Genomic DNA, 57,671 nt, shown 5'->3' with positions numbered 1-57,671 from the left:
CCGGTCAGCACGGTCAGGACCCCGTGAGCGCCGTCGAGACGGCGCAGGGGCGATGCTCGCGGCGCCATCACGACCACCTCCGCGTCGACCGCGACGAGCGACCTGATGATGCTGAGCAGGAGCGTGCTGCGTCCGCTCCGACCGGGTCCGCCGATCATGAACGTGCCCGAGCCGTCGGCCAGGTCGGGGCCGACGGCCGTGAGCTCGTCTCCCCCGACGCCCACGAGGGCGAAGAGTCCTCCCGTGCCGGTCACGCGCCTCCGCGCCCAGGCGTCATCGAAGCCGAGTGGGCCGTCCAGGCGGTCGAGCCGGAACGGCCGACGCGCGGAGGCGAGACCGGCGTCGTGCTCGGAGGCGGCGGCGCCGAGTCTCGCGAGGTCGGCGGCCTGAGCCCGGCCCGACGCGTCCGGCCCGATGAGCGCGATCTGCAGCTCCACCCCCGAGTCGGCGACGAAGGCCCGCCCGTCCGAGACGTCGTCGGGCACTCTCCGGGGGTCGAGGCCGGCCAGCGCGTAGTCCGAGCGATCGGCCAGGCGCAAGATGACCTTGCGGTCCACGAGGGTCGAGAAGCGGCCGGTGATGAGCTGGCGGTCGCCGGTGACGACGAGATGGAGTCCGACGCTCGCTCCCTCTCGGAGCAGGGAGGTCACCTGATCGACGAGGTGACCGCCGTCGAGCTCCCCCAGGGCGGAGACGAACCCCTCCCATCGGTCGATCAGCAGCACGAGATGCGGCAGGCGTTCGGCGACCGCCGCACCGCGTCGTTGTTCGACGACCCCGGCGTGACCGCCGGACGCGAGGATCTCCTGACGACGGTGGCACTCCCGGACGAGTCGGGCGAGCAGACGGCGCGTCCGCTCGATCTCGGTCCGTTGGACCACGGCGCCGGCATGAGGCAGCTGGACGAGCGGCAGCAGCGCTCCGCTGCCGCAATCGAGCCCGTAGAGGTGCACGTCGGCCGCCGAGGTGCCGCTCGCGATGGACGCCGCGAGCGCCCGGAGCGCCTGCGAGCGCCCGCTCCGCGCCGAACCGGCGATGAACAGGTGCCCGTCGAGGTCCAGGTCGAGGACGGCCGCGGCGCGCGACTGCCGGTCGGGGTGGTCCTCGAGACCGAAGAGCAGCGGGGCGAGCGCACCCGGCTCGTCCGCCGTGGCCCGTGGTCCGCCTGTGTCGAGACCCTGGCGGCGGATCTCCTCGAGGGTCACCGCGTCCGGCAGGGCGTCGAGCCAGGGGCGGTGCGGCGGGGCTCCTCCCCGATCGACCTCGGCCGCGGCGATGGCGGCGACCAGCTGCACGAGGTCGGTCTCGTCGGCGCGGTCGACCCGCGCCTCCTCGGGAGGTCCGGGTGGCGGGTGGCCGAGCGAGCCCGTCTCGACGACGGCACCCCACAGCCGGCGTGCCACGGGCGCGACGGCGCCCGGTGCACGTCCCCCGACGCGGCCCGCCTGGAACGGCAGGAGGGCGCCGGCGCCGAGGCGGGCGAAGGCCCGGCCCGGGTTCGCCTTCGAGATCCCGGCCGCGTCGGAGGCGTCGATCACGTCGGTGCTCTCGGCGGCGTCGGTCACCCGGAGGGCGATGCGCAGGTTCGTGTTCGCGCGGATGTCTCCCGTGACGACGCCGGTGGGGCGTTGCGTGGCGAGGATGAGGTGGATGCCGAGAGAACGCCCCCGTTGGGCGATGTTCACCAGGCCGGTCACGAAGTCGGGCAGTTCGCGGGCGAGGCTGGCGAACTCGTCGATGACGATCACGAGACGGGGCAGTGTCGGCGCCGTCGTCGAGCCGTGGCCGGGGTCGAGGTAGTCCTCGATGTCCTTGGCGCCGGCGTCCGCGAGGAGGTGCTCCCGGCGGCGCAGCTCCGCGCCGAGCGAGTCGAGTGCGCGCTCGACGAGGTGGGGGTCGAGATCGGTCACGACGCCCACGGTGTGCGGCAGGGCCGCCAGGTCGCGGAATGCCGCGCCTCCCTTGTAGTCGATGAGGACGAAGGTCATGGCGTCAGGAGTGTTCGACGACGCCAGCGAGGCGACGATGCTCTGCAGGAGCTCCGACTTGCCCGATCCCGTGGTGCCCGCCACCAGACCGTGCGGGCCGTCGACTCGGAGGTCGAACGAGAACGCACCGTCGAGGCCGTGCCCGATGACGACGCCGGTGGTGGGAGAGGTGACGTTCCAGCGAGCCCGGATCGACGCGGCGGTGGGGGTGTCCAGGTCGAGGACGTCGAGGAGGCGCGAACGAGTCGGCAGGCCCGCCGCATCGTCCTCCTCGCCGACGTCGACCAAGGGGGAGAGGCCCCGGGCCACCGCGTCGTGCCAGCCGGCAGGGAGGAGGTCCGCCCGGACGCTCTGGACGCCGGTCGACCGATCGACCGCGACGGTGTGGCTCGAGCGCCCGCAGGTGACGACGGCCAGGCACTCCTCGGGGAGCGAGCGAGCGTCCGCATCGAGGCAGATGGCGTAGACGCCCACGGCGGGGCCGTCTCGGACGAGGGGGACGAGCCCGGGCAGGGTGCGGAGGCGGCGGGCCCCGTCGACGACCACGACGATGTCCGGCCCCGTGGTCACGTCGTGGCCGGGGCTCTCTCGGACGGCGCGCTCGCGTGCGTCGACGAGCCTGCCCAGCTCGGCCAGTCGGCGGGCGACCGTGGCGGCGTCGACGCCGACCCGCACGGTGCGGTCGGCGCTCTCGCCGCCGCGGGCGTGCGGGACCCAGCGCAGCCACGACCAGCTGTCGACCCCGTCGGGGTCGGTGAGCACCACGATCTCGACGTCCCGAGGGCTCTGCAGCACGCAGAGCTGGGCGACGAGCCAGGTGGCGAGTGAACGCGTGTCGGCGGTGCGGCCGGCGAGGCCCACGACGCCGTGCTCGGTGAGAGTCACGCAGACGGGCACGTCGAGGGCCGCACGGGCGACGACGCGGCGGTGCTCGAGTTCGGCGGGGTCCTCGACCGTGACTCCGGACGGTACGTCGGCGGTGCCGATCCGCACGGCGAGGTGGTCGTCGTGGGCGCGTCGACGCTCCCAGAGGCGGGCACGGCGTCGCATCGCGATGTCGAGCAGGGCGGCGGGATCGGGGCTGCTGGCCCGTCGGCGGGCTTCGATCTCGCGGACGGCGACGGCCGCGTCGGCGGCGACGGCCGCCGTGGTCTCCTCGTGGTCGGCGAGGCGTCGCCGGTGCGAGATCCGGCCGTTGCGCCGGTCGTACAGGTAGTTGCCGATCAGGACGACCGGCGACATGAGGCCGAAGGCGAGGAACCCCATGCTGTCGAAGACCGACACCATGACGACGGCCATGACGAGAGGCGCGATGGCGGCGACGATGGGGAGCGGCCGTCGAGCGGGCGGCTGCGGTTCCGGCGGGTAGCGGAACGCCGACGGGGGCTCGTCGGGCAGGAGGCGCGGTGGCCGGGCGTAGTCGAGGAGGCCCCCGTCGTCGGCGACGGTCGTGGCGGCCAGAGGCCCCCCGCGGCTCGTGACGGCGAGGAGCGTGCCGCCGATGGTGATGACCGAGTCGTCGTCGACGGGGGTGGCGGTGGTGATGCGCCGGCGGTCGACGAGCACGTCGGTCAGGCCGTCGGTCCGGCTGCCCGTGACGAGGTCGTGGTCGGGCCCGACGGCCGGTTCGATCACGAACCGGCCTGCCCCGTCGAAGGTGAGGGCGGCGGCCAGAGGAGGCACGTGGGGGTCGTCGAGGACGATCGTCGCGCCTCCTCCACTCCCGATCACGGCGATCCCGGGGTCGAGCACGAAGATCGTGCCGGCGCCGGGTCCGCCGATGATCCTCACCGTGGGCAGGTCGTCGGGCGGCGCCGGAATGCTGGGCGGTGATCCGAAGCTGATCACGGATCCGTCGACGAACGCGGCATCGGCGACGGTGGAGCCCGGGTCGACGTACCGTCCGTCGACGGCGACGTGACGACGAACGTCGTCTCGGACGCCGAGCCGTGCCGCGGCGTGGTCGACGACGTCGCCGAGGGTGGTCGTCGGCTCGACCTCCCAGACGAAGTCGGCGGTGCGGTGCGACGGTTCGTGCCTGACCGTGGCACCGACTCTCATTCGGCCGGCACCACGCTCGTGCCGTGGACGAACGCGTCCACGATCGGCATCAGGACGGGGACGAGCTCGGGCGGGCCGACGTGGCAGCTGATCCGGAGGTCGTACGGTTCCGAGCGGAACGCGTAGACGGCGGTCGCTTCGAGGACTCCGTCGGTGTCGCTGTAGCGGACCCCTCGCCAGCCGTCGCCGAGTCCCTCGGAGGCGAAGCGCTCGAGGGCGGGCGGCTCGACCGCGTCCTGGTCGCTGGCCAGCACGAGCTGGCGGAGCATCGACTCGCGCTCGCCCTCGCACCAGGCGTACTGGACGCGGAGGATCGCCGTCAGCTCGTCGAGGTTCGGGGCGAGGAGGAATCGTGATTCCCCCTCGGACGGCCATCGAGCCAGGTAGTCGAGCACGGCCCGCGCATGCCGGCGGCGACTGCGCGTGATGCTGGGCGAGCGCGAGCAGATGTCACCGAGCGTCAGCTCGACCCAGGTCGTCGCCGAATCGTGCCCCTTGAAGGGCCAGCCTGTCGGCAGCGCCACCCAGAGGTCGGGGTCGTAACCCATCATCACGTCAGCGGTCCCGGGCGGGATCGGAGCCGCATCGGGGGTAGTCGTCTCGTTCATCGTCGTCTCTCTGTGTTGTGGTGGGTGGTTTCGTGGCTCGAGTCCGCTCTGCCGGAATCGGAGCATCGGCCCCGGCGGCCGTGCCGCCCGGTCACGTCGTGGGCCGATCGCTGATGACGGCCCCCTGCCCGTCGATCCAGCGGAAGGTCGTCGCGACGGCGTCGAAGAGCTCGGCGAACGCGGCGGCGACGGTGTCGTCGTCGGGTCGCTCGTCCCGGGCGGGCGCCGTCACGGTGAGCGACACCGCGATCAGGGCGAGACGGCTGCCTCGGATGCGTCCGAGCACCGTTCGTCGTCGGAGGAGGCGGCTTCGCCGTGAGCCCACCGTTCGGACGTCACCTGCGTCTGACTCCCACACGACTGCGGGTTCGCCTCCCAAGGACATCGCGGTGGCGCCTCGTTGCACACGGGACAGGAGCAGGGCGTCGAGATCGCCGCGGGTCGGGTCCTTCACCGGGAGCCGCGCCACGACGAAGCTGCATCGCAGATCCGTGGCGAAGGCGTCGCTCACGGCGACGTACGACTCCTGGACGACCCGGTGCGGATCGTGGCTCTCGACCTCGTTCAAGAAGGTCACGAACTCGTCGGTCGACGCGGGCACCTCCCCCTCGAAGGCCAGCTGCTCGAGGACTTCCTCCGGCGCCGTCGACGCGTCGCCGGGAATGCGGATGAACCCGGGCGGGACGACGAGGGAGTAGGACCGCGCCTCCCGGTCGGCAGGCTCGTGGTCAGTCGCCACGTCGAGCACGCCGCACCTCCCCCTGGTCACGGACGAAGCCGACGACACCGGCGGCGAACCGCTGAACGGCGAGAACCCCGACGGGGACGGCGGCGATGATCAGGATGACACCCGCCCAGAACGAATCCCGAGGCCACTCGGGGGTGTCCGGGAAGATCCGGGCGAACTCGATGGCGAAGAAGGCGTCGAGCGCCAGAAAGAACGTGACGAACCACGGCTCGAAGAAGAAATCGCGCGCGTGTCTGACGACGATCGCGTAGACGGAACCGAAGACGAGACCTGGAATCGTCATCCAGATCGTTACTGTCGGCACGACGAGTGGAGGCCATGCCTCGCCTGAGTGCACCAATTCCTGCACCGTCGGTGCTTCAGACCCGTTGGCCTGAAGCACGATCGAGTAGATGGACAGCCCGGCCATCGTGCCGAGAAAGGTGCCCATGCAGATCAGTGCTGATGCGCCGAAGAAAAGACCAGCGAATCCACGCCGCATGGAAGGCATTCCTCGTCGGGAAATTCGCATCTGCGCGGGCCGTCTCATGGCCTTGCTTTCCGTCACGCGATGCGCCTTTGAACAGTCCGCATGCGGCCCAGAGGTGTCGTCGCAACGGGTGTTCTCAGGGTGTCGACGATCGCGGCGCTCGACTTGGCAGTGTTGACGGCAGCCAGGATTCGCACGGACTTGAGCTTCCGAAGTATCTGCATCACTTGCTCCGCCTCGGATGGAGACCAACCTGGCCGGCCGGCGCGCAAGAAATGCGTGATCCGCGCAACGTCGACGTCGCCCAGGGACTTCAACAGGATCCGGCTACCGATCGTGGGCCGGGCCCGCTCTAGAGAACGCCCGACCCACTGAGTCGCGAATCGCGGCGAATACCCCTGCCCGACGAGATTCGTCACACGGTTCGCAGCGACACCTCTGGCTCCGGCACGGGCACTCACCACGAGCCCCTTACCGATGCCGAACGTGACGACCGAGAACAGATTGAGGGCCACAGCGGTCAGAGTGCCTGTCCCGGCCGCGGCCCGGGCGACGGACAACGCCAGGGAGACGACCATCGCGGCGATCGCAAACGGTGCCAAGACGGGGAAGATCACGGCGCCCGCGGTCAGGACGAGACCGACGACATCGAGAAGAAAGGAGACCTGACTGATCCACGTGTCGTTCTCCACCATCCACGTTTGGAACCCCTCGTACGCCACCCCGGCGACACCGCCGATGTCGTCGAAGACCGAGTCGCGCAGTCCGTCGCCGGTCGCGTCGTCGATCCGCGAGATCGCGAGAGCGGCCGCCGCCGCGACCGCCTCGTGGGCCTCGTCGACCACGCGCCCGTACGACGACATCCTCGCCCGCGCGTCGTCGCTCTTCGCCTCGTGCAGCCGAGCCTGATCCTCGAAGTACCGCTTCGACTCGTCATCCGTCTCGAGCAGGGCCCGACCGCGGTACTGACGCGCCTGACGTTCGTGCGCCTCCTCGTCGTCGACCGCGACCTCGTACTCGCGCAACGCACGCCCCGCCGACTGCTGCGCCGACTCCAACGACCCCGCGTACACCGACAGCGCCGACCCCGTCGCCTCGTACCGGCCTTCCGCGCGCCCCAACTGCCCCGCCAGCTCCCCCGCCTTCTTCATGAAGGCGTCGACCGCGTCGCTCGACGATCCGCCGTCGTCCAACGCCCGCAGGGACCGCGCCGCGCTCCGGATCGACTCCGCCGTCGACCGGAAGCGCTCCGCCATCACCAGCACCCGTCCCGAGTCCCCCGTCACGGCCGACTTCGGCGCCACCCACACCCCGGCCATCTCAGCCCCTCTCCGACAGCTGGCCGGCCAGTCGCTTCTCGACGTCGGAGAAGCCGTCGGCCACCGCGCCGGCCGAGCGCCCGAGGTCGCCAAGAGACTCGGCCAGACCACGTCGCACGTCGTTCCATTCGGTCGCGAACGACCTCACCCTCTGAGCGAGCGCCTCATGCCCGCAAGCATCAGCCGCGTCGGCGGCGGAGCCGTCCGCGGACTCGAACTCGCGTCGGATGCTGTTGAGACTCGAGAACAACGCCTCGAGCGTGCTGCCGCGAACGGTCAGGCTCGACCGCGCCATGCGGCCTCCTCTCGTCAGGGTGGCCGTCCCGTCGACGACGGAACGGCCACCGGTGGTGGGTGGGTCAGCCGAGGCTGCTGGCGAGCTGCGCGTCGGTGCTCTCGAGGGCGTTCGCCGCGCTCTCGAGGAACCCGGCGAGCCCCTCGAGAGCGGCGATGGTCGTCGTCGCACCGGTCGTGAAGTCGGTGTAGGTCGACTCGAAGGCCTTGGACGACTTGTCGGTGACGTAGCCCGACGAGACGAGGTTCGCGATCTGCGCCTTCAGCTGACCCAGCTGGTCTTCGATGGCGCGCTGGCCGTTACGCAACTGGGTCGACTGGGTGCGGAGGTCGTCGTAGGTGACGGTGACGTTTGCCATGGGTGATCTCTCTCGGTCAGGGCCGCCCCGAGCGGGTGGCCAGGACCCAATATGTCACATAGGGTCAGTAGACCGTTTTGTTTTCCACAGAGAGGGGCTGTCATGCCGCGGAGGAAGGCGTCGAGGAGGCACGGATCGCCTCCCGATCCCGCTCGACCCATCACCCCCGACACCATCCTGCGACTGCGCGAGGAGGGCCGGCTCTCGAGGGTGGTCCGGTTCCCCGCCGAGCCGCTCCCCCCGGTCACGGCCCCACCGCCTCCCGCCGCATGCCACGAGCCCGCACCCGCGCTCCCGCCGGCCCCGCAGCCCCCTCTGCCCGCGCTGCCTCCCCCACTCCCGGACGCATCCGCGCCACCCCCACTCCCGGCCGCGCCCCCGCCACCCCCACCACCACCTCCACCTCCGGCGCCGACGGCCGCCACCGCCCCTCTCGCCGACGACCTCGACACGACGCTGCTGCGTCCACGGCACCTCGATCTGGAGCTGCCCGACGGCAGACGCGTCCCCGTCGGAAGGAGACCGATCGTGATCGGGAGACGATCGTCGGGACCACCCCGCGCCTCCTCGGCGCCGGAGGCCACCGTGCCGCCCGACGGCGATTCGCTCGTGACGATCAGCGATCCGACCCGGTCGCTGTCACGTCGGCACGTGAGGGTCGCCGCACGAGCCGACGGATCCGTGTGGGCCGATGATCTCGACTCGGGCAACGGCACCGTGCTCGAGTCGGCCGGCGGCCCCGCACGAGCGCTGACACCTCACGAGCCGGTGCGGATCGTCAGCCGCGATGCCCTCGTCCTCGGCGATCACCGCATCAGGGTCGTCCGACGCCCTCCAGGAGCCCCAGCCGATCCGTGACATCACCGACGATCGCCCACCACGCGAACACCGGACGGCACGATCGCACCACGGCGAGCCACGGTGCCTGGCCCGGCAGCCCGCGCGGACGCATCCCTCGCGTCCGTCGCGTCCGTCGCGCTAGATCTTCTCGATCGGCGCGACCTTGATCAGCAGCTTCTTGCGGCCGGCCGAGTCGAACGAGACCTCGGCGATGCGGCGGGCGCCCTGGCCGGTGACGGCCATCACGCGCCCCTCGCCGAAGTCGACGTGCGAGATGCGGTCGCCGGCCTCGAGCTCCAGGTCGCCGTTGTCGCGGACGGTGCCGGTGACGCGATTCGCCCACTCGGTCTTCGGTCGCGTCTTCGCCGCAGCCGTCGCCCGGTCGTAGCTGCCGCCGCCGTAACCCCCGGAGGCGCGGGGCGTGCCTCCGAAGCCGCCCACGCCGCCGGCGCCGTCGCGTCGCGCGTTGAGCGCACGCGGCTGCGTGCCGCCGCGGCTGTTCGCCATGCCGGGCGATTGCTTCCACTCGATGAGCTCGACGGGGATCTCTTGCAGATAGCGCGACGGCATCGCCACGTTGACCTCGCCGAACTGGGCCCGCGTCATGGCGAGGGAGAGGAACAGCTTCTGACGGGCCCGCGTGATGCCGACGTAGAACAGGCGCCGCTCTTCGGCCGGTCCGCCCGGCTCGCTCGCCGACATGCGGTGCGGCAGGAGGTCCTCTTCGACGCCGGTGAGGAACACCGCCTCGTACTCGAGGCCCTTCGCCGTGTGCAGGGTCATCAGCGAGACCGTGCCGCTCGTGTCGTCGAGGTCGTCGGCGGCGGCCACCAGGGTGACCTCGGTGAGGAAGTCGAGCAGCGTGCCGTCGGGGTTGTTCTTCTGGAACTCCTTCGTGACGGCCACGAGCTCGTCGATGTTCTCGGCGCGCGCCTCGTCTTGCGGATCGCGGGAGGCGCGCAGCACCTCCACCAGACCGCTGCCCTCGATCAGCGCGGTCAGGATCTCGTGCACGGGCGCGGTCGCCGCCGTCGCCTGGACCTCGTCGAGGAGCGTGGCGAGGCCCCGGATCGCACCCGTCACCTTGGGGCCGAGACCCAGCTGGTCGGCGTTGCGCATGGCGTCGCGCAGCGGGGTCGGCGCATCGGGGGCGTTGGTGTCGGCCCAGCGCTGCAGGGCCGTCTCGGTCGCCGGTCCGATGCCGCGCTTCGGCACGTTCATGATGCGGCGCAGCGCCATCGGGTCGGCCGGGTTGGCCACCGAGATGAGGTACGCCATGGCGTCCTTGATCTCGGCCCGCTCGTAGAACTTGGTGCCGCCCAGCACGCGGTACGGGATGGCCGAGCGGATGAAGATCTCCTCGAGCGCGCGCGTCTGCGAGTTGGTGCGGTAGAACACGGCGACGTCTTTGTAGGCCGTGCCCGCCTCGTGCAGCGACGCGATCTCGTCGGCGACGAACTGGGCCTCGTCGTGCCCGGTGTAGCCGGTGAACCCGACGATCTTCTCGCCCGCCCCGACGGTCGTGAAGAGGTTCTTCGCCTGACGGTCGAAGTTGTTGGAGATGACCGCGTTGGCGGCGTCGAGGATGTTCTGGGTCGACCGGTAGTTCTGCTCGAGCAGGATCACCTTCGAGTTCGGGAAGTCGCGCTCGAACTCGACGATGTTGCGGATGTCCGCCCCGCGGAACGCGTAGATCGACTGGTCGGAGTCGCCGACCACCGTGAGCGACGCCCCGGGGATGCGCCCGCTGCCGTCGCGCATCGTCTGCACGAACTGCCCGCCGCGCTCGAGCTCGTCGACGAGCTCGGGGTCGACCGGTCGGGTCAGCTCGCGGATGAGGGCGTACTGGGCGTGGTTGGTGTCCTGGTACTCGTCGACGAGGATGTGCCGGAACCGACGCTGGTACGTGGCCGCCACGTGCGGGAACGCGCGGAACAGGAAGACCGTCTGCGCGATGAGGTCGTCGAAGTCGAAGGCGTTGGCGCGCTGGAGCTCTCGGGTGTACTGACGGAAGATCTCGAGGAACATCACGTCCTGAGGGTCGCCCGCGTTGACCTGGCGCGAGTAGGTCTCGACGTCGGTCAGCTCGTTCTTCAGCTTGGAGATCTTGCCGGATGCCTGGCTGACGGTGAATCCGAGGGTGTCGGCGTCGAGCTGCTTGAGGATCCGCTTGAGCAGGGCGCGCGAGTCGGCCGAGTCGTAGATGGTGAACGACTTGGTGAACCCGAACTGCTCGGCCTCGCGCCGGAGGATCCGCACGCACGCCGAGTGGAAGGTGGAGATCCACATGCCCTCACCGGCCTGACCCACGAGGTGGGCGACGCGCTCGCGCATCTCGGCGGCGGCCTTGTTGGTGAACGTGATGGCGAGGATCTGGCTCGGCCAGGCCTCGCGCGACGCGATCAGCCCGGCGATGCGGCGGGTCAGCACGCTCGTCTTGCCCGAGCCGGCGCCGGCCACGATCAGCAGGGACTGCCCGCGGTACTCGACCGCCTCTTTCTGCTGGGGGTTCAGCCCGGCGGTCAAGGGGTCGCCGGACGCGCCGGTGGGGTCGGAGGGGTCGAGCACGATCGTCATGTCGGGGTCAGTCTAAACGCGGCCACCGACACCCGGTCGGAGGGCATCGCGGACGGCGATCGCGAGCTCCGGCTGGTCGGCGAAGACGCCGTCGACGCCGAGTTCCATCAGCGACCGGAACTCCGTCGCGAAGTCGCCCCGCGCCTCCCGCCCGCCCGGTCCGCGGTGCGCCCGGGCGAGGAACGCGTTCTCGGCCCGCAGGGTCCAGGTGAAGACCTCGAGGCCCGCGGCGTGCGCGGCGTCGACGACCCGCGCCTCCGTCGTCCCGTCGGGGCCGACCAGGGTCGACTTGTCGAGGCTGATGCCGTGTCGACCCGCCGCCGCGAGCGCCGCCAACGACGACTCCTCGAGCTGCGACGTGTACGTCGGGGCCGCCGAGCCGAACCGGGCCACGAGATCGGCCGCCGCCCCGCGCTTCTCGAGCAGGTAGACCGAACGGCCGCCGACGCCTCGATCGCGCACCCGGTCGAGCACCGTCTGCTCGAAGCTCTCGATCGTCAGCCGTTCGTCGTCGATCCAGCCGGCCGACCGCAGCTCGTCGGCCACGAACTGGTCGAGGGGCAGGCCGATCGAGTCGAAGTACGTCGCGTGCTTGATCTCGGCGACGAGCCCCACCCGTCGCCCGGCGTCGTCGAGCAGACGCAGCAGGTCGGACAGCCGCAGCATCCGCCCCTCGCCGTCGTGGCTCGCGCTGAGCGGCCGCAGCTCGGGCAGGCGCTCGCGCACGGTCAGCGTCGCGAGCTCGGCCCAGGTCAGGTCCTCGGTGAACCAGCCCTCGACGTCGGCCCCCTCGATGCGCTTGGTGGTCCGGCGATCGGCGAACTCGGGGCGGGTCGCGACGTCGGTCGTGCCCGAGATCTCGTTCTCGTGGCGCAGCACGAGCACGCCGTCGCGGCTGGCGACGATGTCGGGCTCGATGGCGTCGGCCCCGAGCTCGACGGCCAGCCGGTAGGCCGCCTCGGAGTGCTCGGGGCGATAGCCGCTGGCTCCGCGATGGGCGATGACGAGGGGTGCCGTGGTCACCCGACCACGCTAACGGGCGCGCCCCGGCGGCGGGTGGGCGTCGAGGAGGCGCGGGCCCCCTCCCCGAGGAGGCGCGGCGCACCCCGCACCCCCGCCGCAACCCTGCACGCACTGCACGTTCGCCCGCCGCGAATACGGCTCTCATCAGGCGAATCCCCAGCCATTCGAGACAGACCAGCCGTTACGGTTGATGAACGGCCGACGAGTCCCTCGGCGACCGACACGATCACCAAGACAAGGATCCTGATGGCATTCTCGAATCCCGGCTTCAGTCAGTCGCCGGCCTTCTCAGAGAAGGGCGCTGCCGTGATCCGGCAGCAGCAGGCCGGCGCCGCTGCTGGCCAGCGCCCCGTCGAGTACGACGGCATGACCGCCGAGCAGCTGCAGAACCTCTACACGCAGCCCTCCGCCGGTCCGTCGCAGACCGACCGCATGACCTACGAAGACACCATCACCAAGACGATCGCGGCCTTCGCCGTCGTCCTGGTCGGTGCGGCGATCGGCTGGTTCGTCCCCGCCCTCGCCTTCGTCGGCGCCATCGCCGGCTTCGTGCTCGCCCTCGTCAACATCTTCAAGAAGAAGCCCTCGGCCGGCCTCGTGCTCGCCTACTCGGCGGCCCAGGGTCTGTTCGTCGGCGGCATCTCGCGCATCTTCGAGGGCACCTACGACGGCATCGTCACGCAGGCGCTGCTCGGCACCGTCGCGGTCTTCGTCGTCACGCTGCTGCTCTTCAAGAGCGGCAAGGTCCGTGCCTCCAAGCGCGCCACCAAGATCTTCCTGATCGGCATGATCGGCTACGGCGTCTTCTCGCTGCTCAACCTGGGCCTGATGGCCTTCGGCGCCAACAGCAACCCGTGGGGCCTGCGCGGCTACGAGATCGCCGGCATCCCCCTCGGCTTCATCCTGGGCATCTTCGTCATCCTCATGGCGGCGTACTCGCTGGTGCTCGACTTCGACCAGGTGAAGACCGGCGTCGAGCGCGGCGCACCCCGCATCTACGGCTGGTCGGCCGCCTTCGGCATCGTCATGACCGTCGTGTGGCTGTACGTCGAGATCCTGCGGATGCTCGCCATCCTGCGAGGCAACGACTAGTCGCCCGCGACACCCACGACGAGGGCCCCGTTCCGACCGGAACGGGGCCCTCGTCGTCGTCATGGGGCACCCGCCCCGGCCGGCGACGCAGCCACCTCCGAGAACGAGGAAGGCGCCCGCCACGCGAACGTGGAGGGCGCCTTCGACCGGTCGACGGCCAGTGGCCGTCGGCCTAGTGGGTCATTCCCACTCGATGGTCCCCGGCGGCTTCGACGTGACGTCGAGCACGACGCGGTTGACCCCGGCGACCTCGTTGGTGATGCGGTTCGAGATCTTCGCCAGCACGTCGTACGGCAGGCGGGTCCAGTCGGCGGTCATCGCGTCTTCGGACGACACCGGGCGCAGCACGATCGGGTGTCCGTAGGTGCGACCGTCGCCCTGCACGCCGACCGAGCGGACGTCGGCCAGCAGGACCACCGGGCACTGCCAGATCTCGTCGTCGAGGCCGGCGGCGGTCAGCTCGGCGCGAGCGATCGCGTCGGCGGCACGGAGCAGCTCGAGGCGGTCGTGCGTGACCTCGCCGACGATGCGGATGCCCAGACCGGGCCCGGGGAACGGCTGGCGGCCGACGATGACCTCCGGCAGCCCGAGCTCGCGGCCGATCGCCCGCACCTCGTCCTTGAACAGGGTGCGCAGCGGCTCGACGAGCTCGAACTGGAGGTCTTCGGGAAGGCCGCCCACGTTGTGGTGGCTCTTGATGTTCGCCGTGCCCGTGCCTCCGCCGCTCTCGACCACGTCGGGGTAGAGCGTGCCCTGCACGAGGAACTTCACGGCCGAGTCGCCCTCGGCGGCTGCCTCGAGCACCAGCGCCTCGGCGGCGGCCTCGAAGGTGCGGATGAACTCCCGACCGATGATCTTGCGCTTCTGCTCGGGGTCGGAGACGCCGGCGAGCGCATCGAGGAACTGCTGCTCGGCGTCGATCGTCACCAGACGCACGCCCGTCGAGGCGACGTAGTCCTCTTCGACCTGACGGCGCTCGTCGGCGCGCAGCAGACCGTGGTCGACGAAGACGCAGACGAGCTGATCGCCGACGGCCTTGTGCACGATCGCGGCGGCCACGGCGGAGTCGACCCCGCCCGACAGTCCGCAGATGACACGGGAGTCGCCCACCTGGGCGCGGATCCGCTCGACCTGCTCGGCGATGACGTTGCCGCTGTTCCAGTCGGCGGGGATGCCGGCGGCGCGGTGCAGGAAGTTCTCGAGCACGGCCTGGCCGTACGACGAGTGCTTGACCTCGGGGTGCCACTGCACGCCGTAGAGCCTGCGGGCGTCGCTCGAGAAGGCCGCGACCGGGGTCGAGGCGCTCGAGGCGAGCACGTCGAAGCCCTCGGGCGCCTTCGAGACCGAGTCGCCGTGGCTCATCCACGTGGTCTGCTCGAGCGGCTGGCCCGACAGCAGCGTGCTCTCGCCCGGCACGAGGGTGACGTCGGTGGCGCCGTACTCGCGCTGGCCGGTGTGCGCGACCTCGCCGCCGAGGGCCTTCGCCATGGCCTGGAAGCCGTAGCAGATGCCCAGCACGGGGACCTCGAGCTCGAAGATGGCCGGGTCGATGCTCGGCGCGCCCTCTTCGTACACGCTCGACGGGCCACCGCTGAGCACGATGCCGACGGGGTTCTTGGCGGCGATCTCGGCCGCGGTGATCGTGTGCGGCACGATCTCGGAGTAGACGTTGGCCTCGCGCACGCGTCGGGCGATCAGCTGCGCGTACTGCGCACCGAAGTCGACGACGAGCACGGGGCTCTGGGCGGTCTCGGTGGCTTCTGTCACGCGGGGGCTCCCTGGGGCTTCTGGGCGGTCTGATCCGGCTTGTCGGCGACCAGGGCCGCGTGCTCTCGCAGGGCCAGCTTGGTCATGTGGCTCTCGACGAAGAACGAGAGCAGGGGCACGACACCGCCGAGGGCGATGATGAGGAACCGCGAGAACGGCCAGCGCATCAGGCTCCACAGGCGGAAGTCGGCGAAGAGGTAGACGACGTAGAGCCAGCCGTGGGCGATCAGGATGGCCGTCGAGAGGTTGAACCCGGTGGTGATGGAGTCCTTCGGGACGAGGAACCCGCCCTCGCCGCCGAGCTGCATCTCGAGCTGCAGAGGGGTGTACTTGAACACCATCTCGAAGATGAGCAGCAGGAGCATGACGCCGGTGATGTACGCCGAGATGCGATAGAACTTCACTGCACCCGGGATCTTCGGGATGTCGCGTTGCCGGGGCTTGGGAGGCATGGCGTCGATTCTACTCGGGGCGGACCGGCCGATTCGCCCCCCGAGGAGGCGCGGGCCGAGGGGGTCAGACGGTCGCGTCGGCCTCGGCGCGCGCCTCTTCGGCCTCGTCGATCTCGCGCTCGAACGCGTCGCGCACGAGGCGGAACCAGAGGAAGATCGCGAACCCGGCGAACACGACCCACTCGATCGCGTAGAAGATGTTGAGCCAGTTCACCGAGACGTCGGCGCTCGGCGCCGGGGAGGAGATCCGCTCGAGCGACCCCCAGCTGTCGGCGGCCACCACGTAGCCGCCGTAGACGTCGCCGTCGAAGTCGGTCCACTCGTTGACCAGGGCGGCCAGCGACAGCACCGACTCGCGCCCGTTCTCGAAGTCGCCGTCGCTGGGAGCCTCGCTGGGCGAGTACCGCCCGGTCAGGGTCAGCTCGGTGCCGACGGGCACGTCGTCGACCGCGGCGGTCGCGGCGGACTCGTCGGCGGACCAGCCGAGGGCCACGGCGGTGGAGGCTCCGTTCGCGTCGTCGACGAAGCGGCCGACCAGCCAGTAGCCGACGTCGCCGTCGTTGACCCGGTCGGACACGACGCGGAAGTCGTCGGGGGCGAACTCGCCCGAGACCGTCACCATCTGCCCGCCGACCTTGTCGTAGAACGGGCTCTGCGGCTCGGCCACGTCGGAGAGCACCTTGACCGTCTCGGTCTCGGGGTTCGCGACCTGCCCGCTCTCGATGCTGCGCTCGATCTGCCAATGACCGAGCCAGGCGAAGATGCCCGAGATGACGAGCGAGAGCACCAGCATCGCGATCCAGCGACCGCGGCGGGCGACCTGCCACATGGTCTCGGGCAGGGGCGAACCGTCGGGACCGGTCGTCAGGGGACGTTCGTCGAGGCGGCTCACGAACGCATCGTACCGTCGTGCGCCGGTGACCCCGCTGGGTGACGGCCCGGCAGGAGGCGCGGATCGCGACGGCCCCGCCGGTCACCCCCTGCGGGCCCCCGGCTAGTACTCGGGGTCGCGCTGACGGGTGGCGCGCTGATCGGACTGCTGCCCGGCCTGGTCGGCCCAGATCGCCGCCTCGGCGGCGTCCAGCTCGTCGAGGTCGTCGAGGTCGTCGTCGTCCGCCTCCGCCGTGGTCCGCACCGCGTCGAGGCTCGCGGCCACCGGGGCGGCCGTCGCGGGACCGCGCCGGGGCTCGTCGTCGGATCCGTCGATCGGGTCGCCGCCGTCCCGGTCGGCGAGCGCCGCCTCCATCAGGGCGATCTCCTCCGAACCACGCGCCTCCTTCTCGCGGCGACGCCGTTCGGCGGCCTCGCGCTCGGCGCGCCGGCGCGAGCGCAGCAGCACGCCGCCGATCCGCTCGGAGTTCGAGGCCAGCAGCGGACCGATTACGGCCATGACCAGCACGTACAGGCCGGCGAACGGCTGCAGGCGCTCGTCGAGCCCCGCCCCCATCGACAGGGTCGCGAGGATGAGCGCGAACTCGCCGCGGTTCTGCAGGATGGCCGCCGTGTTGATGCCGGCCTGCGGACCCAGCTTGTTGAGCCACGCCACGAACTGCCCGGCGATGATGTTGAGCCCCACGGTGATGCCGATCGCGATCGCCACCGGCCCGAGGACCGTCGGGAACAGCGCCGGGTTCAGACCGAGACCGAAGTTCAGGAAGAAGAACGCTCCGAAGACGTCGCGCATCGGGAGCGCGAACTGCTCGATGCGGTTGCGGTAGCGCGTCGCGCCGGCGATCAGGCCGATCAGGAACGCCCCGATCGCGTCGGTGACCCCGAGCACCTCGCCGAGACCGCCGAACAGGACGGCGAGCCCGAAGAAGAGCACGGTGAACAGCTCGTCGTCCTTCGTCCGCATCAGGCGCGAGACGACCTTGCCGCCCCAGCGCGCGATCGAGAACATGATCACGAGGAACGCGAAGGCGACCAGCAGCTTCAGGATCACCGGAACCGGGTCGGTCTCACCGCTCAGCACGACCGAGACGACCGCGAGGTAGATCGCGATGAAGATGTCCTCGACGACCGTCACCCCGAGGATCATCGGGGTCTCGCGGTTCGCCAGCCGGTTCAGCTCGATCAGCAGCTTGGTCACGATGGCGCTCGACGACGTGGCCGTCATGCCCGCGATGATCAGCGCCTCGCGGGTGCCCCAGCCCAGCATGAAGCCGAACACCAGACCGACGCCCATGTTGACGGCGATGTAGCTGCCGCCCGACACGATCAGGCGCCCCGCGTTCGAGAAGAACTCGTCCTGGTCGAATTCGAGACCCAGGTTGAACAGCAGCAGGATGAGCCCGAAGATCGCGATCAGCTCGATGCTGTCGGTCTCGAAGCTCAACGGGAACCAGCCGGTGTTCGTGCTCGCCAGCAGGCCGACCAGCATGTAGACCGGGATCGAGGGCAGCCCGATCAGCTTGCCCGCTCGACCGAGCACGTACGCCAGCAGCAGGAGGATGCCGAGGACGATCAGTTCTTCGCCCAGGTGCATCGGCGTCAGCCCCCGGGCGGGGCGTCGACCGGCGACCGGTGCTTCAGCTCGCCCGTGCGATAGAACGAGAAGGCCTTGGCGACCTTCTCGGGTGAGCCGGCGACCACGAGGGTGTCGCCGGGGAAGACCTTGAAGTCGCCCGAGGGGGCGGGGTTGGCGGCGTCGCCGCGCACGACGGCGACGACGGTGAGCCCGACCACTCCACGGGCTCCGAGGTCGCCGAGGGGCTGCCCCGCGATGTGGTCGTCGTAGTCGACGGTGAACCAGTCGATGCTGAGACCCGGGATCTGATCGAGCGCCGACAGCGACTCGGTGATGCGGGTTCCACCCAGCAGCTCGGCGAGGGTGTGCGCCTCGTCCTCGCTCAGGCGCAGCGAGACCTTGGTGACGTCGGCCCCGTCGGCCTCGTCGCTGAAGGTGATCAGGTCGCTGTGGCCGGAGCGGTGGGTGATGACGCCGCACTTGCCGCCGTCGTCGGTGATGAAGGTGTGCAGCACCCCCACACCGGGGAGTTTCACTCGACGCACGTCAGCCATGGTTCATCTCCGTGGGGATCAGGGGCAGTCGTCTCAGCTTAGCCGCGGGCTCGGACGCGCCGGCGGGGCTGCTCACGGTGGGGACAACCGGCGACCGGGCGCGGTTGTTCCCGGCCCGGAACGCCCCTCGGGGCCTTCGACGAGGAGAAGGCGCGGTGCCCGTCCACCGGCACCGCGCCTCCTCGTCTCCACCCTGCGGGGGTCAGCTGCTGCGGCCGCCCGGTGCGCTCGCCGAGGTGTCGTCGCCCGGGGTGCCCGCAGGCTCGGTGACGTCCTCGCCCGGCCGGGGCGCGCCTCCCTGGTCCGCTCCGGGGACGACCATGTCGTCCTCGTCGAAGCCGAAGGTGATGTCGGGCGCCTCGAGTCGGACGCGGTCGGCCGACTCGTCGTCGGGCTCGAGCTGGCTCGCGCGCTCGGCGGCGACGCGCTTGAGGTAGTTCGCCACCTCGGCCTCCGCCTCGGCGTCGCTCCAGCCCAGCACGCCGGCCATCAGCCGGGCGGCGACGGGGGCGGCCGACTCGCCGCGGTCCCAGGCCTCGATCGAGATGCGGGTGCGGCGCGCCAGGACGTCCTCGAGGTGCAGGGCGCTCTCGTGACTCGCCGCGTAGACCACCTCGGCGCGGATGTAGTCGTCCGCTCCCGGCAGCGGCTCGGCGAGCGACGGATCGTCGCGGATCAGATCGAGGATCTCGTCGGTGAGCGTCCCGTACCGGTTCAGGAGGTGCTCGATGCGCACCTTGTGCACGCCGAAGGCCTTCGCGATCTTGCCGCGCTTGTTCCACGCCGCGTGATAGCCCTCGGCCCCCAGCAGCGGGATCTCCATCGTCGTGCTCTCGGGGATCCGGCCGTCGAGCGCCGCCGCGGCCTCGTCGACCGCGTCCTCCGCCATCACGCGGTAGGTCGTCCACTTGCCGCCGGCGACCACGACCAGGCCGGGCACGGTGTGCGCCACGATGTGCTCGCGCGAGAGCTTGGACGTCTGGTCGGACTCGCCCGCCAGGAGGGGGCGGAGACCCGCGTAGACGCCCTCGACGTCGTCGCGGGTCAGGGGCACGGCCATGACCTTGTTGACGTGCTCGAGGATGTAGTCGATGTCGGCGGCGGTCGCCGCGGGGTGGGCCTTGTCGAGGTCCCAGTCGGTGTCGGTCGTGCCGACCAGCCAGTGCCGACCCCACGGGATCACGAACAGCACGCTCTTCTCGGTGCGGAAGATCATGCCCATGTCGGAGTGGATGCGGTCGCGCGGCACCACGAGGTGAACGCCCTTCGAGGCCCGCACCTTGAAGCCGCCCCGCTCGCCGACCATCGCCTGGGTGTCGTCCGTCCAGACGCCGGTGGCGTTGACGACCTGCCTGGCGCGGATCTCGAAGTGCTCGCCGGTCTGGTAGTCGTGCGCCTTGACCCCGACCACCCGCTGGCCGACCTTGACGAACCCCTCGACGCGGATGCGGCTGGCCGCGTGGGCGCCGTAGGCCGCGGCGGTCCGCACCAGCGACGAGACGTAGCGCGCGTCGTCGACCTGGGCGTCGTAGTAGGTCAGCCCGCCGACGACCGCGTCCTTCGACAGGCTGGGGATGGCGCGCAGCACCTGCGTCTTGGTCAGGTGGCGGTGGTGCGGCACCCCGGGCGGGCGCCCTCCCGTCCAGCTGAAGATGTCGTAGAGGGCCATGCCGGCGCCGATGTAGAAGCGCTCGTACACGGGCTTGCTGAGGGGGTAGAGGAACCTCACGGGCTTGACCAGGTGGGGCGCCAGGCGCTGCAGCAGCAGACCGCGCTCGATCAGCGCCTCGCGCACCAACCGGAAGTTGAGCTGCTCGAGGTAGCGGATGCCGCCATGCACGAGCTTCGACGACCGGCTCGACGTGCCGGAGCCCCAGTCGCGGGCCTCGACGATGCCGACGCTGAGCCCGCGGGTCACGGCGTCGAGGGCCGACCCCGCCCCGACGATGCCACCGCCGATCACGAGGATGTCGAGCTCTCTGGTCTTGAGCGCCTCGACCGCTGCGGCCCGTTCGTCGGGGCCGAGCTTCGTGGAGAGCGAAACGGACGCGGACCTGGCCATGAGAGCCTCCATCGTGGGATCGGATCGGGGGCACGCCATCGCGCCCTCGACCCCATCAAACGCTAGTGAGGCTGGTAGGGGGCCACCACGACCTCGACGCGCTGGAACTCCTTGAGGTCGCTGTAGCCCGTCGTCGCCATCGAGCGGCGCAGGGCGCCCATGATGTTCGACGTGCCGTCGACCGAGGTGGCCGGGCCGTAGAGGATCTCCTCCAGCGAGCCGACCGTGCCGACCTGCATGCGACGGCCGCGCGGGAGCTCGGGGTGGTGAGCCTCGGCGCCCCAGTGGAATCCGCCGCCGGGGACGTCGTCGGCACGGGCCAGCGCGGCCCCGAGCATGACGGCGTCGGCGCCGCAGGCGATGGCCTTGACCAGATCGCCCGAGGTGCCGAGCCCGCCGTCGGCGATGACGTGCACGTAGCGCCCGCCCGACTCGTCGAGGTAGTCGCGGCGCGCACCGGCGACGTCGGCGACGGCGCTCGCCATCGGCGCGTGGATGCCCAGGGAGGCGCGGGTCGTGCTGGCGGCGCCGCCCCCGAACCCGACGAGCACGCCCGCAGCCCCCGTGCGCATCAGGTGCAGCGCGGCGGTGTAGGTCGAGGCGCCGCCGACGATGACGGGGACGTCGAGCTCGTAGATGAACTTCTTGAGGTTGAGCGGCTCGGCGTTCTTCGAGACGTGCTCGGCCGAGACGGTCGTTCCCCGGATCACGAAGAGGTCGACGCCGGCGTCGACCACCGTCTGGTAGAGGTCCTGGGTGCGCTGCGGACTGAGGGCGGCGGCGACCGGCACACCGGCGGCGCGGATCTCGGCGATGCGCGCCGTGACGAGCTCGGGCTTGATGGGCTGGGAGTAGATCTCCTGCATCCGCACGACGGACTCGTCGTCGGAGAGACCGCGGATCTCGGCGAGGACGGCCTCGGGGTCGTCGTAGCGGGTCCAGACGCCCTCGAGGTCGAGGACGCCGAGGCCGCCGAGCTGGCCCATGCGGATGGCGGTGGCCGGGCTGACCACGGAGTCCATCGGCGCGGCGATGATCGGCGTCTCGAACTGGAACGCGTCGATCGACCAGCCGACCGACACGTCGCGCGGATCGCGGGTCCGGCGGCTCGGGACGATCGCGATGTCGTCGAATGCGTACGCGCGTCGGGCTCGCTTGGACACGCCGATCTCTACCTCAGTCACCGTGCCACCTTACCGGAGGCCCGGGTCGAGCCCCCGGGCCGCGTCGCGACGTCACCCGGAGCCCACCCCGCACCCGCCCGGCGCCGGGCGGGCACGCGGGGCCTAGCGGCGGTAGTTGGGCGCCTCGACGACCATCTGCAGGTCGTGCGGGTGGCTCTCCTTCAGCCCGGCCGCGGTGATGCGGACGAACTTGCCCTTCATCTTGAGCTCGTCGACCGTGCGTCCGCCCACGTAGAACATCGACTGCCGCAGGCCGCCGGTGAGCTGGTAGACCACGTTGCCCAGGGCGCCGCGGTAGGGCACCTGGCCCTCGACGCCCTCGGGGATGAGCTTGTCGTCGCTCGGCACATCCGCCTGGAAGTAGCGGTCCTTCGAGTACGACGTGTTCTTGCCGCGGGTCTGCATCGCGCCGAGCGATCCCATGCCGCGGTAGTTCTTGAACTGCTTGCCGTTCACGAAGACGAGGTCGCCGGGGCTCTCGTCGCAGCCCGCCAGCAGGGAGCCGAGCATGACCGTGTCCGCGCCGGCGACGAGCGCCTTCGCGATGTCGCCCGAGTACTGCAGCCCACCGTCGGCGATGACCGGGACGCCGGCCTCGCGAGCGGCCAGCGACGCCTCGTAGACGGCGGTCACCTGCGGCACGCCGACGCCCGACACGACACGGGTCGTGCAGATCGAGCCCGGGCCCACGCCGACCTTGATCGCGTCGGCGCCGGCCTCGATGAGGGCCTCGGCGCCCGAGCGAGTGGCGACGTTGCCGCCGATCACGTCGATCGACGCGAACGACGGGTCGGCCTTGATGCGGCGGATCATGTCGAGCTCGCCCGAGCTCTCGCCGTTGGCGGTGTCGACGACGAGCACGTCGACACCGGCGTCGCGCAGGGCGCAGGCGCGCTGCCAGGCGTCGCCGAAGAAGCCGATCGCGGCGCCGACGCGCAGTCGGCCCTCGTCGTCCTTGGTGGCGTCGGGGTACTTCTCGCTCTTGTCGAAGTCCTTGACGGTGATGAGACCGCGCAGCTTGCCGTCGGCGTCGACGAGGGGCAGCTTCTCGATCTTGTGCTCGGCGAAGATCGCCACGGCGGAGTCGGGGTCGACCCCCTCGGGCGCGGTGACGAGCGGCGCCTTCGTCATGACGTCGCGCACGAGGGTCGTCTGCATCTCGAACGGCGAGACGAAGCGCATGTCGCGATTGGTGATGATGCCGACGAGGGTGCCGTCGCGCTCGACGACCGGCAGGCCCGAGACGCGGAACTGACCGCAGATCGCGTCGACCTCGGCCACGGTCGCGTCGGGCGACGTGGTGACCGGGTTGGTGATCATGCCCGACTCGCTGCGCTTGACCTTGTCGACGTGCGCGGCCTGGTCCTCGATGGAGAGGTTGCGGTGGATGATGCCGATGCCGCCCTGGCGCGCCATGGCGATGGCCATGCGCGACTCGGTGACGGTGTCCATCGCCGCCGAGAGCAGAGGGACGGCGACGCGGATGCGCTTCGTCAGACGAGACGAGGTGTCGGCCTCACTCGGGATCACGTCGGTGCGCCCGGGGAGGAGCATGACGTCGTCGTACGTGAGTCCGATGAATCCGAACGGATCCGGCTGGTCCATGAGTCCCCTTCGAAGGAGCGAGATGAGGTGGGCGGTGTGCACCGGATCGCCGTCGACTGCCGGTAGTCGATGTTAACCCGCCCCGCGCCTCCTGCATTCCGGTCGTGGAGGCCCGGAAAGGGCCCGGGAGGCGCGCGAAGGTCACAAAACAGCGACGAATTTTCGACTCTTGCCTGTGTCGTGCACGAAACATGGCCGACACACGGCGAAAGTAGCGTCACCAACGACGGTGAGCCAGCGGCACCCGGGGCATCGCCCCGACTGGCACCTGTCCAGGAGGTTCCGTGAAACCCGACACGACCATCGCACCGCAGGCACCGCTGCGGCCTGCCCTGATCGTCACCGTTCTGGCACTGCTGCTCGGCCTCGCCGGCGCCTTCCTCTCCGTGATGATCACGCCCGAGCCCGCGAGGGCCCAGGGCGGAGCGACCGCTTCCTGCACCGTCGACGCGAGCACCGCCTGCATCCAGGGCAGCATCCGCACCGACGAGGGCGAGCCGGCCACCGGCGTCGTCCTCACCGTGACCGGCCCCGGCGGCTTCACCGGCACGGCCGAGGTCGACGGCACCGGCCGGTGGGCCCTCCCCGTCACCGAAGGCGGCCAGTACACGGTCGCCCTCGACACCGACTCGCTGCCCGACGGCCAGTTCCTCACGAACGCCGAGCAGGACGAGCGCATGGTCAACGCCACGCTCGGCGCCAACGCGGGCGTGATCTTCCAGCTCAGCGCGACCGAGGGCGCCACGACCGGCGACACGGCGGCCGCCTTCAACTGGGATCGCGTCGGACAGCAGCTCGCGTCGGGCATCCGACTCGGCCTGCTGCTGGCCCTCGCGGCCATCGGCCTCTCGCTGATCTACGGCACGACCGGACTGAGCAGCTTCTCGCACGGCGAGCAGGTGACCCTCGGCGGTCTGCTGGCGTACGTCTTCGCCAACCAGCTGGGCATGAACATCTTCCTGGCGGCGATGATCACCGTCGTGCTCTGCGCGGCGACCGGGTTCATCCAGGACTGGGCGATCTGGAAGCCCCTGCGACGGCGGGGGTTGAGCCTGACCCAGCTCATGATCGTCACGATCGGCCTCTCGATCGCGCTGCAGTACGCGTTCCAGTACTTCTTCGGAGCCGCGACGGTGCGGATCCAGACGGCCAACCCGTCGACGGTCACGCTCGCCGGCATCACGCTGACGGTGCAGTCGTACGTCGCCATGGGCATCTCGGTCGTGGTGCTCGTGCTGACGGGGCTGTTCCTGACGAAGACCCGCACCGGTCGCGCCACCCGCGCCGTGTCGGACAACCCGGCCCTGGCCGCGGCCTCCGGTATCGACGTGGACCGCATCATCCGCCTCGTGTGGACGGTCGCCGCGGCTCTCGCCGGTCTCTCGGGCGTCATGCTCGGCCTCGTGCTCAACGGCGTCAACTGGATGACGGGTCTGCAGATCCTGCTGCTCATGTTCGCCGCCGTGACCCTCGGCGGACTGGGCACCTCGTTCGGCGCCCTCGCGGGCTCGCTCATCATCGGCGTCATCGTCGAGCTGACCAACCTGGTGCTGCCGGGTGACTTCAAGTACGCCACCGCGCTGCTGATCCTGATCGTGATCCTGCTGTTCCGTCCGCAGGGCATCTTCGGTCGCGCCGAGCGGATCGGTTAAGGGGACTTCTCATGGACTACGTCATCTCACTCCTCCGAGCCCTCACCGGCGAGGCGCTCGCGCCCACCACGGCCGCGTTCGCCCTGGCGGCCATCGGCCTCAACATCCACTTCGGCTTCACCGGCCTGATCAACATGGGCCAGGCGGCGTTCCTGCTGGTCGGCGCCTACGGCTTCGCCATCTCGCTCACCAGCGGACTGCCCATCGGCGTGGCCGTGCTGATCGGCCTCCTCTGCGGTCTCGTGTTCGCGCTCATCCTCGGCGTCCCGACATTGAAGCTGAGGGGCGACTACCTGGCGATCGTGACCATCTGCGCGGCGGAGATCATCAGGATGGTCGGCAGATCGAGCATCCTGACCGACGTCACCGGCGGCTCGAACGGCATCACCGGCTCGTCGTACCGCGACGCCTTCACCGCCCTGTCCCCGCTGCCCGACGGCCAGACCACGATCCTGTGGTTCACCTACGACAACAACGGCGTCAGCGGCTGGTGGATCCGCATCGTGGCCTGGGGCCTCGTCGCCCTGCTCTGCGTCATCGTGTTCCTCCTCAGCCGCAGCCCCTGGGGCCGCGTGCTGAAGGGCATCCGCGAGGACGAGGACGCCGTGCGCAGCCTCGGCAAGAACGTCTTCTCGTACAAGATGCAGGCGCTGGTGTTCGGCGGCGTGATCGGCTCGCTCGCCGGCATCATCTACGTGCTGCCGTCCTCCGTCCAGCCCGACGCCCTCGGCCGCTCGACCACGTTCTTCATCTGGACGGCCCTGCTGCTCGGCGGCGCCGCGACGGTGTTCGGTCCGGTGCTCGGCTCGATCCTGTTCTTCACGGTCCGGCTGCTGATCCGCACCCTGGCAGGGGACTTCATCCCCGCGAGCATCATGAGCAACCAACAGGCCGACCAGTTCTCGTACGTGCTCGTCGGCGTCGCCCTCATGTGCCTGATCATCTTCAGGCCACAAGGGATCCTCGGAAACAAGAAGGAGCTGTCGTTCAGTGTCTGAGACAACCACGACCGGTGGCCGGGCCCGCAAGGCCGGCTACGACTACGACCGCGACGTCCTCCGCGGCAAGCTCGGAAGCGTCGACCGCACCCCCGGATCGACCAAGCCCGACCCGATCCTCACGGTCGACAACGTGGTCCGTCGCTTCGGCGGCATGACCGCCGTCGACGTAGGACACGTGGAGGTGCAGCGCGGCGCGATCACGGCGCTGATCGGCCCGAACGGGGCCGGCAAGACGACCTTCTTCAACCTGCTGACCGGCTTCGACAAGGCCTCCTCCGCGCCGACCACGTTCAACCGCGGCGACGGGACGGCCAAGTGGGTCTTCAACGGCAAGCCGATGGGCAACGTCGGCGCGGCCAAGGTGGCCCGCGCCGGCATGGTGCGCACGTTCCAGCTGACCAAGGCCCTGTCGCGCCTCACCGTCATGCAGAACATGCTGCTCGGCGCCCGCGACCAGCCGGGTGAGAACTTCTTCGTCGGGATCATCCCCCCGCTCTGGAAGGCCCGCGAGCGGGAGATCACGGCCAAGGCCGAGGACCTGCTCAAACGGTTCAAGCTGCACGAGAAGAAGGACGACTACGCCGGCAGCCTCTCGGGCGGCCAGCGGAAGCTCCTCGAGATGGCCCGCGCCCTCATGAGCGACCCCGAGATGATCATGCTCGACGAGCCGATGGCCGGGGTCAACCCGGCCCTGACGCAGTCGCTGCTCGGTCACATCCAGTCGCTGCGCGACGAGGGCACCACGGTGCTCTTCGTCGAGCACGACATGCACATGGTCCGGCACATCTCGGACTGGGTCATCGTCATGGCCGAGGGCAAGGTCGTCGCCGAGGGCCCCGCCGACACCGTGATGGACGACCAGGCCGTCATCGACGCCTACCTCGGCGCCCACCACGACACCGACCTGGGCGACGATGCGCTGCTCACCGACGCCGTGCTCGAGGAGCTCGAGCAGGAGGTGGCCGCGGAGGACGCGGCTCGTGCGGACGACGCGACCAGCGCCTCCTCGGCCGGCGGCGTCCCCGGACGCGACCTGCCCGGCGAGCCCGACCCCTCGACCCCGGCCGCCACGAACGCGGCGGACGACCAGCAGACCGGAGACAAGAAGGCATGAGCGCCTCGACCACCCAGATGCACCCGGGAACCGAGAAGTTCGCGGGCATCGAACCGATCATGAACGCCAGCGACCTCGTGGCGGGCTACCTGCCCGGGGTCAACATCCTCAACGGCTGCGACCTGGTCTGCTACCCGGGCGAGCTGATCGGCATCATCGGCCCGAACGGCGCCGGCAAGTCGACTCTGCTGAAGGCGCTCTTCGGGCTGGTGAAGATCCACTCCGGAGCGGTCACGCTCGGCGGCGAGGACATCACGAACCTGAAGGCCAACAAGCTGGTGCAGGCCGGCGTGGGCTTCGTGCCGCAGACCAACAACGTGTTCCCCTCGCTCACCATCGAGGAGAACCTGCAGATGGGGATGTTCCTCCGCCCCAAGAAGTTCGCCGAGCGGCTCGAGTACATCTACGACCTGTTCCCGGTGCTCGGCGACCGCCGCGGCCAGCGGGCCGGTTCGCTCTCGGGCGGCGAGCGGCAGTCGGTCGCCATGGCGCGCGCGCTGATGATGGACCCGAAGGTGCTGCTGCTCGACGAGCCGTCCGCCGGACTCTCGCCGGTCCGGCAGGACGAGACCTTCATCCGCACCCGCCGCATCAACAAGGCCGGCGTCTCGGTGATCATGGTCGAGCAGAACGCCCGCCGCTGCCTGCAGATCTGCGACCGCGGCTATGTGCTCGACCAGGGCCGCAACGCCTACTCGGGCACCGGCCGCGAGCTGGCCGACGACCCCAAGGTCATCGAGCTCTACCTCGGCACCCTCGCGAAGGACGTCGACGACTCGCACTGACCCGCGCATCGCGTGCCCTGCGCGCACCCCGGAGGCCCCGCACGCTCGCCGTGCGGGGCCTCCTTCGTGTGTGGAGGCGGGGGGGCTGGGCGGAGCGGTGCGGGGCGGGCGTCGCCCGGAGGGGCACCCACGCCCACGTACGTCGCGCGAGCCTCACGCCCCCGCACGCCTCTCGCGCCTCTCGTACCCGCCGCACGATCGAGTGGTCGGAAGATGCTCTTCCCCGCGCCACGAAGAGCATCTTCTGACCACTCGATCAGACGCCGGCCAGGGTTCGGCGCGGTCGACGCCCCTGCACGCTCGTCGTCGGGAGCGTCTCACGCCGCGGACGCTCGTCTCGGGGGCGCCCACGCCATCGCACCCCCACGCCCGCTCGCGCCCCTCTCACGCGCCCCACGCCACGCCTCACACCTCCACACGCCCGCCAAGCGCCCCTTGTGCCCGCACCACGATCGAGTGGTCGGAAGATGCTCTTCACCGCGCCACGAAGAGCATCTTCTGACCACTCGAGCAGACGCCGACCAGGGTTCGTCGCGGGCGACGCCCCTGGACGCTCGTCGCGAGGGACGCCCGCGCCCGCCCCCGCGCCCGCGCCCGCTCGCGCCCGCCCCACGCCACCGTGACCTTCGCGCCCCCACGACGCCCTCACGTGCACCACGCGCCCCTCGCGCGCCCCTAGCGCCCCTCTCACGCGCCCCACGCCACGCCTCACACCTCCACACGCCCACCCCGCGCCCCTCGCGCCCGCCCCACGCCACCGTGACCTTCGCGCCCCCACGACGCCCTCACGTGCACCACGCGCCCCTCGCGCCCACCCCACGCCACCGTGCCCCTCGCGCCCCTCACGCGCCCGCACCACGATCGAGTGGTCGGAAGATGCTCTTCACCGCGCCACGAAGAGCATCTTCTGACCACTCGAGCAGACGCCGACGGGCGGGCGCACGACGGAGGCCCCGACGCTGTCGCGCCGGGGCCTCCGCAGAGTGAGACAGGTCGTGTTACTGGACCGTGCCCTCGACCGCCGTCTGGTAGACGATCTTGTTGTCGGCGTCGAACTTGTAGATGCCGATGAAGGCGCTCGACGGGTCGTTCTGGTCGTCGAACGGTCCGATGCCGGAGGGACCGGTGTAGTGGATGTCGTCACCGGCCTCGATCGCCGTCTTGCAGTCGGCGAAGGTGGTGCACTCGGTACCGCCGTCGGCGCCGGACACCGCAGCCATGTTGGCCTGGATGGTGCCCGAGTCGGTTCCGCCGCCCTTCACCGCGGCGAGCGCGGCGAGCATGGTGGCGTCGTACGACTCCTGTGCGTACGAGTAGTCGGTCAGGGCCGAGCCGGCGCTCTCCTGGTAGAAGTCGCTGAAGCGCTTCTGCAGGTCGGTCGAGGGGAACGCGCCGGGGATCGTGCCCTGAGCGCCCTCGAGGGTGCCCGGGTCGAAGTCCTCGCTGTAGTCGGCCGTGTTGCCGTCCGACATGTAGATCGAGGTCATGTCAGCACCCTGAGCGACGAGCTCGGGGACGATCGACTTGGTCTCGTCGAAGGCGAGGATGACGATCGCGTCGGGGTCGGTGGCCAGAGCCGCCGTCACCTCGGACGAGAAGGTCGTCTGACCGGGAGGGAACTCCTGGCCTTCGCCGGTGCCGCCGTAGACGACGCTGCCGCCGGACGCCTCGACCGACTCCTGCACGGCGTCACGGAGACCGGTGCCGTAGGTGTCGTTGAAGACGAGGAAGGCGACGTTGGCGCGGCCGTCGTTGACGATCTGCGTGCCGAGCGCCGAGCCCTGCACGGAGTCCGGCGGAGCGGTGCGGAAGTAGTACGACGAGTACCCGCTGAGCGCGGAGGCCGTGTTGGCCGGCGAGATCTCGACGATGCAGGCGGCGGTCAGCTGGTCGATGACGTTGAGCGTGACGCTCGACGACTCGGCGCCGATCGCGACCGGGACCTTCGCGTCGATCAGCTGCGTCGCTGCAGCGCTCGACACGGTGAGGTCGTTGCTGTCGCCCGAGTCGGTGCGGGGCTCGACGGTGACGTCCTGGTCGAGGACGCCGCCGGCGGCGTTGATGTCCTCGACGGCGAGGCCTATGCCGGCCTCGGCGGGCGGGGCGAGGTAGGCGAGGGTGCCCGTGTTCGGCAGGATCGTGCCGATGCGGAGTGCGTCCTGTCCGGGGCTGCTGGGAGCCTCGCACGATGCTGCGGGGTCGGCCTTCTGCGAAGCCGACGGCGACGACGAGCCGCCGTCCTCAGGAGCCGACGACGTCGACGAACAGGCGGCGAGCAAGACCGAGGCGGCCCCTGCGAGCGCCAGGGCCTTCAGGCCTTTGGTGGATCGGATCATCCGTAGTCCCTTTCGTGAAGCGCGGAGAGCCGGACCGACACTAGGCAGACGGTCCTCGCGATTGAGTCGAAACTAGGGCTGGATTGTTTCTGGCGTGTGTTCTGGTCGTCACTCAGGGGTTTCGTTAGCAATTCGTGACATCGACTCAGGGTTGCGCTGGCGTCGCGAATTCACGATCACGTCGACGGTGAGCACGATCAGCGCGAGCCAGACGATGGCGAACCCGATCCACCTCGTGACGGGCATCTCCTCGTGCAGCAGCACGACGCCGACGATCAGCTGCAGCACGGGTGCGAGGTACTGGGTGAGCCCGATCGTCGCCAGCGGCAGTCGGCGGGTCGCCGCCGCGAAGAAGAGCAGCGGCACGGCGGTCACGATGCCCGAGCTGATCACGGTGAGCGTGTGCAGCACGCCGACGGTGCCGAAGACGAGCCCGCCCCCGATGCCGGTGACGCCCATGACCACGAGCGCGGCCGCCGCCACGGGGGTGAGCAGCATCGTCTCGAGGGTGAGACCGCCGATGGCGTCGACGCGCCCGCCGACCTGCTTCTTGACCAGCCCGTAGAGACCGAACGAGAACGCGAGCACGAGCGACACCCACGGCACCCGGCCCGTTCCGACGACGATCACGGCGACGGCGACGACGCTGAGCCCGACCGCCACCCACTGGGCGGGTCGGAGGCGCTCGCGCAGCACGACCACCGCGAGCAGGATCGTGACGATGGGGTTCATGAAGTACCCGAGGGCCGCCTCGACCACGTGCCCGGCGAGGGTCGCCACGATGAAGGTCGTCCAGTTGACGACGATGAGCGCACCGGCGAGCCCCATGGTCGCGACCAGCCGCGGTTGGCGCAGCAGCGCCACGAACGACGGGAACCCGCGCGTGACGGCGAGCAGGACGACGCAGAAGACCAGCGAGAAGACGATGCGCCAGGCCACGATCTCGAACGGGCCCGACGGCGACATCAACAGGAAGAACACCGGCAGGACGCCCCAGAGCCCGTAGGCGCCGAGGGCGAAGCCGAGACCCGCGCCGGCACCGGGGCCGGGCGCGCCGGGCGGCGTGGCGGCGGCCTCGACTGCCCCGGCGGAGGGGATGGAAGCGGAGGAGGCGCGGGGCGGGCTGGCGGTCACCTCACGACTCTAGGGCGGCCCTCCGACACCGCGACACGTCCACCTCTGCCAGAGTGGCGCGTTCTGCTGCCGTCCTGACCCGGACACGAGTCCACGGGCTGCATGCACATGCCACGCCGCGCCGGGCCGCCGGGCCGCGCCGGGCCGCCGCGGAGGAACGAAAGCACCGGAAACGACGAGAACCCCCGCCGAAGCGGGGGTTCTCGGTGAAGCGGATCCGGCTAGCGGACGACGACGGCGAGGACGTCACGAGCCGAGAGGACGAGGAAGTCCTCTCCGCCGTACTTGACCTCGGTTCCGCCGTACTTGCTGTAGATGACCTTGTCGCCGACGGCGACGTCGAGGGGGACGCGGTTGCCGTTGTCGTCGATGCGACCCGGTCCGACCGCCACGACCTCGCCCTCCTGGGGCTTCTCCTTGGCGGTGTCGGGGATCACCAGGCCGGAAGCCGTGGTCTGCTCGGCTTCGACCTGCTGGATGACGATGCGATCTTCGAGCGGCTTGATGGAGACCGACACGGTTGACCTCTACTTTCTCGGAACTTCGAAAAACGTGGGTTGGCACTTGCCACGTGCGAGTGCCAGAAACACTCTAGAGCGTCGCTGGCACTCGGTCAATCCGAGTGCCAATCGCGACGGCCGTCGGCAGGAGCGGCGAGCTCCGATGCGCGAGACTGGATCGCATGGATGCCTCCGAGCTGCTCGAAGTCCTCTCACCCGAGGGGCTGCGGCTGCTCGACTCGCTCCCGCCGTGGCGCGCCTCGGACGACGTCGTCTCGTCGGTCGCCGCGCTCCGCCGACAGGGGCACCCGCCCGAGCGCGTGTCGGCCGTGCTGACCCAGGCGCGCCTCCGGGCCAGGGCCGAGGCCAAGTTCGGCGAGTTCGCGAGCCGCATGCTGTTCACCGAGGCCGGTCTCGAGCAGGCCACCCGCCTGAACGTGGCCGCCCGCCATGCCGACCGCTACCGGTCGGCCGGGCTGACCAGCGTCGCCGACCTCGGCTGCGGCATCGGTGGCGACGCGCTGGCCTTCGCCGCGCTCGATCTCGATGTGCTCGCCGTCGACCGCGACGAGGTCACCGCCGCCATCGCCTCCTACAACCTGTCCCCCTGGCCCTCGTCACGAGTCCGGCAGGGAGACGCGGAGACGGCCGATCTGACCGACGTTCAGGGCGTCTTCCTCGACCCGGCCCGACGCACGAGCGGCCACAGCGCCACGAAGCGCATCGCCGACCCCGCCGACTGGTCGCCCTCGCTCGAGGTCGCGTTCGGCTACGCCGAACGTCTGCCGACCGGCGTGAAGCTGGGTCCGGGCGTCGACCGTGACCTGCTCCCCCGCGACGCCGAGTGCCAGTGGATCTCGGTCGACCGCGACGTCGTCGAGGCGGGCGTCTGGTTCGGGCCGCTCGCCCGTGCCGGGGTGGGCCGGTCCGCACTCGTGATCAGCGCCTCCGGGGCGGCGGAGCTCACGGCACCGGCCGACTCGGAGGACGTGGAGGTCGGCGACCTCGGCGAATGGATCTACGAGCCCGACGGCGCCGTCATCCGCGCGCGGCTGATCGGCGACCTTGCCCGGTCGATCGACGCCAGGACCATCAGCCGCGACATCGCGTGGCTCAGCAGCGACGAGCGGGTCGAGACGCCGTTCGCCCAGGGGTTCCGCGTGCTCGAGACGTTGCCCCTCGACGAGCGCACGCTGAAGCGCGAGCTGCGGTCGCGGGGCATCGGTCGGCTCGAGATCAAGAAGCGCGGCGTCGACGTCGACCCCGCCACGTTCCGGAAGAGGCTCTCGCTGCAGGGCTCCGGGTCGGCCACGCTCGTCCTCACGCGGGTGGCCGGACGGCACACCGCGCTGCTCTGCGAACGGGCCTGACCCGTTCGCTGCCCCACCGGGCGCCAGCGGCCGGACCCCCGCGGTCCGCCGACGTCGACGCCGTCGCCGTCGCCGTCGCCGTCACGACTGCGACCACGACCGCACCCGCGCCCGCGCCGCTCACACGACGAGAGCCGCCGCCCCCTCGGGGTGCGGCGGCTCTCGAACGGACCGGAGACGTGCGGCTCAGGAGCCGCCGTAGTAGCCGCCGCCGCCCGTGCCGGGCATGTTGCCGAGGTAGGCCAGGGCGAAGCCCCAGAAGGCGATGATCAGCAGGGCGATCCCGATGCCGACGTAGCCGACGATGAGCCCGGTCAACCAGAACCCGCGGGCGTGACGCTCGCGCTTCTGACCGATGTGCCCGAGGACGACCGCCGCGATCGAGAAGACGATGCCGAACCCGAAGAGGGCGAACGACACCAGCACGCCGAGGATCGACGCCGACATCGACAGGATGCTCAGCAGGCTCGACGGCTTGGCGGCCCCGCCCTGCTGGTACGGGGCATAGGGCGACCCGTAGGGCTGCGACGCACCGTACTGCGGGGCGCCGTACGGCTGCTGCGGACGAGGGGTCCCGTAGGGCTGCTGCTGCGCGCCGTACGGAGACTGCTGCTGAGGGGCGCCGTACTGCTGAGGCGCCCCGTAGGGCTGCTGCTGCGGCGCTCCGTACGGCTGGCCGGGCTGCTGACCCGCGCTGCCGGCAGGGGCGCCGTACCCGGGACGCTGCGGCTGGCCGGCCCCGTAGGGCGTCGATCCGGGAGGGCCCTGCGGGGCCTGCCCCGGGGCGCCGTACGGCGATCGCTGACCCGGGGCGCCCTGGCCGGGCGCCTGATACGGGGCGGAGCCGGGCGCCTGAGACGAGCCGGGCGCCGGGGCGCCGTAGGGCGCCGACGCGGGTGCACCGGGGCCCTGCTGCGGCCGCCCCGGCTCCTGGCCGGGTGCGACGAAGGGGTCGGTCGCCGGACGAGACCCGGCAGGAGGCGCGGGCTGGGTTGGAGGCGCGGCCTGGGTCGGCGCGTCGGGGAACGCGGTCGGCGGCAGCGGCGGCGAGGCGGCGGCGCCGGACCCGGCGTCGGGCCCGGTGGCGTCGGAGCCGCCCGTCGTGGGGCGGGAGGCAGGAGGCGTGTCGCCCGGCTGCTCGGGAGTCGTGTCGTCGGTGGCCATGAGGAGCCTTTCGCGTGCGAGGACGGCGGTCGTGGTGAGTCGGGCGTCGACTCGACCCATGACGGGAGCCACGCCGGTGAGCGCGGACCCCGTCATGCTAGCGACGACGTCGACGAACGAGCCGGGAACCGTCAGGGAGAGGTCGAGTAGTCGTAGCTGAAGGCGCCGGCGGCGATGGCCGCGATGACGAAGATGCCGATCACGATGGCCCCGGCGAGCCCGAGGTAGCCGAGCACGAGCCCGATGATCGCGAGCACCCGGCCCTGCTCGCCGGTGCGCTTGATCTGACGGAGAGCGATGTGCCCGGTGACGACCGCCACGATGCTGAAGAAGAACGAGCTGAGGATGCTGGCGACGAGCGACACGATGGCCAGCACGTTCATCTTGGGGTTCTGCTGGCCGTAGGCCCCCTGGTAGGGGTTCTGCTGGTACGACGGCTGCTGTCCGTAGGGCTGCTGTGCGCCCTGGCGGGCCGGATCGTTGTCGGTCATGCCGAGGTCTCCTTCTCGTGGGGGTGCCCCGAGCCTACGCGGATCGACCCCGGCGCCGCCGCCCGCGCACGGCCGACGGCGGACCGACGCCGCGGACGGCGCCCTGGGGAGGAGCCTCGAACCGTGGTCGACGCCTCAGACGACCTGCACCGTCGTCACCGGCAGCGTCGAGTCGGCGCCGAAGTCGAGGGGCGACGGCGCGTGCCCGCGGGAGACGAGCTGAGCGCCGAGGGCGGCGATCATCGCCCCGTTGTCGGTGCAGAGCGACAGCGGCGGAACCCGCAGCTCGACGCCGGCCGCGGCGCAGCGCTCGAGGGCGAGCTGCCGGACGCGGGCGTTGGCCACCACTCCCCCGCCGAGCAGCAGCCGCGGCACGCCGAGGTCGGCGCAGGCGGCGAGCGCCTTGGTGAGCAGCACGTCGGCGACGGCCTCGCGGAAGCCGGCGGCGACGTCGGCGACGGGAACCGCGCCTCCCTCGTCTCGCCGACGTTCGACCCAGCGGGCGACCGCGGTCTTCAGACCCGAGAACGAGAAGTCGTAGCGATGGCGGACCAGGTCCTTCGGCAGCGTCAGCCCGCGGGGGAACCGGATCGCGGCGGGGTCGCCGTCGGCGGCCACCCGGTCGATCTGCGGACCGCCGGGGTAGGGCAGCCCGAGCAGCCGCGCGACCTTGTCGAACGCCTCGCCCGCCGCGTCGTCGATGGTCTCGCCGAGCAGCTCGACGTCATCGACGAGGTCGCGGACGTGCAGCAGCGAGGTGTGCCCGCCCGACACGAGCAGGGCGATGGTCGGCAGCTCGAGGTCGCTGCCGTCGTCGCGCAGCACGTCGGCGCCGACGTGACCGACCAGGTGGTTGACGGCGTACAGCGGCGTGCCGGTCGCGAGGGCGAGGGCCTTCGCCGCGCCCACGCCGACCATCAGCGCCCCGGCGAGCCCGGGCCCGCTCGTGACGGCGATGGCGTCGAGCTCGTCGAGCGTGACGCCGGCCTCGGCGAGCGCCGCCTCGAGAGCGGGCTGCATCGCGTCGAGGTGCGCGCGGGCCGCCACCTCGGGCACGACGCCGCCGTATCTCGCGTGCTCGTCCATCGACGACGAGATGACGTTCGCGAGCAGGGTCGTGCCCCGCACGATGCCCACGCCGGTCTCGTCGCAGCTGGTCTCGATGCCGAGCACGAGGGGCCCGTCGGCGTGCGCCGTCGGTGCGATGGCCGAGGAGGCGCGGGTCGCGGTCACGAGGAGGGTCCTGTCTGTGGGGCCGGCGACGAGGCGCCGGGCGAGGCGAGCGACGTGGCGGTCGGCGGGACCACGAGCCGCATGACGAACGCGTCGACGGCGTCGGGCATGTAGTAGCGCGGCCGGACGGCGATCTGCTCGAAGCCGAGCGACGCGTAGAGGCGCTGCGCGGAGGGGTTGTCGGCCCGGACCTCGAGGAACACCTCACGCACCCTGCGCCGCCGCGCCTCGTCGAGCAGCCGCGTCATGAGCGTGCGGCCGAGTCCGTGCCGGCGGGCCCCCGGCGCGACGGCGATCGTCTGCACGTCGGCGTCGGGGGCTCCCGGCAGCGCGAGCAGGCCGGCGTAACCGACGACGGCGGTGTCATCTGCCGAATCGTCGGGCTCAGCCTCGGGGGTCGCCACTAGATACCAGCCGTCGGGCGACGCGAGCTCGTGCGCCATCCCCTCGCGCGACCACGCGTCGGAGACGAACACCGAGGTCTCGAGCGCCATGATTCCGTCGAGGTCGTCGGGGGTCGCCCGACGCAGCCGGAAGCTCATCGCCCGACCGGCTTCGGACCGGCCGACACGGTGACGTCGGGTTCGCGCAGGTAGAGCGGCGCCGGATCGGCGAACCCGCGACCGTGCTCGAACAGGCGCTCGGCGAGCATCCCGAGCGCCGCCGCCGACACGACGGTGCGGTCGGGGTCGGTGCGCGGGGACGAGGAGGAGGCGCCGGTCGACTCGTCGAGGTCGGCGGGCTTCGCCAGCGTCGGCCCGTCGACCCGGACGGGCAGGCCACTGTCGTCGAGGCCGCTGTACGCCGTCCAGGCGACCTCGCGCCGGCGCGCGTCGGTCACGACGACGAGGGGCGAGTCGAGGCGGTCGCTCGGCACGGCGACCGAGCCGCCGCCGAGCGCGGACAGCCGTTCGAAGGCGATCGCGTCGTGGCTGCCGAGCGCGAGACAGGGGCGGCCGATCCCGAAGGCGAACGCGCGGGCCGCGACGATGCCGACGCGCAGACCCGTGTAGGGGCCTGGACCGACTCCCGCCACGACCGCGCTGAGCGCCGAGGGCGAGACCCCGGCCTTTGCGAGCACGGACTCGATCAGCGTGCCGATCACCTCGGCGTGACGCCGGGTGTCGGTCTCGGTGCGTTCGGCCAGCACGCCGCCGTCGCGGTCGACGACGGCGACGGTCGTGCCGGCGGAGGTGTCGATGGCCAGGATCACGGGTCAATCGTAGGCGGTCCGACCGACACGACCCGCGCCTCCTAGGTGAAGGACACCCCGGCCCATCGGGGGCCGTGGGCGGTGATGGTCACGCGTCGGGGCTCGTCGAGCGAGGCGTCCGGGTCGTCGGGGTCGTGGTCGGGGTCGTCCGCCGCCCCGGCACCGGTCGGCCGCTCGATCACGACGTCGAGCCACGACTCGGCCACGCCGTCGAGCAGGCCGGCGCCCCACTCGACCACGACGATCGACCCGTCGAAGTCGAGGTCGAGGTCGTCGAGCTCGGTCGCTCCGCCCAGCCGGTAGGCGTCGACGTGCACGAGCGGCACGCCCGAGGCGCTCGGATGGGTGCGGGCCAGCACGAAGGTGGGGCTCGCCACCTGACCGCGCACCTCGAGGCCCGCGCCGAGGCCTCGCGTCATCGTCGTCTTGCCGGCCCCGAGCGGACCGGTGAGCACGAGGAGGTCGCCGGCGCGCAGCAGCCCGGCGAGGCGACGCCCGAGGGACTCCATCGCCTCGGGGTCGGCGACCGACCCGTCGAACAGAGGAGGCGCGGTGTCGGTCACGCCCGCCGCCCCCGGTACACGCGGGGCACGCGGCGCCCGATGCGGCAGGAGACCTCTTCGGGGATGGTCCCGGTCAGGTCGGCCCACTCGCCGATCGTCAGCTCGCCGTGGTCGCCCGATCCGAAGAGGAGGACCTCGTCGCCGACCGCGATCGGATCGTCGCCGACGTCGATCAGGAACTGGTCCATGGCGACACGGCCGACGATCGGGTAGCGGCGACCCCGCACGGTGACCTCGACGCCGTGCTGCGCGCGTCGGCTGACGCCGTCGGCGTAGCCGATCGGGACGAGGGCCAGGGTCGTGTCGCGATCGGTGCGGTAGGTGTAGTCGTACGAGACGCCCGTGCCCGCGGGCACGCGCTTCACCCGGACGACGCAGGCGCTCACGGTCAGCACGGGGCGCAGTCCCCGATCGCTCGCGGTGACCCCCTCGGTCACCGGGATGCCGTAGCCGTTCGAGCCCATCCGCACCATGTCGAAGCGACGCTCGGGGTGCTCCATGCCGGCCGAGCTCGACGACATGTGCCGTTTCTCGAAGGTCGCGCCGAGCGCCTCGGCGTCGGCGAGCGCCTTGCGGAACACGAGGGAGGCCGCGTGGTCGTCGGCCTCGGACGTCTCGGACACGTGCGAGAAGGCACCGCGGAGGCGCACCACGCCCTCGTCGCGGAGGGCCACCGCCCGAGTCACCAGCGCGGCCCAGTCGGCCGGCAGGCAGCCCTCGCGGTGCAGGCCGGTGTCGATGGTGAGGTGCACGAGGGCCTCGGAGCCGGCCGTGCGCGCGGCGTCGGCGAAGGCCTCGAGCTGCTCCATGGTCGAGATGCCGAGGTCGACGCGGAGCTCGACGGCGGCGGCGTAGTCCTCGTCGGGGCCGAGCTGCCAGGCGAAGAACGAGGCCTCGAGGGCGACGCCGGCTCGGCGCAGGCGGAGAGCGGGGGCGAGCTCGACCGTGCCGAACCAGCGGATGCCGGCGGCGACGGCCTCGGGCACCATGACGTCGATGCCGTTCGAGTAGGCGTCGGCCTTGACGATCGCCAGCACCTCGACCGGCGCCATCCGCTCGATCAGCGACGAGAGGTTCGCGCGGTAGGCCGCCAGGTCGACGGTCGCCCGGCGCAGGTACGCCTCGCTCACAGATACCTCCTGGTCAACGCGCCGGACAGGCACGCGACGGTCTCGTAGGTGATCCCCCCGGAGGCGGCGGCCCAGTCGGCTGCGCTCTGGTGGCCCCTCGACGGGTCGCCGAACAGGACGACGTCGTCTCCGACCTCGACGGGGTCGTCGCCGACGTCGATGACGAGGGCGTTCATCGCGATGCGACCCCGGACCCGGTACGTGCGCTGACCGATGGACACGGAGGCGCGGTCGCTCGCCGCGCGGTCGACGCCGTCGGCGTAGCCCACCGGCACGACGGCGATGGTGGTGTCGTGCTCGGGCCGGAAGAGGTACCCGTACGACACGCCCTCGCCGGCGGGGACGCGCTTGGTCGAGGTCACGGGGGCCGACAGGGTCAGGGCGGGGCGCAGGCCCCACTCGGCGGCGGAACGCCCCGCGAAGGGGCTGAGACCGTACGCGGCGAGTCCGAACCGGACCAGCGTGCCGCGTGAGCCGTCGTAGCTGAGGCCGGCGGCCGAGGCGGCGAGGTGTCGCAGCGGGGGCTCGACGCCGAGATCGCCGAGCATGCCGGTCGCCCGCAGGAACGCCGCGGCCTGCTGACCGTCCTCCTCGGGCGACGTGTTCGAGAGGTGGCTCATCAGCCCCTCCACTGGGAGGCGGTGGGCGAGCTCGGCGGCCCGGCGGAAGAAGGCGGGCCATTCGGACTCGACGGCCCCGTTGCGGCTGAGGCCGGTGTCGATGCAGAGGTGCACGGCCCGCACGCCCGCCGCGGCGGCCGACTCGAGCTGGGCGATGTCGGACACGGCCGGAGTCACGTCGTGAGCGGCCGCCGAGGCGAACGTCTCGCCGGGAGCGTGCAGCCACGCGAGCACGGGCGCGGTGATGCCGGCGCGACGCAGCTCGAGGGCCTCGTCGAGGTCGGCGACGCCGAGCCAGTCGACACCCGCCTCGACGAAGGCGCGAGCCGACTCGACGGCCCCGTGGCCGTAGGCGTCGGCCTTGACCACGACCATCGTCTCCGCCGGGGCCACGACCTCGCGCAGCACGCCGACGTTGTGACGCAGGGCGGTCGTGTCGACGGTGATCTTGACGTCCTGGGTCACTCCCTGATCGCCTCCTCGGGGTCGTCTCGGGTGTCGGTGGTCGGGGCGCGGTCGACGCGCTCGGCAACGACGTAGGCGACGGCGACGCCGCCGTCGTGACTGAGCGAGAGGTGGAGGTGCGTGACGCCGCGCACGTCGGCCAGCGCCCGAGCACCCCCCGACAGCGACAGCGACGGCGCCCCCTCGGCGTCCGAGACGACCACGACGTCGTGCCAGCCGACCCCGGTGGAGCCGCCCAGCGCCTTGATGAGCGCCTCCTTCGCCGCGAACCGCGCCGCGAGCGACGGGAGCGAGCGGGGAGAGCCGTCCCGCAGCACCGTCTCGGCGTCGCCGAACAGTCGCGGACGCAGAGCGGGGGTCCGCTCGAGCGACCGTCCGAATCGCTGCAGGTCGACCACGTCGACCCCGATCCCGACGATCATGCTGGTGGTCGGTGTGTCATCGGTGGCGGACTCGGATCTACTCGACCGTCACGGACTTCGCGAGGTTGCGGGGCTGATCGACGTCGAGGCCCTTGGCCGCGGCGAGCTCCATGCCGAAGATGTGCAGCGGCACGACCGCGAGCAGCGACTCGAAGAGCGGGGCCGCGAGCGGGATGTGCAGCACCTCGTCGGCGAACGGCAGCACGGCGGCGTCGCCCTCCTCGGCGATCGCGATCACCCGGGCGCCGCGGGCGCGGATCTCCTGGATGTTCGAGACGACCTTGGGGTGCAGACTGCGCGGATCGCGCGGGCTCGGCACGATGACGAAGACGATCTGGCCCGGCTCGATCAGGGCGATCGGGCCGTGCTTGAGCTCGCCCGCGGCGAAGCCCTCGGCGTGGATGTAGGCGAGCTCCTTGAGCTTGAGCGCGCCCTCGAGCGCGATCGGGTACCCGACGTGACGACCGAGGAAGAGCACGGAGCGGGTGTCGGCCATCCACCCGGCGAGGGTGCGGATGCGCTCGGCGCTCTCCAGCACCCGGCTGATCTTGTCGGGGATCGCCTGGAGGTCGGTGACCTGCTCGGCGATCTGCTCGGAGCTGAGGGTGCCGCGCAGCGTCGCGAGGTGCAGCCCGAGCAGGAACAGCGCGGTGCCCTGCGCGACGAACGCCTTGGTCGACGCCACGGCCACCTCGGGCCCGGCGTGCGTGTAGATCACGGCGTCGGACTCGCGCGGGATGGTCGAGCCCTGCGTGTTGCAGATCGACAGCACCTGGGCGCCCTGCTCGCGGGCGTACTTGACGGCCATGAGGGTGTCCATCGTCTCGCCCGACTGGCTGATCGAGACGACCAGGGTGCGCTCGTCGAGCACGGGGTCGCGGTAACGGAACTCGTGCGCGAGCTCGACCTCGACGGGCACGCGCGCCCACTGCTCGATGGCGTACTTGCCGAGGATGCCGGCGTAGGCCGCGGTGCCGCAGGCGATGACGATGACCCGGTCGACGGTGAGGAGGCGGTCGCGGACCCCGTCGAGGTCGGTCAGCGTGACCGCTCCGTCGGCGACGCGGCCGAGCAGCGTGTTGGCCACGGCCTCGGGCTCCTCGCTGATCTCCTTCGCCATGAAGCTCGACCAGCCGCCCTTCTCGGCGGCGGAGGCGTCCCAGTCGACCTCGAACTCGGTGGTCTCGACGGGAGCACCGTCGAAGTCGACGACCTCGACCGAGTCGGGACGGATGGTGACGAGCTGGTCCTGACCGATCGACATGGCGCGACGCGTGTGGGCGACGAAGGCCGCCACGTCGCTGCCGAGGAAGTTCTCGCCGTCGCCCAGGCCGATCACCAGGGGCGAGTTGCGGCGGGCGCCGACGACGACGCCGGGCTGGTCGGCGTGCACGACGAGCAGCGTGAACGCGCCCTCGAGCGTGTTCACCACGGTGCGCAGCGCCTCGGCGAGGTCGCCGGAGGCGCGGTAGGCGCGGGCGACGAGGTGCGCGGCGACCTCGGAGTCGGTCTCGCTGAGGAACTCGACGCCCTCGGCGAGGAGCTCGGCCTTGAGCTCGGAGAAGTTCTCGATGATGCCGTTGTGGATCAACGCCAGCTTGCCGTCGTCGGCGAGGTGGGGGTGGGCGTTCGCGTCGGTCGGGCCGCCGTGGGTCGCCCACCGGGTGTGGCCGATGCCGGTGCGGCCGTCGGTCAGCGGCGAGGCCTCGAGGTCGTCGACCAGGACCTGCAGCTTGCCCGCCTTCTTGCGGCTGCCGAGCGTGCCCTCGGCGTCGATGATCGCGACGCCGGCCGAGTCGTAACCGCGGTACTCGAGTCGCTTCAGACCCCCGAGGAGGACCTCGACGCTCTTCTCTCCGAGACCGGCCTGTCCGACGTAACCCACGATTCCGCACATGGAACACGATTCTAGGGCGTCGACCACCGGGTAGCCTCGACCCCATGGCCGAAGCCACCTCGACGACGCATCCGACCAGCCACGCCTCGCCCTTCGTGGAGATCGATCGCGAGGCCTGGGCCGAGCTGGCGCCGGCCACGCGCCTCCCGCTCACCGAGACCGAGATCGTGCAGCTGCGCGGCCTGGGCGACCGGCTCGACATGCGCGAGGTGCAGGACGTCTACGTGCCGCTCAGCCGGCTCCTCAACCTCTACGCCGCCGGGGCCCGGAATCTGCACCGCGCCACCAGCGACTTCCTCGGCGAGCGGGCGCAGCGGACCCCGTTCGTGATCGGCGTCGCCGGCTCCGTGGCGGTCGGCAAGTCCACGGTCGCGCGCCTCCTCCGCGAGCTGCTGAGCCGCTGGGACGACACGCCCCGGGTCGAGCTCGTCACCACCGACGGGTTCCTCTACCCGAACGCCGAGCTCGAACGCCGCGGGATCATGGACCGCAAGGGGTTCCCCGAGTCGTACGACAGGCGCCACCTGCTGCGGTTCGTGTCGCAGGTCAAGAGCGGGGCCGAAGAGGTCAGGGCGCCGTTCTACTCGCACACCAGCTACGACATCATGCCGAGCGCCGAGGTCGTCGTGCGCCGCCCGGACATCCTCATCGTCGAAGGGCTCAACGTCCTGCAGCCGCCGCTCGCCGGACGCCTCGCCCTCAGCGACCTGTTCGACTTCACGGTCTACGTCGACGCCCGCACCGGCGACATCGAGAACTGGTTCGTCGAGAGGTTCCTCGCCCTGCAGAAGGGGGCGTTCACGCAGGAGCGCTCGTACTTCCACCGCTTCGCCGACATGGACGAGACGGAGGCGCGGCGCTTCGCATCGGGGATCTGGCGGTCGGTCAACGAGCCGAACCTGGTCGAGAACGTGCTGCCGACCCGGTCGCGGGCGACGCTGGTGCTGCGGAAGGCCGCCGATCACAAGGTCAGCTCGGTCCTCCTCCGCAAGATCTGACCTGAGGGTCAGAGGGCCAGGCGCTCGCGCACGACGTCGGCGAGGGCGTGGGCGACGCGGTCGGCCGTCGACTGGTCGGCGGCCTCGACCATCACGCGGATGACGGGCTCGGTGCCCGACGGGCGCAGCAGGACGCGGCCGGTGTCGCCGAGCTCGGCCTCGAAGGCGGCCACGGCCTCGGCCACGCCCTCGTCGGCGGCGAGACGGTCGCGATCGACGCCCGTGACGTTGATGAGGATCTGCGGGAACACGGTCATGACGGAGGCGAGCTCGGCGAGGCTCCGGCCGGTCGCGGCCATCCGCGCCACCAGGGAGAGCCCGGTGAGGATGCCGTCGCCGGTGGTCGCGTAGTCGCTGAAGACGATGTGGCCCGACTGCTCGCCGCCGAGGCTGAAGCCGTGCTCGTTCATGTCCTCGAGCACGTAGCGGTCGCCGACCCGCGTCTGCCGGACGGTGATGCCGTGCTCGGCCATGGCCCGGATGAGTCCGAGGTTGCTCATGACGGTCGCGACCAGCGTGTCGGAGGCCAGGGCCCCGCGGTCCTTCTGGGCGACCGCCAGGATCGCCATGATCTGGTCGCCGTCGACGACCGCACCGCTCGCGTCGACCGCGAGGCAGCGGTCGGCGTCGCCGTCGTGCGCGATGCCGACGTCGGCGCCGTGCTCGAGCACGGCCCTGGCCAGGTTGTCGAGGTGCGTCGAGCCGACGCCGTCGTTGATGTTCACGCCGTCGGGGTCGGCCCCGATCAGCGTCACCTTCGCACCGGCGTCGACGAAGACCTCGGGCGAGACGCCGGCCGCCGCGCCGTGGGCGCAGTCGAGCACCACGTGGATGCCGTCGAGCCGGTTCGGCAGCGCGCCGAGCAGGTGCAGGACGTAGCGGTCCTCGGCGTCGGCGAACCGGCGGATCCGACCCACGTCGCCGCCGATGGGCATGAGCTGCGGGTCGGCCATGGCGGCCTCGATGCGGTCCTCGACCTCGTCGGGCAGCTTGGTGCCGCCGAAGGCGAAGAACTTGATGCCGTTGTCGGGCGCCGGATTGTGCGACGCGCTGATCATCACGCCGAAGTCGGCGCCGATGTCGTCGACGAGGAACGCCGCGGCGGGGGTCGGGATCACCCCGGCGTCGAGGACGTCGACGCCGGAGCTGGCCAGACCCGCGCACACGGCGGCGGTGAGGAACTCTCCCGAGATGCGGGGATCGCGTGCCACCACGGCGACGGGACGTCGCCCTTCGGCACGACGGGCATCGGCGTGATGCCCCTTGGTGAGCACCACCGCGCTCGCCTGGGCGAGGCCCAGAGCGAGCGCGGCGGTCAGCTCACGGTTGGCGAGGCCCCGAACACCGTCGGTACCGAAGAGACGCGACATCGCGAGACCTGCCGTGGGGAGCGCGTTTAGCGCTTCGAGAACTGCGAGGCCTTGCGGGCCTTCTTGAGACCGGCCTTCTTGCGCTCGATGACGCGGGCGTCACGAGTGAGGAAGCCGGCCTTCTTCAGGATGGCGCGGTTGTTCTCGCGGTCGATCTCGTTCAGCGAACGGGCGATGGCGAGGCGCAGCGCGCCGGCCTGACCCGAGGGGCCGCCACCGGTCACCTTGACGGTGACGTCGTAGGCGCCGAGCAGGTCGAGGACCTTGAACGGGTCGTTGATCAGCTGCTGGTGCAGCTTGTTCGGGAAGTACTCCTCGAGCGTGCGGCCGTTCACCACGAAGGTGCCCGAACCGGGGACGAGGCGAGCGCGCGCGATGGCCTCCTTGCGACGGCCGACGGCCGAGCCCGAGACGTTCAGAACGGCGCGGGGGGTCGCGGCGGCCTCGGTGGCCGTGCTCTCGGTGGTGAAGCTCTGGGGAGCCTGGTCGATGGAATCTGCGATCTGAGCCACTGTGTGGGAGTCCTTAAGTCTGAAGGCGGTCGCTACTGGGCGACCTGGTCGAGGGTGTAAACCGTGGGCTGCTGAGCAGCGTGGGGGTGCTCGGCACCCGCGTACACCTTCAGCTTCTTGATCTGGGCGCGGCCCAGCGAGTTCTTCGGCAGCATGCCGCGGATGGCCTTCTCGACCGCACGCGTGGGGTGCTTCTCGACCATCTCGGAGTACGTGGTGGCCGTGAGGCCGCCCGGGTAGCCCGAGTGACGGTAGTAGAGCTTCTCGGCCAGCTTGGAGCCGGTGAGGGCCACCTTGTCGGCGTTGATGACGATGACGAAGTCGCCCATGTCCATGTGGGGGGCGAAGGTCGGCTTGTGCTTGCCGCGCAGCAGTGCTGCCACGTGGCTGGCGAGACGGCCGAGCACGACGTCGTTGGCGTCGATGATCAGCCAGTTCGGCTGAACGTCAGCCGGCTTGGGGGAGAAAGTGCGCGTCACAGTAGTGCTGCTTTCTGGTCGAGGTGAGAGGTTCGTGAATCCCGCTCCGTAGCCGTTGTCACCGCAGATGCGAGGAGAACGAGTCAGGTGGAGGGCTCAACTTCGGGCGAAAGCGCGCAGTTGCGCAGACACCAAGGGGCAACGATACCCGACGCCCCCGCGGGCGTCAAACGTCACTCGTCGACCTGGGCCGCGGAGCGCTTGACCTGGGTGAGCGCGACCCGCGCGGCGACGGCCTCGTCGGGCGGGTAGCCGACCTCGACCATCGTGAGCCCGTGGGCCGGGACCACCCGGAACTCGCCGTTGCGCTCCGCCTCGCGACGGATCCCGACCGCACGATGCTCGGGCAGGGCCCCCTCCCCCACGGCCACGCAGGCGCCGACGAGGTTGCGGACGAGGTTGTGGCAGAAGGCGTCCGCCTGCACGGTCGCGACCAGCACGCCGTCGGCCTCGCGCCTCCAGCGGAACTCCTGCAGTTCGCGGATCGTCGTCGCGTAGTCGCGGTGCCGGCAGTACGCCGCCCAGTCGTGCAGGCCCAGCAGCCCCGCCGCCGTGGCGTTCATCAGGTCGAGGTCGAGCCTCTGGTCGTACCAGAGCGTGTGACCGCGCCGCGTGGGATCGCGCTCCGCACCCCGGTCGGCGATGCGGTACTCGTAGCGGCGCCAGAGGGCTCCGAACCGGGCGTGGAAACCGGGAGGCGCGACCCGGCCCCCCGAGACCACGATCTCGTCGGACGCGCCCGCCAGACCGTTCAGCCGACGGGCCAGCACGGTCGGGGCGTCGAGGGGCGATCGGTCGACCATGCCCCGATGGGGACGCTGCAGCTGAGCGATCTGCGCGTCGGTCAGGTCGAGGTGGACGACCTGGCCCCGCGCGTGCACTCCGGCGTCGGTGCGACCGGCGACCGTGACCGTCGGCACGTCGCCGAGTCGACGGAAGAGCGTGACGAGCGCCTGCTCGATCTCGCCCTGGACGGTGCGTCGACCGGGCTGATCGCTCCAGCCCGAGAAGCCCGTGCCGTCGTAGGCCACGTCGAGCCGGAGGCGCGTCAGGGCCTGGTCGTCGATCGTCGTCACCCTGGGATTCTACGAGAGACGGCGACAGGGCCCCGCGTCGTCGACGCGGGGCCCTGCTCGATCACGACCCGGATGCACCGGGTCGGACCGCTACCGCCAGCGCCAGCCGAAGAGGTTCCTGAACCAGTCGATGACGGCCGTGACGATCGCGGTGACGATCTGACCCAGGGTGGGCGCGCCTCCTCCATGTCCCGGCTGCTCGGGCTCACCGGGACCGCCCGGCTCGCCCGGCTCCGTCTCGGACACGAGCTCGAGACCGACGACCACGGGGTCGTGGTCGCTCGAGCGGTAGGGGCCGTCGGCGTAGAGCTGCTTCGCGTTGTAGTCGTAGCGGCTGTACTCGAGACCGACCGACTCGCCCGCGTTGATGTTCCACAGGTCGACCCCGGTGACCGCCTCCGCGGCCGCGGGGCTGGCGAGCACGTGGTCGAGCGATCCGCTCAGCCCTCCGAAGACGTAGCTGTACTCGTCGGTCTCGGTCGAGCCGAGATCGGTGTACCCGGCCTCGCGCAGCACCTCGATCGGGTCCTCCTGCGAGTAGGCGTTGAAGTCGCCGATCAGGAACGCCTTGTCGGTGTCGGCGTCGGCCTGGACCTCCGTCGAGAAGGCGGCCAGCGCCTCCGCCTGGTTGACCCGCGACGCGTTCGACGCGCCCTGGCCGTCGCCCGTGTCGGCGTCGACGCCGGTGCCGCTGCCCTTCGACTTGAAGTGGTTCGCGATGACGACGAAGTCGGCGTCGTCGGCGTCGGACGCCGCGACCGGGGCGAACGTCTGCGCCAGGGGCTGGCGCGCGTTGCTGAACGCCGGGGCGTCGGTCAGGATGCGCGACTCGCCGACCGTCCGGGTCGTCGCCTTCTTGTAGATGAAGGCGAGGCGGATGACGTCCTCGTTCGCGGGCAGGGTCGCGGGCGACGGCACGTACGCCCACTCGTCGGCGCCGAGGTCCGCGTTCAGCGCGTCGACCAGGGTCGACACGGCCGCGTCGCGGTCCTGTCCGAACCGGGCGGAGTTCTCGATCTCCTCGAGCGAGACGACGTCGGCGTCGAGGCCGTTGACGGCCGCCACGATCTTCGCCTGCTGCCGCTCGAAGCTGGCCTGGTTCGCCGCGCCGCGGGCGTCGCAGCCGCCCTGGACGGTCACGGGCTCGCCGAAGCGGTCCGTGTAGTACGTGCAGCCGGAGAGCTGGTCGCCCGTGGTCGGGAAGTAGTTCAGCACGTTGAAGCCGGCCAGACGCAGGTCGCCTCCGACGTCGTCCGGGGCGGCCTCGCGGATGTCCTCGAACGAGACGGGCAGGCCGGCGGCGGGAGTGTCGCCGGTCACGCGCTCGGTCGGCTGGAGCTTCCACGACGAGTTGCGGTAGTCGAGGACGAGGGGCGCGTCGAACGTGACGGGCGCGCCGACCGTGACCGGCGCCTCCGTCGACAGGTACGGCACGGGGATCGACTGGTTCGCCGCCGTGAAGAAGTTCACCGTCGAGCCGTCGTCGAGCACGACGCGACGGGCCGCGTTGTCGGCCACCTGCTCGGCGTAGCCGACGCTGCCCGGGCGGGCGACCTCGGTCGGCTGCAGGAGGGGCGCGCCTCCCGAGGCGAGCACGACCTCGCCGTACTGGTTGGTCGTGTAGACGTCGCTGACGGTGAAGTCTCCCTGCGGAGCGAGCAGCATGCTCTCGAGCACCTCGCGCTCGGCGTCCGTCTCGGGGAAGCCCACGGTCGCGGGCAGCGGCGCCGTCACGGTGCCGGCGTCGAGCATCGTGAGGTCGGCGGTCGACGAGACGGTCAGCTCGGTCAGGCCGAAGTACTCGGTGGCCTCGCCCGTCGCCTCGACGTAGTCGCCGATCGACACCGAGGAGGCGGTGGCCGACGAGAACACGAAGACCGCGTCCGATGCGGCGTGCGTCCCCAGGTCGATCGCACCACCCGTGCCGGGCGTCTGGATCACGTAGCCGTTCAGGCCGCCCGTCGGGTAGGCCGCGGTCACGACGCCGCGGGTGGTGACGCGCTGCCCGGCGAAGGGGCTGGCCGCCCCGGTGCCCTGGAGCTCGGCGATGGTCACCTCGGTGGCCGGAGCGGGCTCGGTCGGCTCCCCCGGCTCCTCCGGATCCGTCGGGACGTCGCCGCCGCCGGTCGAGTTGACCGGAGTGACGTCGCTCGAGACGGTGAAGTCGGCCGCGTTGACGTCCGTGTCGACGTGGCCCGTCCGCACCAGCGAGTTGGGGACGGCGTTGCCACCCGACGTCGCGGCGACCGCCGTCTCGTAGGTGTTCGAGGTCCCGTAGCCGAGCAGGTCGACGACGCCGTCGACGCCCACCGAGGAGGCGCCGGTCGGCAGGGTCACGGCCGTCGCCTGGTCGGCGAGCACGAGGGTGCCGGTCGTCCCGCTCGGGTTGAGACCCAGGGTCGCGTCCGGCGTGGGCAGCGCCTCGCCCGTGGTGCCGTTGCTGCTCAGCTGCACGAGGAAGCTCCCACCCGCGGGCACGGTGCCGGCCAGGGCCCCGACGCTCGAGACGGTCGTCGCCGTGCCCGCACGGTACTGCAGCGACCAGCCGGCCAGCGAGACGGCGGCGCTCGTCGGGTTGTGCAGCTCGACGAACTTGTTCGCGAACGGGGCGTTGGCGCTGCCGCCCTTGAGGTAGGCCTCGTCGATGACGAGGCCGCCGACGGCCGACGTCGACGTCGACTCCTCGGTCGTCGCGGCGCCGGCGGAGAGCGGGACCAGAGGGGTGATCAGGAGAGCGAGACCCGTCGCGACGGCGACGTTTCTCCTCAGGGAGGGACGGGTGCGACGAGGCATGGGTTCCTTCGGTGGAGGAGGGGGACGCCCCGACTGTAGGAGTCTTGGGATCCTCACAGGTTTCCGCCGTGTGACACCGAGGTGAACACCCCCCGAGTGGGGTACATGGCGTCCCCGTGCTCAGGGGGACCGACCGCCCCTGAGGCGCCCTGGCCGCGTCGGCGACGACGAAGGGCCCCGCTGCACGGTGTGCGGCGGGGCCCTTCGGGGAGGGAACGGGATTACTTGGCGTCGTCCGACTTCTCGGCGGCGTCGGTCTCGACCTCGTCGGCGGCAGCCGTCTCGGTCTCGGTCTCGACGGGAGCCGACTCCTCGGTGGTCTCGGTCTCCTCGACCGGGGCCTCCTCGACCGGAGCGGCGGCGGCCGGAGCGGCCTTCGTGCTCGAGGTAGACTTCACCTTGGGGCTGACGGGCTCGAGGACGAGCTCGATGGAGACCATCGACGCGTTGTCGCCCTTGCGGAAGCCGAGCTTCGTGATGCGGGTGTAGCCGCCCTCACGGTTCTCGACCAGCGGAGCGATCTCGGTGAAGAGGATGTGCGCGGCGTCCTTGTTGTTGCGGAGCGTCTGCATGGCACGACGACGCGAGTGCAGGTCACCGCGCTTCGCGAAGGTGACCAGACGCTCGGCGACGGGACGGAGGCGCTTGGCCTTGGTCTCGGTCGTCTTGATGCTCTTGTGCTCGAAGAGCGATGCGGCGAGGTTCGCGAGCATCAGACGCTCGTGAGCCGGACCGCCTCCGAGACGGGGACCCTTGGTGGGCTTGGGCATGAGTGATGTTTCCTAGCTGTCGAAGATGATCAGGGCGTCGGGGGACGAGACCTAGTTGGTCTCTTCCTCGTCGTAGCCGCTGTAGAAGTGGGCTCCGTCGAACCCGGGGACCGTGTCTTTCAGCGAGAGACCGAGCTCGACCAGCTTGTCTTTCACCTCGTCGACCGACTTCTGACCGAAGTTGCGGATGTTCATGAGCTGCGTCTCGGACAGGGCGACGAGCTCGGACACCGTGTTGATGCCCTCGCGCTTGAGGCAGTTGTAGCTGCGCACCGACAGGTCGAGGTCCTCGATCGGGGTCTGCAGCTCGCTCGAGAGCACGGCGTCGACCGGCGCGGGGCCGATCTCGATGCCCTCGGCGGCCGTGTTCAGCTCGCGAGCCAGACCGAACAGCTCGGTCAGCGTGCGACCGGCCGACGCGATGGCGTCGCGCGGCGAGATCGCCGGCTTCGTCTCGACGTCGACGACCAGGCGGTCGAAGTCGGTGCGCTCACCGGCACGAGTCGCCTCGACGCGGTAGGTCACCTTCAGCACGGGCGAGTAGATCGAGTCGATCGGGATCTGACCGGCCTCGCTGAACTCGCTGCGGTTCTGGACGGCCGAGACGTAGCCGCGGCCGCGCTCGATGGTCAGCTCGAGCTCGAACTTGGCCTTGTCGTTCAGCGTCGCGATGACGAGCTCGGGGTTGTGGATCTCGACACCGGCCGGAGCCGAGATGTCGGCGGCCGTCACCTGACCGGCGCCCTGCTTGCGCAGGTAGGCCGTGATGGGCTCGTCGTGCTCGCTCGAGACGACGAGCTGCTTGATGTTGAGGATGACCTCGGTGACATCTTCTTTGACACCGGGAACGGTCGTGAACTCGTGCAGCACACCGTCGATGCGGATGCTGGTGACAGCGGCTCCGGGGATCGACGACAGAAGGGTGCGGCGCAGCGAGTTGCCGAGGGTGTAACCGAAGCCGGGTTCGAGCGGCTCGATCACGAATCGGGAGCGGAACTCCGAGATGTTCTCCTCGGTGAGGGTGGGGCGCTGTGCAATGAGCACTGTGGATTCCTTTCGGCGAAGAGTCCGCTATATGACTCTTGGCGGTACGACAGGTGGCTGGCCCGTCGGGTCTGTTGAGTTGTGGTGCCCCTGCCGGTGGAGCAGGAGGCGGTGCGAACGCGGTGTAGCCCGCCGCGCCTCCTCGGCCCGGTGTCGACCGGGAGAGGAGAGCGCGACGGGCGGTAACTCAGTTAGACGCGACGACGCTTCGGCGGGCGGCAGCCGTTGTGCGCCTGGGGGGTGACGTCGTTGATCGAACCCACCTCGAGGCCGGCGGCCTGGAGCGAGCGGATCGCCGTCTCGCGACCGGAACCCGGACCCTTGACGAACACGTCGACCTTCTTCACACCGTGCTCCTGCGCCTGACGAGCGGCCGACTCGGCAGCGAGCTGCGCGGCGAAGGGCGTCGACTTGCGCGAGCCCTTGAAGCCGACGGCGCCGGACGAAGCCCAGCTCAGCACGGCACCCGAGGGGTCGGTGATCGAAACGATGGTGTTGTTGAACGTGCTCTTGATGTGGGCCTGACCCACGGCGACGTTCTTCTTCTCTTTGCGGCGGGGCTTACGCGCGGCCGACTTCGGTGCTGCCAATTTTTTCTCCTACAACCTAGATGGCGAGTACGGCGGGCGCCGTGGCCTATCGAGCCTTCTTCTTGCCGGCGACGGTGCGCTTCGGGCCCTTGCGGGTACGAGCGTTCGTCTTGGTGCGCTGTCCACGGACAGGCAGGCCACGGCGGTGGCGGATGCCCTCGTAGCTGCCGATCTCGACCTTGCGGCGGATGTCGGCTGCCACCTCGCGGCGGAGGTCGCCCTCCACCTTGAAGTTGCCTTCGATGTGGTCGCGGAGGAGGACGAGCTGGTCGTCCGTGAGGTCCTTGACGCGGATGTTGCCGTCGATCTCGGTGTCGGCGAGAGTCTGGAGCGCACGGGTGCGGCCGACTCCGTAGATGTAGGTCAGTGCGACTTCCACGCGCTTGTCGCGCGGGATGTCAACGCCTGCTAGACGTGCCATGGTGGCTTCTCCTCAGAGAGTGGTGGAGGTCTGTCACAACACCGGTGCCCGGGCCTCCGACCCGGGGTGTCCCCCCGGACGCCGGGGCGTCGGGGTTCTGGTGCTGCTTTGTCTGTATCGCTGTTGGCCGGACGGACCGGCCGGCATCTTCAGGTCGCTCGAGGCGACCCGAGAACTAGCCCTGACGCTGCTTGTGGCGGGGGTTGCTCTTGCAGATGACCATGACGTTGCCCTTGCGGCGGATCACCTTGCAGTGCTCGCAGATGGGCTTGACGCTGGGATTGACCTTCATTGCTGATTCCTTGATCTCGCTGGCTTCGTGCCCCACGGGTGCGCGGGGCCGTTCCTTTCCAGCACGCCCTACTTGTAGCGGTAGACGATCCGGCCGCGGGTCAGGTCATAGGGCGAGAGTTCGACGATCACGCGGTCCTCGGGAAGAATGCGGATGTAGTGCTGACGCATCTTTCCGGAGATGTGGGCGAGAACTCTGTGTCCGTTGGTCAGCTCAACGCGGAACATAGCGTTGGGCAGAGCCTCGACCACTGCGCCTTCGATTTCGATGACACCGTCTTTTTTGGCCATAGCCTCACTGTCGCTCAGAATTGGGAGTGTTGGTCGTGCGGGGATGCGGTGTCCTCGGGCATGCAGAAACAAGCACGAGACACCAAAGATCGATCTTATGTGATGCCGCTATAGTTCAGCAACCTGCGTTGTCGATGCGACACGCCGATTCCGACGACAGATCGCCGAACAGGGAGCCCGCATGCCCGGTCGAACCACCCCGCCGAGCCCACGGGGCGTCGCGCGACACGGCAGACTGCGTCGTCGCGGACCCGTCCGGACCCTGCTCGCGCTCGTCGCCGGCACCCTGGCCGTGCTGATGGTGAGCGGCGTGTCGATCGCGGCCATCGCGGTCCGCTCGGCCACCTACGGGGTGTCGACGGTCGTGCTCGGCAACGAGGACGCCGTGAAGGACATCAAGATCTCCGAGATCAAGGGCGGCGCGAACATCCTCCTGGTCGGCACCGACGAGCGCGTCTCGGGCAGCCAGGTCGACGCCGGCGTCTCCGACGGATCGCGGAACGACGTGACGATCCTCGTCCACCTGTCCGAGGACCACACCCAGCTCAGCGCCGTCAGCTTCCCCCGCGACCTCATGGTCGCCGTCCCCGAGTGCACCGGACCCGACGGCACCTACTACCCGGCCGAGACGCGTGTGCAGTTCAACACGACCCTCGGCCGTGGCGGCCTCTCGTGCACGGTCTCGACCGTCGAGTCGATCACCGGGCTGTCGATCCCCTACGCCACGTCGATCACATTCGACGGCGTGATGGAGATGTCGAACGCCCTCGGCGGCGTGGACGTCTGCGTCGCCCAGCGGATCACCGACACCGACAGCGGTCTCGACCTCTCCGCGGGCACGCACTCCCTCCAGGGCGTCGACGCGCTCGCGTTCCTCCGGACGCGCCACGGCGTGGGCGACGGCAGCGACCTCGCCCGCATCAGCTCGCAGCAGGTCTTCCTGTCGGCGATGATGCGCCAGATCCTGTCGGGTGGCACCCTCTCGAATCCGGCGACCCTCTACAAGCTGGCCTCGGCGGCGCTCAGCAACATGGCTCTGTCGTCGACGCTCAACTCCCCCGACACCCTGGTGCAGCTCGCGTACGCCGCCCGGAACCTGAGCCCGGCCGACATCGTCTTCGTGCAGTACCCGGTCGTCGACGATCCGTACGACTCGAACCGCGTGGTGGCCGCCGATGCGGACGCGGCGACGCTGAACGCGGCCCTGGCGGACGACACCAAGTTCACGGTGGGCGACGAGAGCACGGGACGCGGGTCGGTGGCCGACTCGTCCGCAGCGGCGCCCGCCACCGGCGAACCGGCCGCTCCTGCCACGGCGTCCGGCGCGACGGGTACGGCGACCGAGGCGCCGGTCACGACGCTCCCCTCCACCATCAGCGGTCAGACGGCCGCTGAGGCGACCTGCTCCGTCGGCAACGGCTAGGGGACGGGGACGGGACGCACGCCCAGGGCGGCGAGACCGGCCGCACCGCCGTCGTGGGCGGTGAGCACCCAGATGCCGTCGTCGTGCACGGCCACGGAGTGCTCCCAGTGGCTGGCGTCGGAGGCGTCGGTGGTGGCGACCGTCCAGTCGTCCGACCCGGTCACGGTGTCGATCGTCCCCAGGGTGATCATGGGCTCGATGGCGACGACGAGGCCGGGCTTCACGACGGGGCTGCGGCCCGAGACGCGGTAATTGAAGACGGGAGGATCCTCGTGCATCGAGCGGCCGATGCCGTGGCCGGTGTAGTCCTCGATGATCCCGAACGCGCCCTGGGCCTCGACGTAGTCCTCGATGGCGCCGCCGACCTCGTCGAGCCGTCGGGCGCCGGCCAGCGCGGCGATCCCGTGCCACAGAGCCTGTTCGGTGACGTCGTTCAGTCGACGGCGTTCGGCCACCAGCTCGGGCCGGTCGGGGTCGTCGAGGACGAAGGTCCGGGCGCTGTCGCCGTTCCATCCCGCGACCTCGGCACCGCTGTCGATCGACACGATGTCGCCGGGTCGCAGGATCCGGGCGCCGGGGATGCCGTGCACGACCTCGTCGTTGACCGAGGAGCAGATCGTGTTGCGGTAGCCGGGCACGAGCATGAAGTTGGGGATGCCGCCGCCCTCACGGATGGCCGTTTCGGCGACGACGTCGAGTTCACCGGTCGTCACACCCGGGCGGAGAGCAGCCTCGACCGCGTCGAGCGACGAGGCCGTGAGCACACCGGGCCGGACCATGAGTCGCATCTCGTCCCGGCTCTTGTAGATGCCGGGCTTCCGCAGACCCACGAGCGTCAGGAAGCCGACGCGGTCGGCCGGAACCCGCGGGCGCCGAGCGCCGAGTCGATGCGACCGGCGACCTCGTCGATGCCACCGAGTCCGTCGACCTCGAGCAGGAGCCCCCGCTCGCGGTAGGTCTCGATGAGCGGAGCGGTCTCGCGGAGGTAGACGTCCTGACGGTGTCGGATGGCGTCCTCGGTGTCGTCGGACCGCCCCTGCTCCGCGGCGCGCTTGCGCAGGCGCTCGACGATCTCGTCGCGATCGGCGACCAGCTGCACGACCCCGTTGAGGCTCTGACCCTGCTCGGACAGATGCGCGTCGAGGAACTCGACCTGCTGCATCGTACGGGGGTACCCGTCGAGGAGGAACCCGTCGGCCGCGTCGGGCTGGGCGAGCCGGTCGGAGATGAGCTCGTTGGTCAGGGAGTCCGGGACGTAGTCGCCGGCATCGAGGATCGCCTTGACCTTGAGGCCGAGCTCCGTCTCGTTCTTGACGTTCGCCCGGAAGATGTCGCCGGTCGAGATCGCGGGGATCCCGAACGTCTCGGCGATGGCCGTCGCCTGCGTGCCCTTGCCCGCCCCGGGAGGACCGACGATCAGGAGGCGCGGGCTGACGTGACCTTCGACACCGGTGGTCATCGGAGGAGCCCTTCGTAGTGGCGCTGCTGCAGCTGCGAGTCGATCTGCTTCACGGTCTCGAGGCCGACACCGACGATGATGAGGATGCTCGCACCGCCGAACGGGAAGTTCTGGTTGGCACCCACCGTGGCGAGGGCGATCAGCGGGATGAGGGCCACGATTCCGAGGTAGAGCGAGCCCGGCAACGTGACACGGGTCAGGACGTAGTCGAGGTACTCGGCCGTGGGGCGACCGGCCCGGATGCCGGGGATGAAGCCGCCGTACTTCTTCATGTTGTCGGCGACCTCCTCGGGGTTGAAGGTGATCGCGACGTAGAAGTAGGTGAATCCGACGATGAGCGCGAAGTACACCAGCATGTAGAGCGGGTTGTCTCCCGAGGTGAGGTTCGCCTGAACCCAGCTGACCCACGCGGGCGGAGCCGTCCCGTCGGCGGGCTGGTTGAACTGAGCGACCAGAGCCGGGAGATAGAGCAGCGACGAGGCGAAGATGACGGGCACGACGCCGGCCATGTTGACCTTGATCGGGATGTACGTGTTGTTGCCGCCGTACGTCCGACGTCCGACCATGCGCTTGGCGTACTGGACCGGGACCCGCCGTTGCGACTGCTCGACGAACACGACGGCCGCCATGATGACGAGACCGACGGCGATGACCATGAGGAAGATCTCGAAGCTGCGCGCCTGAGCGATGCTCCAGAGAGCCGTGGGGAAGCGAGCCGCGATCGACGTGAAGATGAGGAGCGACATGCCGTTGCCGATGCCGCGCTCGGTGATGAGCTCGCCCATCCACATGATGAGGCCGGTGCCGGCGGTCATCGTGATGACCATGAGCATGACGGCGTACCAGGCGTCGTTCGTGATGAGTTGGCTGCACTCCGCCGCGCCGGATCCGCTGAACAGAGCGCCGGAACGGGCGACCGTGATCAGGGTGGTCGACTGCAGGATGCCGAGGGCGATCGTGAGGTAACGCGTGTACTGGGTCAGCTTGGCCTGACCGGACTGGCCCTCTTTGTACAGGGTGTCGAAGTGCGGGATGACCACACGAAGCAGCTGCACGATGATCGACGACGTGATGTAGGGCATGATGCCCAGCGCGAAGACCGAGAGCTGGAGGAGCGCGCCGCCGCTGAAGAGGTTGACGAGCTCGTAGAGGCCCGAGGTCCCCTGGTTGCCGGCGAGGCAGAGTTGGACGTTCTGGTAGTCGACGAACGGCGCAGGGATGAACGAGCCCAACCGGAAGAGCGCGATGATGCCGAGCGTGAACCCGATCTTGCGACGAAGGTCGGGGGTGCGCATGATTCGCGCGACAGCTCTGAACACGTGGTGCCTCCCGGTACGAGGATAGACGACTGATGGGGGTGGCCCTCTCGGGCCACCCCCTCAGGGATTACTTGGTGACGGACCCGCCGGCGGCGACGATCTTGTCTTCGGCGGAGCCGGAGACCTTGTCGACCGCGACGGTCAGCTTGACGCTGAGGTCGCCCTGTCCGAGGACCTTGACCTTCTCGTTCTTGCGGACGGCACCCTTCGCGACGAGGTCGCTCACGGTGACGTCACCGCCCTGCGGGTACAGCTCGCCGAGCTTCTCGAGGTTGA

Annotated in this window: 54 protein-coding genes (2 of these 54 only partly in view); 9 read left to right on the top strand and 45 right to left on the bottom strand. The window is 70.5% G+C overall.

Annotation, left to right across the window (positions count from 1 at the left end):
- The 7 genes from FFA01_RS04640 to FFA01_RS04610 form a co-directional block, all read right to left on the bottom strand.
- Positions 1-4,049: the 5' portion of a type VII secretion EssC family protein gene (locus FFA01_RS04640; RefSeq protein ID WP_146853444.1), read on the bottom strand. 385 nt of this gene lie to the left of the window's left edge; the window shows 4,049 of its 4,434 coding nt (coding positions 1-4,049); it begins with the start codon at positions 4,047-4,049; its stop codon lies off the left edge, out of view.
- Entirely contained in the window at positions 4,046-4,657 is a 612-nt protein-coding gene (locus tag FFA01_RS04635) for a hypothetical protein (RefSeq protein ID WP_146853442.1), read from the bottom strand. The genes FFA01_RS04640 and FFA01_RS04635 overlap by 4 nt, the downstream gene beginning before the upstream one ends.
- 91 nt (positions 4,658-4,748) lie before the next feature.
- Entirely contained in the window at positions 4,749-5,396 is a 648-nt protein-coding gene (locus FFA01_RS04630) for a hypothetical protein (RefSeq protein ID WP_146853440.1), read from the bottom strand.
- Entirely contained in the window at positions 5,386-5,952 is a 567-nt protein-coding gene (locus tag FFA01_RS04625; protein WP_146853438.1) for a hypothetical protein, read from the bottom strand. Before FFA01_RS04625 ends, FFA01_RS04630 begins: the two co-directional genes overlap by 11 nt.
- On the bottom strand, positions 5,949-7,193 hold the full coding sequence (locus FFA01_RS04620) for a putative T7SS-secreted protein (RefSeq protein ID WP_146853436.1): 1,245 nt from the start codon (positions 7,191-7,193) through the stop codon (positions 5,949-5,951). The genes FFA01_RS04625 and FFA01_RS04620 overlap by 4 nt, the downstream gene beginning before the upstream one ends.
- A gap of 1 nt (position 7,194) precedes the next feature.
- On the bottom strand, positions 7,195-7,488 hold the full coding sequence (locus tag FFA01_RS04615) for a hypothetical protein (protein ID WP_146853434.1): 294 nt from the start codon (positions 7,486-7,488) through the stop codon (positions 7,195-7,197).
- Positions 7,489-7,552: 64 nt separating this feature from the next.
- A complete protein-coding gene (locus FFA01_RS04610; protein WP_146853432.1) occupies positions 7,553-7,846 on the bottom strand; it encodes a WXG100 family type VII secretion target in 294 nt (97 codons plus the stop codon).
- 528 nt (positions 7,847-8,374) lie between these two features.
- Here FFA01_RS04610 and FFA01_RS16090 point away from each other — a divergent pair.
- Positions 8,375-8,704: an FHA domain-containing protein gene (locus FFA01_RS16090; protein ID WP_182501158.1), complete on the top strand. Its 330-nt coding sequence runs from the start codon at positions 8,375-8,377 to the stop codon at positions 8,702-8,704.
- Between the two features lie 120 nt (positions 8,705-8,824).
- On the opposite strand, the gene FFA01_RS04600 is transcribed toward FFA01_RS16090, so the two are convergent.
- Positions 8,825-11,263 (bottom strand): ATP-dependent helicase, encoded by a 2,439-nt coding sequence (locus FFA01_RS04600; protein ID WP_146853428.1) that lies wholly within the window; start codon positions 11,261-11,263, stop codon positions 8,825-8,827.
- Positions 11,264-11,275: 12 nt separating this feature from the next.
- On the bottom strand, positions 11,276-12,286 hold the full coding sequence (locus FFA01_RS04595; RefSeq protein ID WP_146853426.1) for a glycerophosphodiester phosphodiesterase family protein: 1,011 nt from the start codon (positions 12,284-12,286) through the stop codon (positions 11,276-11,278).
- 246 nt (positions 12,287-12,532) lie between these two features.
- Here FFA01_RS04595 and FFA01_RS04590 point away from each other — a divergent pair, with 246 nt between their 5' ends.
- A complete protein-coding gene (locus tag FFA01_RS04590; RefSeq protein WP_146853424.1) occupies positions 12,533-13,378 on the top strand; it encodes a Bax inhibitor-1/YccA family protein in 846 nt (281 codons plus the stop codon).
- 180 nt (positions 13,379-13,558) lie between these two features.
- On the opposite strand, the gene guaA is transcribed toward FFA01_RS04590, so the two are convergent.
- From guaA to guaB, 8 genes are all read right to left on the bottom strand, one after another.
- Positions 13,559-15,145, bottom strand: a complete 1,587-nt coding sequence (guaA, locus tag FFA01_RS04585) for a glutamine-hydrolyzing GMP synthase (RefSeq protein ID WP_146853422.1) — start codon at positions 15,143-15,145, stop codon at positions 13,559-13,561.
- The gene (locus tag FFA01_RS04580) at positions 15,142-15,597 is read right to left on the bottom strand and encodes a DUF3817 domain-containing protein (RefSeq protein WP_146853420.1); all 456 of its coding nucleotides are present in this window, start codon (positions 15,595-15,597) and stop codon (positions 15,142-15,144) included. Before FFA01_RS04580 ends, guaA begins: the two co-directional genes overlap by 4 nt.
- A 64-nt stretch (positions 15,598-15,661) precedes the next feature.
- Positions 15,662-16,489: an SURF1 family protein gene (locus FFA01_RS04575; protein WP_146853418.1), complete on the bottom strand. Its 828-nt coding sequence runs from the start codon at positions 16,487-16,489 to the stop codon at positions 15,662-15,664.
- Between the two features lie 102 nt (positions 16,490-16,591).
- Positions 16,592-18,082, bottom strand: coding sequence for a cation:proton antiporter (locus tag FFA01_RS04570; RefSeq protein WP_146853416.1), 1,491 nt, complete (start codon positions 18,080-18,082; stop codon positions 16,592-16,594).
- A gap of 5 nt (positions 18,083-18,087) precedes the next feature.
- A complete protein-coding gene (locus FFA01_RS04565) occupies positions 18,088-18,618 on the bottom strand; it encodes a cation:proton antiporter regulatory subunit (RefSeq protein ID WP_146853414.1) in 531 nt (176 codons plus the stop codon).
- 202 nt (positions 18,619-18,820) lie between these two features.
- Positions 18,821-20,680: a glycerol-3-phosphate dehydrogenase/oxidase gene (locus FFA01_RS04560; protein ID WP_146853412.1), complete on the bottom strand. Its 1,860-nt coding sequence runs from the start codon at positions 20,678-20,680 to the stop codon at positions 18,821-18,823.
- Between the two features lie 62 nt (positions 20,681-20,742).
- Positions 20,743-21,864 (bottom strand): GuaB3 family IMP dehydrogenase-related protein, encoded by a 1,122-nt coding sequence (locus FFA01_RS04555; protein ID WP_146853410.1) that lies wholly within the window; start codon positions 21,862-21,864, stop codon positions 20,743-20,745.
- Between the two features lie 102 nt (positions 21,865-21,966).
- Positions 21,967-23,469 (bottom strand): IMP dehydrogenase, encoded by a 1,503-nt coding sequence (gene guaB, locus FFA01_RS04550; protein ID WP_146853408.1) that lies wholly within the window; start codon positions 23,467-23,469, stop codon positions 21,967-21,969.
- A 284-nt stretch (positions 23,470-23,753) separates the two neighbouring features.
- Here guaB and FFA01_RS04545 point away from each other — a divergent pair, with 284 nt between their 5' ends.
- The 4 genes from FFA01_RS04545 to FFA01_RS04530 are packed head-to-tail and all read left to right on the top strand — an operon-like array spanning position 23,754 to position 28,021.
- A complete protein-coding gene (locus FFA01_RS04545) occupies positions 23,754-25,121 on the top strand; it encodes a branched-chain amino acid ABC transporter permease (RefSeq protein WP_244289691.1) in 1,368 nt (455 codons plus the stop codon).
- 11 nt (positions 25,122-25,132) lie between these two features.
- The gene (locus FFA01_RS04540; RefSeq protein ID WP_146853405.1) at positions 25,133-26,119 is read left to right on the top strand and encodes a branched-chain amino acid ABC transporter permease; all 987 of its coding nucleotides are present in this window, start codon (positions 25,133-25,135) and stop codon (positions 26,117-26,119) included.
- Complete coding sequence (locus FFA01_RS04535) at positions 26,112-27,236, top strand: ABC transporter ATP-binding protein (protein ID WP_146853403.1); 1,125 nt, start codon at positions 26,112-26,114, stop codon at positions 27,234-27,236. The genes FFA01_RS04540 and FFA01_RS04535 overlap by 8 nt, the downstream gene beginning before the upstream one ends.
- Before the next feature lie 17 nt (positions 27,237-27,253).
- Complete coding sequence (locus tag FFA01_RS04530) at positions 27,254-28,021, top strand: ABC transporter ATP-binding protein (protein ID WP_146853506.1); 768 nt, start codon at positions 27,254-27,256, stop codon at positions 28,019-28,021.
- A 998-nt stretch (positions 28,022-29,019) separates the two neighbouring features.
- Here the strand turns inward: FFA01_RS04530 and FFA01_RS04525 are convergent.
- The 3 genes from FFA01_RS04525 to groES form a co-directional block, all read right to left on the bottom strand.
- A complete protein-coding gene (locus FFA01_RS04525; RefSeq protein WP_146853401.1) occupies positions 29,020-30,357 on the bottom strand; it encodes an ABC transporter substrate-binding protein in 1,338 nt (445 codons plus the stop codon).
- A gap of 108 nt (positions 30,358-30,465) precedes the next feature.
- Positions 30,466-31,491, bottom strand: a complete 1,026-nt coding sequence (gene rarD, locus FFA01_RS04520; protein ID WP_244289690.1) for an EamA family transporter RarD — start codon at positions 31,489-31,491, stop codon at positions 30,466-30,468.
- Between the two features lie 221 nt (positions 31,492-31,712).
- Positions 31,713-32,009 (bottom strand): co-chaperone GroES, encoded by a 297-nt coding sequence (groES, locus tag FFA01_RS04515; protein WP_055800001.1) that lies wholly within the window; start codon positions 32,007-32,009, stop codon positions 31,713-31,715.
- 164 nt (positions 32,010-32,173) lie between these two features.
- On the opposite strand from groES, the gene FFA01_RS04510 reads away from it, so the two are divergent.
- Positions 32,174-33,361, top strand: coding sequence for a class I SAM-dependent methyltransferase (locus FFA01_RS04510; RefSeq protein ID WP_146853399.1), 1,188 nt, complete (start codon positions 32,174-32,176; stop codon positions 33,359-33,361).
- Between the two features lie 186 nt (positions 33,362-33,547).
- Here FFA01_RS04510 and FFA01_RS04505 read toward each other — a convergent pair whose 3' ends face one another.
- From FFA01_RS04505 to glmS, 10 genes are all read right to left on the bottom strand, one after another.
- Entirely contained in the window at positions 33,548-34,525 is a 978-nt protein-coding gene (locus FFA01_RS04505; protein ID WP_146853397.1) for a DUF4190 domain-containing protein, read from the bottom strand.
- A gap of 131 nt (positions 34,526-34,656) precedes the next feature.
- Positions 34,657-35,016: a DUF4190 domain-containing protein gene (locus tag FFA01_RS04500; protein ID WP_146853395.1), complete on the bottom strand. Its 360-nt coding sequence runs from the start codon at positions 35,014-35,016 to the stop codon at positions 34,657-34,659.
- A gap of 135 nt (positions 35,017-35,151) precedes the next feature.
- Positions 35,152-36,249, bottom strand: a complete 1,098-nt coding sequence (gene tsaD / locus FFA01_RS04495; protein WP_244289689.1) for a tRNA (adenosine(37)-N6)-threonylcarbamoyltransferase complex transferase subunit TsaD — start codon at positions 36,247-36,249, stop codon at positions 35,152-35,154.
- On the bottom strand, positions 36,246-36,791 hold the full coding sequence (gene rimI, locus FFA01_RS04490) for a ribosomal protein S18-alanine N-acetyltransferase (protein WP_146853393.1): 546 nt from the start codon (positions 36,789-36,791) through the stop codon (positions 36,246-36,248). Before rimI ends, tsaD begins: the two co-directional genes overlap by 4 nt.
- Complete coding sequence (gene tsaB, locus FFA01_RS04485) at positions 36,788-37,462, bottom strand: tRNA (adenosine(37)-N6)-threonylcarbamoyltransferase complex dimerization subunit type 1 TsaB (protein ID WP_146853391.1); 675 nt, start codon at positions 37,460-37,462, stop codon at positions 36,788-36,790. The genes rimI and tsaB overlap by 4 nt, the downstream gene beginning before the upstream one ends.
- Positions 37,463-37,503: 41 nt before the next feature.
- A complete protein-coding gene (gene tsaE, locus FFA01_RS04480; protein ID WP_371859164.1) occupies positions 37,504-38,025 on the bottom strand; it encodes a tRNA (adenosine(37)-N6)-threonylcarbamoyltransferase complex ATPase subunit type 1 TsaE in 522 nt (173 codons plus the stop codon).
- Positions 38,022-39,155: an alanine racemase gene (gene alr / locus FFA01_RS04475; RefSeq protein WP_167627282.1), complete on the bottom strand. Its 1,134-nt coding sequence runs from the start codon at positions 39,153-39,155 to the stop codon at positions 38,022-38,024. Before alr (FFA01_RS04475) ends, tsaE begins: the two co-directional genes overlap by 4 nt.
- Positions 39,152-40,240 carry an alanine racemase gene (gene alr / locus FFA01_RS04470; RefSeq protein ID WP_146853387.1) on the bottom strand — a complete coding sequence of 363 codons (1,089 nt, stop codon included), beginning with the start codon at positions 40,238-40,240 and terminating at the stop codon, positions 39,152-39,154. The genes alr (FFA01_RS04475) and alr (FFA01_RS04470) overlap by 4 nt, the downstream gene beginning before the upstream one ends.
- The gene (locus FFA01_RS04465) at positions 40,237-40,662 is read right to left on the bottom strand and encodes a holo-ACP synthase (protein WP_146853385.1); all 426 of its coding nucleotides are present in this window, start codon (positions 40,660-40,662) and stop codon (positions 40,237-40,239) included. The genes alr (FFA01_RS04470) and FFA01_RS04465 overlap by 4 nt, the downstream gene beginning before the upstream one ends.
- A gap of 37 nt (positions 40,663-40,699) precedes the next feature.
- The gene (glmS, locus tag FFA01_RS04460) at positions 40,700-42,559 is read right to left on the bottom strand and encodes a glutamine--fructose-6-phosphate transaminase (isomerizing) (RefSeq protein ID WP_146853383.1); all 1,860 of its coding nucleotides are present in this window, start codon (positions 42,557-42,559) and stop codon (positions 40,700-40,702) included.
- Positions 42,560-42,603: 44 nt separating this feature from the next.
- On the opposite strand from glmS, the gene coaA reads away from it, so the two are divergent.
- A complete protein-coding gene (gene coaA / locus FFA01_RS04455) occupies positions 42,604-43,557 on the top strand; it encodes a type I pantothenate kinase (RefSeq protein WP_146853381.1) in 954 nt (317 codons plus the stop codon).
- An 8-nt stretch (positions 43,558-43,565) separates the two neighbouring features.
- On the opposite strand, the gene glmM is transcribed toward coaA, so the two are convergent.
- The 11 genes from glmM to infA form a co-directional block, all read right to left on the bottom strand.
- Positions 43,566-44,927 (bottom strand): phosphoglucosamine mutase, encoded by a 1,362-nt coding sequence (gene glmM / locus FFA01_RS04450; protein WP_146853379.1) that lies wholly within the window; start codon positions 44,925-44,927, stop codon positions 43,566-43,568.
- A 26-nt stretch (positions 44,928-44,953) separates the two neighbouring features.
- Positions 44,954-45,439 carry a 30S ribosomal protein S9 gene (gene rpsI, locus FFA01_RS04445; RefSeq protein ID WP_146853377.1) on the bottom strand — a complete coding sequence of 162 codons (486 nt, stop codon included), beginning with the start codon at positions 45,437-45,439 and terminating at the stop codon, positions 44,954-44,956.
- Between the two features lie 32 nt (positions 45,440-45,471).
- A complete protein-coding gene (rplM, locus tag FFA01_RS04440) occupies positions 45,472-45,918 on the bottom strand; it encodes a 50S ribosomal protein L13 (protein WP_055799954.1) in 447 nt (148 codons plus the stop codon).
- Between the two features lie 173 nt (positions 45,919-46,091).
- A complete protein-coding gene (locus FFA01_RS04435; protein ID WP_307725041.1) occupies positions 46,092-46,994 on the bottom strand; it encodes a tRNA pseudouridine synthase A in 903 nt (300 codons plus the stop codon).
- 90 nt (positions 46,995-47,084) lie between these two features.
- Positions 47,085-49,787 carry an ExeM/NucH family extracellular endonuclease gene (locus FFA01_RS04430; protein WP_146853375.1) on the bottom strand — a complete coding sequence of 901 codons (2,703 nt, stop codon included), beginning with the start codon at positions 49,785-49,787 and terminating at the stop codon, positions 47,085-47,087.
- Between the two features lie 221 nt (positions 49,788-50,008).
- A complete protein-coding gene (gene rplQ / locus FFA01_RS04425; RefSeq protein WP_146853373.1) occupies positions 50,009-50,557 on the bottom strand; it encodes a 50S ribosomal protein L17 in 549 nt (182 codons plus the stop codon).
- Between the two features lie 51 nt (positions 50,558-50,608).
- The gene (locus FFA01_RS04420; protein WP_055799947.1) at positions 50,609-51,601 is read right to left on the bottom strand and encodes a DNA-directed RNA polymerase subunit alpha; all 993 of its coding nucleotides are present in this window, start codon (positions 51,599-51,601) and stop codon (positions 50,609-50,611) included.
- A gap of 191 nt (positions 51,602-51,792) precedes the next feature.
- Positions 51,793-52,191, bottom strand: coding sequence for a 30S ribosomal protein S11 (rpsK, locus tag FFA01_RS04415; protein ID WP_055799944.1), 399 nt, complete (start codon positions 52,189-52,191; stop codon positions 51,793-51,795).
- Positions 52,192-52,237: 46 nt separating this feature from the next.
- Positions 52,238-52,612, bottom strand: coding sequence for a 30S ribosomal protein S13 (gene rpsM / locus FFA01_RS04410; RefSeq protein ID WP_055799939.1), 375 nt, complete (start codon positions 52,610-52,612; stop codon positions 52,238-52,240).
- 175 nt (positions 52,613-52,787) lie between these two features.
- Positions 52,788-52,904: a 50S ribosomal protein L36 gene (gene rpmJ, locus FFA01_RS04405; protein ID WP_043593327.1), complete on the bottom strand. Its 117-nt coding sequence runs from the start codon at positions 52,902-52,904 to the stop codon at positions 52,788-52,790.
- A 68-nt stretch (positions 52,905-52,972) separates the two neighbouring features.
- On the bottom strand, positions 52,973-53,194 hold the full coding sequence (infA, locus tag FFA01_RS04400; RefSeq protein ID WP_055811571.1) for a translation initiation factor IF-1: 222 nt from the start codon (positions 53,192-53,194) through the stop codon (positions 52,973-52,975).
- 181 nt (positions 53,195-53,375) lie between these two features.
- On the opposite strand from infA, the gene FFA01_RS04395 reads away from it, so the two are divergent.
- Positions 53,376-54,617 carry an LCP family protein gene (locus FFA01_RS04395; protein ID WP_146853371.1) on the top strand — a complete coding sequence of 414 codons (1,242 nt, stop codon included), beginning with the start codon at positions 53,376-53,378 and terminating at the stop codon, positions 54,615-54,617.
- Here FFA01_RS04395 and map read toward each other — a convergent pair.
- The 4 genes from map to rplO all read right to left on the bottom strand — a co-directional run.
- Entirely contained in the window at positions 54,614-55,447 is an 834-nt protein-coding gene (gene map / locus FFA01_RS04390; protein WP_280178059.1) for a type I methionyl aminopeptidase, read from the bottom strand. The two genes, FFA01_RS04395 and map, sit on opposite strands and share 4 nt — an antisense overlap.
- A 5-nt stretch (positions 55,448-55,452) precedes the next feature.
- Complete coding sequence (locus FFA01_RS04385; RefSeq protein ID WP_146853369.1) at positions 55,453-56,076, bottom strand: adenylate kinase; 624 nt, start codon at positions 56,074-56,076, stop codon at positions 55,453-55,455.
- The gene (secY, locus tag FFA01_RS04380) at positions 56,073-57,395 is read right to left on the bottom strand and encodes a preprotein translocase subunit SecY (RefSeq protein ID WP_146853367.1); all 1,323 of its coding nucleotides are present in this window, start codon (positions 57,393-57,395) and stop codon (positions 56,073-56,075) included. The genes FFA01_RS04385 and secY overlap by 4 nt, the downstream gene beginning before the upstream one ends.
- A gap of 67 nt (positions 57,396-57,462) precedes the next feature.
- Positions 57,463-57,671 carry the 3' portion of a 50S ribosomal protein L15 gene (gene rplO, locus FFA01_RS04375; RefSeq protein ID WP_146853365.1) on the bottom strand. Its footprint extends 424 nt past the window's final position, so the window shows 209 of its 633 coding nt (coding positions 425-633); its start codon lies off the right edge, out of view — the gene reads right to left on this strand; its stop codon occupies positions 57,463-57,465.

This window comes from Frigoribacterium faeni (assembly GCF_007988805.1).
Classification (GTDB): domain Bacteria; phylum Actinomycetota; class Actinomycetes; order Actinomycetales; family Microbacteriaceae; genus Frigoribacterium; species Frigoribacterium faeni.
This window is presented reverse-complemented; position numbering and strand designations above follow the sequence as displayed.

Coding starts and splice junctions, on each gene's coding strand:
- FFA01_RS04465 (WP_146853385.1), bottom strand. CDS start 40,662: ATGATCGTCGGGATCGGGGTCGACGTGGTCGACCTGCAGCGATTCGGA.
- rplQ (WP_146853373.1), bottom strand. CDS start 50,557: ATGCCCAAGCCCACCAAGGGTCCCCGTCTCGGAGGCGGTCCGGCTCAC.
- rimI (WP_146853393.1), bottom strand. CDS start 36,791: ATGAGCTTCCGGCTGCGTCGGGCGACCCCCGACGACCTCGACGGAATC.
- glmS (WP_146853383.1), bottom strand. CDS start 42,559: ATGTGCGGAATCGTGGGTTACGTCGGACAGGCCGGTCTCGGAGAGAAG.
- rpsM (WP_055799939.1), bottom strand. CDS start 52,612: ATGGCACGTCTAGCAGGCGTTGACATCCCGCGCGACAAGCGCGTGGAA.
- rpmJ (WP_043593327.1), bottom strand. CDS start 52,904: ATGAAGGTCAATCCCAGCGTCAAGCCCATCTGCGAGCACTGCAAGGTG.
- FFA01_RS04615 (WP_146853434.1), bottom strand. CDS start 7,488: ATGGCGCGGTCGAGCCTGACCGTTCGCGGCAGCACGCTCGAGGCGTTG.
- FFA01_RS04610 (WP_146853432.1), bottom strand. CDS start 7,846: ATGGCAAACGTCACCGTCACCTACGACGACCTCCGCACCCAGTCGACC.
- guaB (WP_146853408.1), bottom strand. CDS start 23,469: ATGGACCAGCCGGATCCGTTCGGATTCATCGGACTCACGTACGACGAC.
- FFA01_RS04600 (WP_146853428.1), bottom strand. CDS start 11,263: ATGACGATCGTGCTCGACCCCTCCGACCCCACCGGCGCGTCCGGCGAC.
- FFA01_RS04620 (WP_146853436.1), bottom strand. CDS start 7,193: ATGGCCGGGGTGTGGGTGGCGCCGAAGTCGGCCGTGACGGGGGACTCG.
- FFA01_RS04530 (WP_146853506.1), top strand. CDS start 27,254: ATGCACCCGGGAACCGAGAAGTTCGCGGGCATCGAACCGATCATGAAC.
- FFA01_RS04580 (WP_146853420.1), bottom strand. CDS start 15,597: ATGCCTCCCAAGCCCCGGCAACGCGACATCCCGAAGATCCCGGGTGCA.
- infA (WP_055811571.1), bottom strand. CDS start 53,194: ATGGCCAAAAAAGACGGTGTCATCGAAATCGAAGGCGCAGTGGTCGAG.
- FFA01_RS04500 (WP_146853395.1), bottom strand. CDS start 35,016: ATGACCGACAACGATCCGGCCCGCCAGGGCGCACAGCAGCCCTACGGA.
- FFA01_RS04385 (WP_146853369.1), bottom strand. CDS start 56,076: ATGACCACCGGTGTCGAAGGTCACGTCAGCCCGCGCCTCCTGATCGTC.
- FFA01_RS04510 (WP_146853399.1), top strand. CDS start 32,174: ATGGATGCCTCCGAGCTGCTCGAAGTCCTCTCACCCGAGGGGCTGCGG.
- FFA01_RS04525 (WP_146853401.1), bottom strand. CDS start 30,357: ATGATCCGATCCACCAAAGGCCTGAAGGCCCTGGCGCTCGCAGGGGCC.
- FFA01_RS04430 (WP_146853375.1), bottom strand. CDS start 49,787: ATGCCTCGTCGCACCCGTCCCTCCCTGAGGAGAAACGTCGCCGTCGCG.
- coaA (WP_146853381.1), top strand. CDS start 42,604: ATGGCCGAAGCCACCTCGACGACGCATCCGACCAGCCACGCCTCGCCC.
- glmM (WP_146853379.1), bottom strand. CDS start 44,927: ATGTCGCGTCTCTTCGGTACCGACGGTGTTCGGGGCCTCGCCAACCGT.
- FFA01_RS04570 (WP_146853416.1), bottom strand. CDS start 18,082: ATGCACCTGGGCGAAGAACTGATCGTCCTCGGCATCCTCCTGCTGCTG.
- FFA01_RS04395 (WP_146853371.1), top strand. CDS start 53,376: ATGCCCGGTCGAACCACCCCGCCGAGCCCACGGGGCGTCGCGCGACAC.
- FFA01_RS04505 (WP_146853397.1), bottom strand. CDS start 34,525: ATGGCCACCGACGACACGACTCCCGAGCAGCCGGGCGACACGCCTCCT.
- FFA01_RS04540 (WP_146853405.1), top strand. CDS start 25,133: ATGGACTACGTCATCTCACTCCTCCGAGCCCTCACCGGCGAGGCGCTC.
- FFA01_RS04635 (WP_146853442.1), bottom strand. CDS start 4,657: ATGAACGAGACGACTACCCCCGATGCGGCTCCGATCCCGCCCGGGACC.
- FFA01_RS04565 (WP_146853414.1), bottom strand. CDS start 18,618: ATGGCTGACGTGCGTCGAGTGAAACTCCCCGGTGTGGGGGTGCTGCAC.
- FFA01_RS04560 (WP_146853412.1), bottom strand. CDS start 20,680: ATGGCCAGGTCCGCGTCCGTTTCGCTCTCCACGAAGCTCGGCCCCGAC.
- FFA01_RS04590 (WP_146853424.1), top strand. CDS start 12,533: ATGGCATTCTCGAATCCCGGCTTCAGTCAGTCGCCGGCCTTCTCAGAG.